Source organism: Reichenbachiella sp. (assembly GCF_039944555.1).
Lineage (GTDB): Bacteria > Bacteroidota > Bacteroidia > Cytophagales > Cyclobacteriaceae > Reichenbachiella.
In genome coordinates this window covers 403,399-456,553 of record NZ_JBDUYN010000016.1, presented here as the reverse complement: position 1 = coordinate 456,553, position 53,155 = coordinate 403,399, and the positions used below count along the sequence as shown (strand labels likewise).

53 protein-coding genes and 1 riboswitch (1 of these 54 cut by a window edge) are annotated in these 53,155 nt (G+C 38.4%); of the genes, 28 read left to right on the top strand and 25 right to left on the bottom strand.

Annotation, left to right across the window (positions count from 1 at the left end):
- The coding region (locus tag ABJD64_RS24430) for a hypothetical protein (RefSeq protein ID WP_348181475.1) at positions 1-376 on the bottom strand (376 nt) is incomplete at its 3' end.
- 467 nt (positions 377-843) lie between these two features.
- Here ABJD64_RS24430 and ABJD64_RS24425 point away from each other — a divergent pair.
- From ABJD64_RS24425 to ABJD64_RS24370, 12 genes are all read left to right on the top strand, one after another.
- The gene (locus ABJD64_RS24425; RefSeq protein ID WP_348181474.1) at positions 844-1,851 is read left to right on the top strand and encodes a Gfo/Idh/MocA family oxidoreductase; all 1,008 of its coding nucleotides are present in this window, start codon (positions 844-846) and stop codon (positions 1,849-1,851) included.
- A 4-nt stretch (positions 1,852-1,855) separates the two neighbouring features.
- The gene (locus ABJD64_RS24420; protein WP_348181473.1) at positions 1,856-2,347 is read left to right on the top strand and encodes an acyltransferase; all 492 of its coding nucleotides are present in this window, start codon (positions 1,856-1,858) and stop codon (positions 2,345-2,347) included.
- Between the two features lie 5 nt (positions 2,348-2,352).
- Positions 2,353-3,483, top strand: coding sequence for a DegT/DnrJ/EryC1/StrS family aminotransferase (locus ABJD64_RS24415; RefSeq protein ID WP_348181472.1), 1,131 nt, complete (start codon positions 2,353-2,355; stop codon positions 3,481-3,483).
- Positions 3,470-4,516, top strand: coding sequence for a hypothetical protein (locus tag ABJD64_RS24410; protein WP_348181471.1), 1,047 nt, complete (start codon positions 3,470-3,472; stop codon positions 4,514-4,516). The genes ABJD64_RS24415 and ABJD64_RS24410 overlap by 14 nt, the downstream gene beginning before the upstream one ends.
- Positions 4,517-4,722: 206 nt before the next feature.
- Complete coding sequence (locus tag ABJD64_RS24405; protein ID WP_348181470.1) at positions 4,723-5,466, top strand: class I SAM-dependent methyltransferase; 744 nt, start codon at positions 4,723-4,725, stop codon at positions 5,464-5,466.
- A gap of 3 nt (positions 5,467-5,469) precedes the next feature.
- Complete coding sequence (locus ABJD64_RS24400; RefSeq protein WP_348181469.1) at positions 5,470-6,135, top strand: acetyltransferase; 666 nt, start codon at positions 5,470-5,472, stop codon at positions 6,133-6,135.
- 1 nt (position 6,136) lies between these two features.
- Complete coding sequence (locus ABJD64_RS24395) at positions 6,137-7,051, top strand: hypothetical protein (RefSeq protein WP_348181468.1); 915 nt, start codon at positions 6,137-6,139, stop codon at positions 7,049-7,051.
- Positions 7,036-8,016, top strand: coding sequence for a hypothetical protein (locus ABJD64_RS24390; protein WP_348181467.1), 981 nt, complete (start codon positions 7,036-7,038; stop codon positions 8,014-8,016). The genes ABJD64_RS24395 and ABJD64_RS24390 overlap by 16 nt, the downstream gene beginning before the upstream one ends.
- Positions 8,013-8,942 (top strand): glycosyltransferase, encoded by a 930-nt coding sequence (locus tag ABJD64_RS24385; protein WP_348181466.1) that lies wholly within the window; start codon positions 8,013-8,015, stop codon positions 8,940-8,942. Before ABJD64_RS24390 ends, ABJD64_RS24385 begins: the two co-directional genes overlap by 4 nt.
- On the top strand, positions 8,939-9,298 hold the full coding sequence (locus ABJD64_RS24380) for a hypothetical protein (RefSeq protein WP_348181465.1): 360 nt from the start codon (positions 8,939-8,941) through the stop codon (positions 9,296-9,298). Before ABJD64_RS24385 ends, ABJD64_RS24380 begins: the two co-directional genes overlap by 4 nt.
- A 24-nt stretch (positions 9,299-9,322) precedes the next feature.
- Positions 9,323-10,315, top strand: a complete 993-nt coding sequence (locus tag ABJD64_RS24375) for an SDR family NAD(P)-dependent oxidoreductase (protein ID WP_348181464.1) — start codon at positions 9,323-9,325, stop codon at positions 10,313-10,315.
- A 9-nt stretch (positions 10,316-10,324) separates the two neighbouring features.
- On the top strand, positions 10,325-11,452 hold the full coding sequence (locus ABJD64_RS24370; RefSeq protein WP_348181463.1) for a DegT/DnrJ/EryC1/StrS family aminotransferase: 1,128 nt from the start codon (positions 10,325-10,327) through the stop codon (positions 11,450-11,452).
- 110 nt (positions 11,453-11,562) lie between these two features.
- On the opposite strand, the gene ABJD64_RS24365 is transcribed toward ABJD64_RS24370, so the two are convergent.
- Positions 11,563-12,759 (bottom strand): hypothetical protein, encoded by a 1,197-nt coding sequence (locus ABJD64_RS24365; RefSeq protein ID WP_348181462.1) that lies wholly within the window; start codon positions 12,757-12,759, stop codon positions 11,563-11,565.
- Between the two features lie 1,281 nt (positions 12,760-14,040).
- Here ABJD64_RS24365 and ABJD64_RS24360 point away from each other — a divergent pair.
- Entirely contained in the window at positions 14,041-14,817 is a 777-nt protein-coding gene (locus ABJD64_RS24360; protein WP_348181461.1) for a class I SAM-dependent methyltransferase, read from the top strand.
- A gap of 23 nt (positions 14,818-14,840) precedes the next feature.
- Here the strand turns inward: ABJD64_RS24360 and ABJD64_RS24355 are convergent, their stop codons facing one another.
- The 18 genes from ABJD64_RS24355 to ABJD64_RS24270 all read right to left on the bottom strand — a co-directional run bounded on the left by ABJD64_RS24355 (position 14,841) and on the right by ABJD64_RS24270 (position 33,025).
- The gene (locus ABJD64_RS24355) at positions 14,841-15,890 is read right to left on the bottom strand and encodes a class I SAM-dependent methyltransferase (protein WP_348181460.1); all 1,050 of its coding nucleotides are present in this window, start codon (positions 15,888-15,890) and stop codon (positions 14,841-14,843) included.
- A gap of 5 nt (positions 15,891-15,895) precedes the next feature.
- Positions 15,896-17,035, bottom strand: a complete 1,140-nt coding sequence (gene wecB / locus ABJD64_RS24350) for a UDP-N-acetylglucosamine 2-epimerase (non-hydrolyzing) (protein ID WP_348181459.1) — start codon at positions 17,033-17,035, stop codon at positions 15,896-15,898.
- 9 nt (positions 17,036-17,044) lie between these two features.
- Positions 17,045-18,298 (bottom strand): hypothetical protein, encoded by a 1,254-nt coding sequence (locus ABJD64_RS24345; protein ID WP_348181458.1) that lies wholly within the window; start codon positions 18,296-18,298, stop codon positions 17,045-17,047.
- Positions 18,298-19,212 carry a glycosyltransferase gene (locus ABJD64_RS24340; protein WP_348181457.1) on the bottom strand — a complete coding sequence of 305 codons (915 nt, stop codon included), beginning with the start codon at positions 19,210-19,212 and terminating at the stop codon, positions 18,298-18,300. The genes ABJD64_RS24345 and ABJD64_RS24340 overlap by 1 nt, the downstream gene beginning before the upstream one ends.
- Positions 19,178-20,287, bottom strand: a complete 1,110-nt coding sequence (locus ABJD64_RS24335; RefSeq protein ID WP_348181456.1) for a hypothetical protein — start codon at positions 20,285-20,287, stop codon at positions 19,178-19,180. The genes ABJD64_RS24340 and ABJD64_RS24335 overlap by 35 nt, the downstream gene beginning before the upstream one ends.
- Before the next feature lie 9 nt (positions 20,288-20,296).
- Positions 20,297-21,193: a glycosyltransferase family 2 protein gene (locus tag ABJD64_RS24330; protein ID WP_348181455.1), complete on the bottom strand. Its 897-nt coding sequence runs from the start codon at positions 21,191-21,193 to the stop codon at positions 20,297-20,299.
- Positions 21,194-22,099 carry a glycosyltransferase family 2 protein gene (locus ABJD64_RS24325; RefSeq protein WP_348181454.1) on the bottom strand — a complete coding sequence of 302 codons (906 nt, stop codon included), beginning with the start codon at positions 22,097-22,099 and terminating at the stop codon, positions 21,194-21,196.
- Positions 22,096-23,202, bottom strand: a complete 1,107-nt coding sequence (locus ABJD64_RS24320) for a glycosyltransferase (RefSeq protein WP_348181453.1) — start codon at positions 23,200-23,202, stop codon at positions 22,096-22,098. Before ABJD64_RS24320 ends, ABJD64_RS24325 begins: the two co-directional genes overlap by 4 nt.
- Positions 23,144-24,013 carry an alpha-1,2-fucosyltransferase gene (locus ABJD64_RS24315; RefSeq protein WP_348181452.1) on the bottom strand — a complete coding sequence of 290 codons (870 nt, stop codon included), beginning with the start codon at positions 24,011-24,013 and terminating at the stop codon, positions 23,144-23,146. Before ABJD64_RS24315 ends, ABJD64_RS24320 begins: the two co-directional genes overlap by 59 nt.
- A complete protein-coding gene (locus ABJD64_RS24310) occupies positions 24,014-25,171 on the bottom strand; it encodes a DegT/DnrJ/EryC1/StrS aminotransferase family protein (protein ID WP_348181451.1) in 1,158 nt (385 codons plus the stop codon). It lies immediately after the preceding gene.
- A gap of 371 nt (positions 25,172-25,542) precedes the next feature.
- Positions 25,543-26,490, bottom strand: coding sequence for a GDP-L-fucose synthase (locus tag ABJD64_RS24305; protein ID WP_348181450.1), 948 nt, complete (start codon positions 26,488-26,490; stop codon positions 25,543-25,545).
- Positions 26,474-27,019, bottom strand: coding sequence for a CatB-related O-acetyltransferase (locus ABJD64_RS24300; RefSeq protein ID WP_348181449.1), 546 nt, complete (start codon positions 27,017-27,019; stop codon positions 26,474-26,476). Before ABJD64_RS24300 ends, ABJD64_RS24305 begins: the two co-directional genes overlap by 17 nt.
- 7 nt (positions 27,020-27,026) lie before the next feature.
- Positions 27,027-27,995 carry a glycosyltransferase family 10 gene (locus ABJD64_RS24295; RefSeq protein ID WP_348181448.1) on the bottom strand — a complete coding sequence of 323 codons (969 nt, stop codon included), beginning with the start codon at positions 27,993-27,995 and terminating at the stop codon, positions 27,027-27,029.
- Positions 27,982-29,196 carry a polysaccharide ABC transporter ATP-binding protein gene (locus tag ABJD64_RS24290; protein WP_348181447.1) on the bottom strand — a complete coding sequence of 405 codons (1,215 nt, stop codon included), beginning with the start codon at positions 29,194-29,196 and terminating at the stop codon, positions 27,982-27,984. The genes ABJD64_RS24295 and ABJD64_RS24290 overlap by 14 nt, the downstream gene beginning before the upstream one ends.
- Positions 29,196-30,035, bottom strand: a complete 840-nt coding sequence (locus tag ABJD64_RS24285; protein WP_348181446.1) for an ABC transporter permease — start codon at positions 30,033-30,035, stop codon at positions 29,196-29,198. The genes ABJD64_RS24290 and ABJD64_RS24285 overlap by 1 nt, the downstream gene beginning before the upstream one ends.
- Positions 30,035-31,099, bottom strand: coding sequence for a GDP-mannose 4,6-dehydratase (gene gmd / locus ABJD64_RS24280; protein ID WP_348181445.1), 1,065 nt, complete (start codon positions 31,097-31,099; stop codon positions 30,035-30,037). The genes ABJD64_RS24285 and gmd overlap by 1 nt, the downstream gene beginning before the upstream one ends.
- 11 nt (positions 31,100-31,110) lie before the next feature.
- Positions 31,111-32,442 (bottom strand): hypothetical protein, encoded by a 1,332-nt coding sequence (locus tag ABJD64_RS24275; protein WP_348181444.1) that lies wholly within the window; start codon positions 32,440-32,442, stop codon positions 31,111-31,113.
- 1 nt (position 32,443) lies between these two features.
- On the bottom strand, positions 32,444-33,025 hold the full coding sequence (locus tag ABJD64_RS24270) for a polysaccharide biosynthesis protein (RefSeq protein WP_348181443.1): 582 nt from the start codon (positions 33,023-33,025) through the stop codon (positions 32,444-32,446).
- Positions 33,026-33,143: 118 nt separating this feature from the next.
- On the opposite strand from ABJD64_RS24270, the gene ABJD64_RS24265 reads away from it, so the two are divergent.
- Both ABJD64_RS24265 and ABJD64_RS24260 read left to right on the top strand, forming a co-directional pair.
- Positions 33,144-34,133 (top strand): NAD-dependent epimerase/dehydratase family protein, encoded by a 990-nt coding sequence (locus ABJD64_RS24265; RefSeq protein WP_348181442.1) that lies wholly within the window; start codon positions 33,144-33,146, stop codon positions 34,131-34,133.
- Between the two features lie 26 nt (positions 34,134-34,159).
- Complete coding sequence (locus ABJD64_RS24260; protein ID WP_348181441.1) at positions 34,160-35,227, top strand: glycosyltransferase family 4 protein; 1,068 nt, start codon at positions 34,160-34,162, stop codon at positions 35,225-35,227.
- Between the two features lies 1 nt (position 35,228).
- On the opposite strand, the gene ABJD64_RS24255 is transcribed toward ABJD64_RS24260, so the two are convergent.
- The 5 genes from ABJD64_RS24255 to ABJD64_RS24235 all read right to left on the bottom strand — a co-directional run bounded on the left by ABJD64_RS24255 (position 35,229) and on the right by ABJD64_RS24235 (position 40,619).
- On the bottom strand, positions 35,229-36,386 hold the full coding sequence (locus ABJD64_RS24255; RefSeq protein ID WP_348181440.1) for a tol-pal system protein YbgF: 1,158 nt from the start codon (positions 36,384-36,386) through the stop codon (positions 35,229-35,231).
- An 83-nt stretch (positions 36,387-36,469) separates the two neighbouring features.
- Entirely contained in the window at positions 36,470-37,090 is a 621-nt protein-coding gene (locus ABJD64_RS24250) for a PAS domain S-box protein (protein ID WP_348181439.1), read from the bottom strand.
- Between the two features lie 154 nt (positions 37,091-37,244).
- Positions 37,245-38,420, bottom strand: coding sequence for a homoserine dehydrogenase (locus ABJD64_RS24245; protein WP_348181438.1), 1,176 nt, complete (start codon positions 38,418-38,420; stop codon positions 37,245-37,247).
- 2 nt (positions 38,421-38,422) lie between these two features.
- On the bottom strand, positions 38,423-39,595 hold the full coding sequence (locus ABJD64_RS24240; RefSeq protein WP_348181437.1) for a PLP-dependent aspartate aminotransferase family protein: 1,173 nt from the start codon (positions 39,593-39,595) through the stop codon (positions 38,423-38,425).
- A gap of 130 nt (positions 39,596-39,725) precedes the next feature.
- Positions 39,726-39,837, bottom strand: a riboswitch (SAM riboswitch).
- Between the two features lie 86 nt (positions 39,838-39,923).
- A complete protein-coding gene (locus ABJD64_RS24235; protein WP_348181436.1) occupies positions 39,924-40,619 on the bottom strand; it encodes a VOC family protein in 696 nt (231 codons plus the stop codon).
- Between the two features lie 280 nt (positions 40,620-40,899).
- Between ABJD64_RS24235 and sufB the strand changes: the two genes are divergently transcribed.
- From sufB to nuoB, 13 genes are all read left to right on the top strand, one after another.
- On the top strand, positions 40,900-42,345 hold the full coding sequence (gene sufB / locus ABJD64_RS24230) for a Fe-S cluster assembly protein SufB (protein WP_348181435.1): 1,446 nt from the start codon (positions 40,900-40,902) through the stop codon (positions 42,343-42,345).
- 44 nt (positions 42,346-42,389) lie between these two features.
- A complete protein-coding gene (gene sufC / locus ABJD64_RS24225) occupies positions 42,390-43,145 on the top strand; it encodes a Fe-S cluster assembly ATPase SufC (RefSeq protein WP_348181434.1) in 756 nt (251 codons plus the stop codon).
- An 11-nt stretch (positions 43,146-43,156) separates the two neighbouring features.
- Positions 43,157-44,458 carry a Fe-S cluster assembly protein SufD gene (sufD, locus tag ABJD64_RS24220; RefSeq protein WP_348181433.1) on the top strand — a complete coding sequence of 434 codons (1,302 nt, stop codon included), beginning with the start codon at positions 43,157-43,159 and terminating at the stop codon, positions 44,456-44,458.
- 5 nt (positions 44,459-44,463) lie between these two features.
- Positions 44,464-45,693 (top strand): cysteine desulfurase, encoded by a 1,230-nt coding sequence (locus tag ABJD64_RS24215; RefSeq protein WP_348181432.1) that lies wholly within the window; start codon positions 44,464-44,466, stop codon positions 45,691-45,693.
- A gap of 3 nt (positions 45,694-45,696) precedes the next feature.
- Positions 45,697-46,128 (top strand): SufE family protein, encoded by a 432-nt coding sequence (locus tag ABJD64_RS24210; RefSeq protein ID WP_348181431.1) that lies wholly within the window; start codon positions 45,697-45,699, stop codon positions 46,126-46,128.
- Positions 46,129-46,132: 4 nt separating this feature from the next.
- Entirely contained in the window at positions 46,133-46,444 is a 312-nt protein-coding gene (locus ABJD64_RS24205) for an iron-sulfur cluster assembly protein (RefSeq protein WP_348181430.1), read from the top strand.
- Positions 46,445-46,524: 80 nt separating this feature from the next.
- Positions 46,525-46,941 (top strand): BrxA/BrxB family bacilliredoxin, encoded by a 417-nt coding sequence (locus tag ABJD64_RS24200; protein WP_348181429.1) that lies wholly within the window; start codon positions 46,525-46,527, stop codon positions 46,939-46,941.
- A gap of 99 nt (positions 46,942-47,040) precedes the next feature.
- Positions 47,041-47,598, top strand: a complete 558-nt coding sequence (locus ABJD64_RS24195; RefSeq protein WP_348181428.1) for a thioredoxin family protein — start codon at positions 47,041-47,043, stop codon at positions 47,596-47,598.
- A gap of 91 nt (positions 47,599-47,689) precedes the next feature.
- A complete protein-coding gene (gene panB, locus ABJD64_RS24190) occupies positions 47,690-48,508 on the top strand; it encodes a 3-methyl-2-oxobutanoate hydroxymethyltransferase (protein WP_348181427.1) in 819 nt (272 codons plus the stop codon).
- Between the two features lie 338 nt (positions 48,509-48,846).
- A complete protein-coding gene (locus tag ABJD64_RS24185; protein WP_348181426.1) occupies positions 48,847-49,623 on the top strand; it encodes a type II CAAX endopeptidase family protein in 777 nt (258 codons plus the stop codon).
- Between the two features lie 309 nt (positions 49,624-49,932).
- Positions 49,933-52,155 (top strand): NADP-dependent isocitrate dehydrogenase, encoded by a 2,223-nt coding sequence (locus ABJD64_RS24180; RefSeq protein ID WP_348181425.1) that lies wholly within the window; start codon positions 49,933-49,935, stop codon positions 52,153-52,155.
- Between the two features lie 164 nt (positions 52,156-52,319).
- The gene (locus ABJD64_RS24175; protein ID WP_348181424.1) at positions 52,320-52,787 is read left to right on the top strand and encodes an NADH-quinone oxidoreductase subunit A; all 468 of its coding nucleotides are present in this window, start codon (positions 52,320-52,322) and stop codon (positions 52,785-52,787) included.
- Between the two features lie 29 nt (positions 52,788-52,816).
- Positions 52,817-53,155, top strand: the 5' portion of a protein-coding gene (gene nuoB / locus ABJD64_RS24170; protein ID WP_348181423.1) for an NADH-quinone oxidoreductase subunit NuoB. It continues 189 nt past the right edge of the window; only the first 339 of its 528 coding nucleotides appear in the window; its start codon is at positions 52,817-52,819; the stop codon falls past the right edge of the window.

Here is a 53,155-nt window from a genome sequence, read left to right as displayed (position 1 = left end):
CGCTCAATAAACCGCCAAGATTACCAAGGTCGGTGGTGGTATAATTAGTATCAACAGTTAGTCCAAATTCGATTCTGAGTAACTTGGCATTTTCAGCAACAACGAAAGCATAAATGCCTTCACCGGCGATATTCACAGCGGTAATATCTCTTACACTCGAAATTCCTGAAAGAGTCCCAGCTGATTCCGCGGTGATATCTTCCAGCAGATCTCCAGGGCAAAAATCCCATTCGTATGATGTAGCACCTGTCGTACTATTGATTATTTTTATCGGCTCGCTAATGCATGAGGTAGAAGGAACGGTCAGGTCAATAGTTGGGCATTGCCCAAATAACTTGGGTGTAACTAAAATAAATAGGAAAATCCAACGCCTCATACTGCTAAACCTCTTGTGTGTCAGTCTAAAAATTATAAGAAATAAGGGAAAAGTATTATTATTTTCGGGTATTGCCTATGATAATTCGATAAATGGACTTTTTATCTAGATGAACAATAGATTTTAGTTGAAGATCAATAACCACTAATCTCTTATCTACGCAAATATCGAGATAATTTTTCTTTTCATATTTTTCAATTAGTATTTGATCTTTAATCAAGACATGTAATAGTTTTAGAGCCCGATGGGTAGACGATACCTGTGATTAATCCATTGTCCTTTTAGCTTGGAAACGATGAGTTGCGAATAAGGGACGGTATTGCAATCTGAAATCTTATTCAAATAGTGCCTATTGAGATGACTTAAAATTCATCCTGACCAAATATTTTTGGTTGAAAAAAACCATTGAGAGGGTATTGTAGGCAGCAAATATGGATTAGATTTGAGCCTTTAATCAAGTCAAAAAAATGGGTGTAAAATTAGCAATAATTGGATATGGCTATTGGGGAAAGAATCTTGTCCGTAACTTCAATAACCTGGAAAATTGTACAGTTAAATATGTCTGTGAGAGGGAAGAAAAATCAGCTAAAAAATGCTCTAATTTATATCCCGGTATTAAAGTAGTTTCCGAATACGAGGAGGTATTGTCAGATCCTGAAATAGACGCAGTTGTAATTGCTACTTCAATTAATACTCATTATGACCTGTCTAAGAAAGCACTTGAGAATGATAAGCATGTTTTGGTTGAAAAGCCTATGACCGATTCATTTGAAAAAGCAAAGGAGCTTAAAAGAATGGCCGATAAATTAAGAAAGGTTCTTATGGTCGACCATACCTTTCTATACACTGGTGCAGTGAGTTATCTTAAGAAAAAAATTGACGAAGGAGAATACGGACAAATTAATTATATTGATTCAACCAGGGTCAATCTTGGCCTGTTTCAGCAGGATTTGAACGTGCTTTGGGACTTGGCACCACATGATATTTCTATATGCTTTTATTTGATGAATGCATTGCCACTCACAGTGCAGGCGGCCGGCATTTCCCACACTGAAAATAATATTGAGAATATTGCGTATTTGACTTTAAAATATGACAACGATACTATTGTGCACTTCAATTGTTCTTGGGTTTCTCCGGTCAAAATAAGACAAATGCTAATAGGGGGAAGCAAGAAAATGGTGGTGTTCAATGACATGGAGCCAACAGAGAAAATTAAGATCTATGATACTGGTTTTAGGGTTCGATCGGATCAGGAAAAAGATGAATTTACTGCCGATTATAGAGTTGGAGATATTTTTGTACCCAAGGTAGGCACCACAGAAGCACTTTCTGCGATGGCACAAGATTTTATAGCGGCTATTGTTGAGGGTAAAGAGCCTGATTCGAATGCAGATATTGGAATGCAAGTGGTCCGAATATTAGACGCTGCTGAGAAATCATTAAAAAACAATGGACAAGAGATAGCGCTTTAGGTATATGAAATATATTAATGTTGATAATGAAAGGCAAAACCTGAAGAATATAAAAATAGGTGAGCAAGTAAAAATTTATGATTTTGTAAATGCATATGATTGTCAAATAGGAGCAGGATCCAAAATTGGAACCTTTGTTGAAATTCAAGCAGGCTGCATTATCGGAGAAAACTGTAAAATATCGAGCCATACATTTATATGTACCGGAGTTACTATTGAGGATGGAGTTTTTGTTGGACACAACGTTTCTTTCATTAATGATCTTTGTCCTCGGGCCGTCAATGTTGATGGTACTATGCAAACAGAAAAAGATTGGCAAATGGTAAAAACTTTAGTCAAGGCAGGTGCCTCCATTGGAACGAGTGTTACGATCTTGGGAGGTATTACTATCGGCCGAAACGCACTAATAGGGGCAGGTTCTGTTGTTACCAAAGATGTGCCAGACAATGCAGTTTTTGCAGGAAACCCTGCAAAATTGATCAGAATGATTAAATAAAATATATGAGTTTGAAAATAGATACAAGTATTCCTTGTCTGGATTTAAAAAACCAGCACCGTTCCTTGAAGGAAGAAATTTTCGAAGCATTTGAACAGGTATATGACAATACGGCTTTTTCAGGCGGTCGATTTGTGGCTCAGTTAGAGAGGAGTTTTGCTAACTTCTGTCAGGTTGAACATGCAGTAGCTGTAAATAACGGAACGAATGCTCTACATCTGGCCTTAGTAGTATTGAATATTGGACCTGGAGATGAAGTTATTTTGCCAGGTAACACATTTATCGCCACGGCCTGGGCCATCTCCTATGTTGGAGCCACTCCAATCTTCGTTGACTGTCTGGAAGATACTTGGGAAATTGATCCTAAAAAAATCCAAGAAGCAATAAGTTCTAAGACAAAGGCGATTATTGGTGTGCACCTTTATGGACAACCCTGTGATATGAACTCGCTGAAGGCAATTGCGAATAAACATGATCTATTTTTGATTGAAGATGCTGCTCAAGCACATGGAGCTACTTATATGGACCAGCCAATAGGATCTATTGGTGATTTAGCCTGTTTTAGTTTTTACCCTGGTAAGAATTTGGGTGCATGTGGTGAGGGAGGAATGATTACCACTAATAATGCGGCCTATTCCGAGCGCCTGCAAAGGCTAAGAAATCATGGAAGTGTAGAAAAATATACTCATATTGAATTGGGATACAATATGCGAATGGGAGGCTTTGAAGCTGCCTCACTGAGCGTAAAATTAAAATACATTGGGCTTTGGAATGAAAAAAGAAGAGACATTGCCAAAAGGTATTTTGGTGAAATACGCAACTCAAATATTAGAATGCAAAAGCAAGAAGAATTTTGTGATTCTGTTTATCATTTGTTTGTAATTATTGTTTCTGATAGATATGACTTTTTGCAGTATTTAGCGAAACACAATATTCAAGGAGCTCTTCATTACCCAGTTCCCTGTCATTTACAAGAAGCGTATTCTTATCTGGAGTATAAGGTAGGCTCACTACCAAATGTAGAAAATCTGGCTTCTCATTGTGTGTCACTTCCCATGTTTGCCGAATTGAGTAATGAAGAGGTGTCTCATGTAATAGAGACGTTAAATAATTATTCGATTAATGGTCAAAAGTAAGATTCTTGGTGCAATCAAAAGACTGAACTTGAATTTACAGGGTAAGGTAGTGTTAACCGAAGCTGCTACAGGGCCTTATTCTGTAACTGCCATAATTGCTGCCCTAGCTGGTGCAAAAGTTTTTGCATATACTAAAGAAACCAAGTATGGTAGCGTGAATCAGGTCCGACGCGAACTGAAAGGGCTAGTTGATCAATTCGGGGATAACAGATTGGATATAAACATTATTGACGAATTAACACCTCAAATAATTTTCCGTGCAGATATAATTACAAACTCTGGTCACCTACGCCCACTAAATGAGGATCTACTTTCACATGCTAAACCTGGGGTGGTTATTCCGTTGATGTATGAAACTTGGGAATTAAGACCGGATGATGTGGATGTCAAGTTTTGTTCGCGAAACTCTATTTCCTTAGCAGGTACGAATGAGCGCCACTCTGATGTTGGTATTTTTGATTATCTACCAGAAATGGTGATTAAATTAATACATGACTCAGGTTTGTCTCTACTCAATAACAAATTTATTTTGATCTGTAATAACGATTTCGGTGCGTATATCAGTCGTGGGATATCGGGCCTTTGTGAAAAGTTGGCTGTTTGTGACTTGAAGGGAAACAAATCTAAATATGACTTGACTGCAATAGATTGGATCGGAGATTTTCCTAAGATGAAAATTCCGAACGATTATAGGGATTGTGCAGGAATAATCTGGGCTACTTTTCCATTGCTTGAAGAGTGGATTGGAACTTCTAATGAGCCCTTTCAAGTAAAGGACATTATCTCGGCCATTGACTCCCCGCTTATATTACGTGTGGTAGGACAAATGAATGAGACTCGGTTGAACGAGTTTATTCATTTATTTCCAAGGCATGTAGATAGTGGGCACATGGGTGTCTTGCCCTCTGCAATTGGCCATGATCCTATTATTAGATTACAGGCTGCCGGGCTAAAAGTTGGAGAATTACAATTAGAAGGTGAACAATATTTTAATGAACAAATATTGGCAGAATATTTCCAAACAATCTCCTAACCTGACTTGTCGATTTTTTGAAAAAAGCAAAAATGGGAATAGGTAAAACGGATGTTGTGTATGAGCAGAATATATCTATCGGCAGGTAACCGGATATAATGAACTTAGCTGTGAACTTGACAGGTACATTTACCGGATTATCCACCTCATAGAACAAAAGCTGATGAAATCAAAGGAGTTACGCATTGTTGAATTATTTTTATAATATGTTTGAGAAAAAGAATCTAGATTTTGAGGACTTCAAGAAGCTGGCAAAAGATAAGGAATTATCGAAGTATGAAAAAATTGGTTTTTTTAATCATTTACGAAAGGGATTCGAGAAAATAATTTTTAAAGACATCTTGCGTAAATTGACCAATCTGGAAAAGTCTGGTCAGGTTATTTTGGACATTGGTGCAGGCTGTAGCGATCTGCCCATGATGCTTATTGAGCACTGCCAAACTCACGGACACACCCTTATTCTAATTGATAGTGAGGATATGTTAGACTTATTGCCTGACAAAGATTTTATCGTTAAAGTTTCCGGTCAATTTCCGTTGGATATGCAGGATTTCATAGATTCATTTCGTGGAAAAGTAGATGTAATTTTGTCTTATAGTGTATTTCACTATGTTTTTGACTCACTCCCGTACAACAGCTTTGTTGATCAGGCCATTAGCCTATTGGCTGATGAAGGCCAGTTTTTGCTTGGTGATCTACCTAATTTCAACAAAAAGAATAGATTTTTTAACTCGGAGGCAGGGGTTAGATACCATCAGGAAAACAGTAAGGAGGACTCTCTTCCTAAATTGGACAACTATACCCTTCCATATAATACCATGGATGATGGCGTTATCTATGGCCTGCTGTCCAGAGCCAGAAATTCGGGGATCGAATCTTATCTAATGCCTCAACCCCAGGAGCTGCCTATGGGTAATAGAAGGGAGGATATTCTATTTGTCAAACATTAAATCATGAAAAAGCATAAGTTAGTTTTATTTGGTTATACCGAATTTGCGGAGATAGCATACGAATATTTTACCCATGATTCAGATTTTGAGGTTGTGGGTTTTTGCGTTCACAAGGAGTATCTAAAAAAGTCGGAATTATTCGGATTACCCATAGTGCCTTTTGAGGAGGTAGAAGACCACTTTTCCCCCAAAGACCATTTCTTTTATGCAGCAAGTGTCTACACAAGATTAAACAGACTAAGAACTGAAATAAAGGATATTGCTAAGGCGAAAGGGTATCCGTTGGCCTCCTACATAAGTAGTCGTAGTTTTGTTTGGAGAAATGTTCAATTGGGTGAGCATGTTTTTATTTTTGAAGATAACACAGTGCAACCCTTTGTATCTATTGAGGATAATGTAGTGCTGTGGAGTGGTAATCACATTGGACACCATTCTGTAATTAAGGAGAATTGTTTTATCTCCTCTCACGTCGTCATATCTGGAGGCGTGAATGTTGGGCGGAACTGCTTCTTAGGCGTTAATGCTACGGTCAACAATGCAATAGACATTGGAGATGATTGTTTGCTTGCTTCTGGTGCCTTAGTAGTGAAAAATATTCCAGAGAATTCGATCCTGAAAGGAACGAAGATTGTTCAATCCAAATCAGCTAAGGATTATTATAAAGTCTGACATGCCCTGGAAAAAAAAAGGAAGAATTTTTGTGAATGATAAAAAGCAATATTGGAATAAACAGTATTGCGGAATACCAACGGCCTACCTCCTGAGTGATGAGAAATTGAGAATATACTATTACTCAATGGATGATAAAATGGATGGAAGAATTTCCTACATTGATGTATCCGCCGAAGATCCTAAGCACATTCTATATGTTCATGCAGAACCAGTAATAGATATTGGTTCACCAGGAACCTTTGATGATAGCGGTATTTGTCCAAGTGCGGTAATCTCTATTGAGCAAAAAACCTATATGTACTATTTCGGAGTGCAGCGAACAGAGAAAACACCATATATGTATTTTGCAGGTCTTGGTGAGATACTTGATGATGACACTATTATTAGAACTCAAAATGTACCCATACTTGATAGGACTACCAATGAGCCATATTTAAGATCAGCGTCAACTATATTAAAAGATGATGGTAGGTACATGATGATTTATGTGTCGGCGAATGAATGGTTCACATGGAATAACAAACAGTATCCCAAGTATATTTTGCGTAAAATGTATTCGAAAAATGGCTTGGATTGGAACGGTAAATCCGATATTGTACTCAATTTTGAGCATGAAGGTGAATTTGGTTTTGGAAGGCCCTGGTTGATAAAAGAGAACGGCGTTTATAAATTATACTATTCGATCCGCTCGACAAATGAACCGTACAAGCTTGGATATGCCGAATCTACCGATGGGGTTTTATGGGAGCGCAAAGACTACTTAATGGACATAAAAAGGTCAAAAGAAGGATGGGATAGTGAAATGGTGTGCTATCCATGCGTTGTAAGTACAAAATATGGGAAGTATCTCTTTTATAACGGTAATCAACATGGGGCTTCCGGATTTGGATATGCGATATGGCAGGAGCAATAGATATTAGCAAGTACACGGCCGCAAAAAAAAATGAATGGGATCAATTTATAGATCATAGTAAAAATGGAACCTTTCATTTGAAAAGAGATTTTGTTGAGTATCATGGTGATAAATTTCTAGATTTATCACTCATGTGCTATCAAGATAAAAATCTTGTTGCCGTGTTACCTGGTACAGTAAGAAATAACAATTACTACTCTCACCTGGGACTTACGTACGGGGGGGTGGTTGTAAAAAGGGACGTTTATCTATCCCATTATATTGATATTTTTAGCAGTTTGATTTTATATCTAAAGAAGCAAGGATTTGGTTGTCTTTCGGTAAAGACAATACCGGCTTCGTATGCCTTGATTTCCAACGATGATTTTTTGTTTTGTATGTTTCGTGCTGGGGCTAGTATTAGCCGGACCGATCTTTTGCCGCATATCAAAATGGCCGAAAGACTGTCCTATCAGAGCCGAAGAAAAAGAGCCATAAAAAAGGCATTAGCATCAAATCTGGAATTTGCGGAGAATACAAATTTTACTAATTATTGGATGATTCTTGGCGAACTGTTAAAAGATCATGGTACCCTTCCGGTCCATTCGTTGGAAGAAATCACTTATTTACATAGGCATTTTCCAAAGAGCATAAGACTTTTTGAAGTGAGTCAAAATGATCAGTTATTAGCAGGTGTGTTGATATTTGAGACCGATCGAGTAGCCAGGGCGCAATATATAGCATCAACTAGAGAGGGTAAAATTGTTGGTGCACTCGATTATCTGTTTGATGTATTAATTGATCAGGTCTACGTAGACAAAGAATGGTTCGAATTTGGAACAACGACTTTAAATGGGGGTAAAAAACTTAACTTAGGTCTCAGTGATCAGAAGGAGGGATTTGGGGCTCGTACAATCTTGCAACTAGGCTTGGAGCTCGATCTACAAAATTATGACGAACAAACTTTCAAAAAAATAGTCGAATGAAGCAGGTTTCAGTTGTAATTCCGGTATTTGAAGACGCGGCATGCCTCAAAGATTTAACGAGGGCCTTCACAAGAGTTGAGGAGAAGCTAAAGCCGAAACAGGTTGAACTAGAGTACATTTTTATTGATGACGGATCAGCGGATGAGACCTGGCAGACGTTAAAAGCTCTTAAAGAGGACAAAAACAATATTACGTTAATCAAACTTTCAAGAAACTTTGGTGCGGTTGCAGCCTCCAATGCAGGAATGAAATATGTAACTGGAGAAGCCTTTACTATTTATGCTGCCGATATGCAAGATCCACCGGAACTTGTTTTGACTATGGTCGACAAGTGGTTAAAAGGCTACAAACACATCATTTGTCAACGAAATAGCCAACGGAAGGATCCCATTCCTACGAAGGTTTTTGCCTCTATCTACTACCGCTTGGTGAAATTTCTTTTAATTCCAGATTATCCGAAAAACGGGTTTGATATTATGTTTTGGGACTCACAATTTCTACCCCTTATCAGAGATACCTCGAAAAATATCAATAGATCATTGTATGCTCACTGGCTAGGTGTCAAACCATTTATTATACAATATAATCGACCAGAACGAGGTTACGGCACCTCCAAGTGGTCAATGTCAAAAAAAATTAAGCTGTTTATTGATTCATTTTTAGGTTTTTCAATTGCTCCTATGCGTATAGCAGTGACCATCGGTGTTTTAGGAGCTCTACTAAGTTTTTTGTATGGAGTTAAGGTAGCCATTGGTGCCTTGCTGGGAAAAGTCGCAGTACCGGGTTACGCATCGACGATAATTATCATGTCATTTCTTTTTTCCATCGTGATAGGAATGCTTGGAGTAATTGGAGAATATATTTGGCGGATTTTTGATGAATTAAATAAGAGACCTGAATCAGTCATTGAAGAAATAATCAAATGAATTTATACTTAATCACCTATTCGTCATTATATGCGCTTTTTAGCGTCATTGGTGCAGCTCTGATTAAAAGTGCTATTAATGCCTATGGAAAGTTGATAACAGCAAGTGATTACATTCAGCTTCTGTTGAATTGGAAAGTAATCTTGGGCTTTTTGATCATCTTTGGGAGTTCTCTCGTTTTGTTCAAGGCTTTGTCTCAATTTGAATATAGTAAAGTGATCCCAATTTCAATTGGCATAAATTTTATATTGACGACGACAATTGGATATTACGTTTTTGGCGAGTTGTTATCTTTGGTAGGATTGGTAGGAATTTTTGTGATACTGATTGGAATTATACTGTTGGCATTTTCGTGAAATAACCCACAATAAGGATAGAAGATGAAGAAAATATTAGTAACGGGTGCAGCTGGATTTATTGGTTCGCATTTGGTTGACAAACTGCTACATGATGGACACACAGTGCTTGGATTGGATAATTTGAGAAATGGTGTGCTTTCTAATTTGTCCAAAGCTTTAGAACATGAAACATTTCACTTTATCAAAGGAGACATTCTAAATACCGAAGATGTGAAGAGAGCCATCCATGGAGTGGATATAATTTATCATTTGGCGTGTTTAGGTGTTCGTCATAGTATTCACTCGCCTTTTGAAAATCATCAGGTAAACGCGGAAGGAACATTAATCATCCTGAAGGAAGCTCTTAATGCAAAAGTCTCTAAATTTTACTACATATCGACAAGTGAGATTTATGGAAAAGCAATTAATTTCCCAATTAAGGAAACAGATTCAACTTACCCATTAACCGTGTATGGTGCGAGTAAATTAGCTGGTGAGCACTATACTAATTCATACAATGAATGCTATGGACTAGATACTACGGTCCTGCGTATTTTTAACAATTATGGACCGAGAGCGCATTATGAGGGTGATTGCGGAGAGATCATTCCCCGATCTATTGTAAGGGCGATATATGGAGAAAGCCCAGTCATTTTTGGTGATGGCAGCGTAACAAGAGATTTTTACTATGTGAAAGATACTGCCAACTTGCTCGCCATGTTGCCAAATTATCAGAACTTAACAGGTGAAACCATTAATATTGGTACAGGGGTTGAAATTACTATGAAGAATTTGCTCGAAAAAGTAGTAACTCTAATGCCAGATTACCAAGTACAGGTTGATTATCTTGAACCCAGACCTGCCGATGTTCCCCGTTTATGGGTAGACAATTCAAAATTGCACAGATTGATTGATGTAGCTCAAGGAAAAAACTTTGAGGAGGGATTGAAGGAAACAATAGATTTTTACATAGCACTAAGCAAAGATAAAGATCTAAGTAAAGAGGTGGACTTATTAAATTGGGAGGTGAAATAAGAATTGATTGTGAAAAAGATTCCCATAGCAATACCCCCGTTGGGCCAAGAGGAGGCGCAGGCGGCCTACGATACCATATTAAGTGGATGGGTTACCCAAGGACCAAAAGTGAAGGAGTTTGAAAAGAACTTTGCTGATTACGTAGGTAGTAAATATGCAGTGGCTGTTTCGAGTTGCACTACTGCATTGCACCTGGCATTAATCGTTGCAGGCATTAAAGAGGGAGACGAAGTAATATGCCCTTCGATGTCGTTTATTGCTACCGCGAACAGCATTATGTATATGAATGCTGTGCCCGTATTTGCTGAGGTGAATGAAGAGTATAACTTGGATATTGAAGATGTTGAGTCTAAAATTACTTCAAAGACTCGAGCAGTTATTCTGGTACATCAAATAGGAATGCCGGCGGATATTGATTCTTTTAAAAAATTATGCAATGAAAAGAATCTGATCCTTATTGAGGATGCCGCTTGCGCCATTGGTTCGGCTTACAATCATAAGAAGATTGGCTCTCACTCTGATTTAGTATGTTTCTCATTTCACCCAAGAAAGGTAATTACAACCGGTGACGGTGGAATGATATCCACTTCGAATAAACAATATTATGACCGCCTAAAACTGCTTCGGCAACACGGCATGTCGGTAAATGATAGACTAAGGCATGAGTCTGAAAAAGTTATCTTCGAAGAATATTCGGAGGTTGGATTTAATTATAGAATGACCGATATACAGGCAGCTATTGGTGTTTTACAATTGAAAAAACTGAACCTTATCGTCTCTAATAGAAGAGAAATTGCACAAACATATAATGAGCGTTTGAGCATTATTGAAAACGTCAGGCTTCCTATAGAGCGTGAAGGGAAGTTTTCAAACTATCAGTCCTATTCAATTTTTTTGAAACAGGATTGTAAAATATCGAGAGATGAATTAATGCAGCGCCTTCTAGATGATGGAATTGCAAGTAGAAGAGGAATAATGAACATACACGAAGAAATGGCCTATAGTGATATGCGAAAATATTATCTACCTAAATCGGAAGAATTGAGTGACAGAAGTATTCTGATTCCCTTATTCTATCCTATGGATCAGAATATGATTGAATATGTGATTGATCGGTTGATTAGGCATCTGACATGAATTCGGTTACTCTTATTTAACATCCTTATACTGATTCATTTAACATTCGATTTTGCTGATTTTTGTTTTCTGCACACCGATTAGTTTTTTTATGTAATGAAAAAAACTAACTACAAACTAAATTGATGTAGATTTCTTTGAATGACCTGTAACCGTTGAGGGCTGATTTTACGAATGTAAAGGGAGCTAAGTGAATCTCGAAGTATCTCCTCAGAATTTAGATATAAAGCTGACTCTTTATCTAATGCTCCATACCCAATAAAATATTCAATATTGTTTTGTTCGATAAATTCGAGTTGCATTTTTTGAATATCATTATCATATCTATGCTTTTTTACATACTCAGAGAAGGAGCAAATTTTATAATTACCGTTGTCGGAATTGATGATGCTCAAATCAATACACTCTAAGTTGATTTGTGAGTTGATATGAAGCAAAATATTGCCCATAGGATATACTAATGGAGAAATTGGATCCGTTTCTAAAAACCCCACTGCGACTTTCCCCTTATTTGAGAAGATATTCTTTGCTTCGTTAAAAAAGAGTTTGGAGACATCATATTTCGCAAACCTCTTGTCATTAGTGATACGGTGGTTGGTGAAAGTGTTTCCAAGATTTATCAGGCACACAATGATCATAATAAGCAAGAAGTACCTTGAGTGATTTTTATTAACGGAGCTGAGGGTCAGGTAGCTCCACACAATCAAGACTATGCTTCCGACGCACAAGGTATAATACTGTGGCTGCCAACCTTCACCATGATAGTCATACAACAACCAAGTAGAAACTATGCCTCCTTCGAATAAAATAAAGATAAAAATAATGGGATCTATGATATCGTTAAGCTTATTAAATTTTTTCCTATTGAAATAAAGGATTATAAGACTTGGAAGAACGAAAATGAGATAGTCCAATAAATAATAGAAATGGGTCCCTAATATTTTTTTGATAGTAGAAGGAAAATTATTTAGTAAACCATTAAAGACTTCACTGTAATTTACGGCTAGGCCCTGATATTCTGTTGGAATAGAGGTCAGTGAGTAAAAAGCAAATGTAGATACGGTAGTAAATAGGGCGAAAGATACAATCTGCAATAGATCACGAGTACTGATTTTTTTAAAAATGCGTAAAACTAAACTACCAATCGAAGTACCCCATAACACAACAGGGGTCATCATGAATGTCAATACTTGAATACTGCAAAGTATGATAGCCGCATGTTTATATTTTTTGATGTAGACAAAATAACTGGACAGGAGTAGGATAATAAACATGCCAGCATATTTTGGCGTAACATGATTCATCATATTTTGCGAATAAGCGCCCTTCTCCGTGTAGGATATGGGTATTAGATTCAGCCCGGAAGCAAATAGTAATAATATCCCTAAGCCATAAAGAAAGTACTGGATTCTGCTTTGAGAGGCAGTTCTTACTATTGATATAATGAGTAAACTGGATATTGATGCATAAACAATGGGTACGCTAACTAAAAATGACCATAAAGAGCTTATTTTAAATATTTTACTTTGTATAAGGTTTTGATATAATTCGAAATAATGGTAAGGTGTAGTCCCTCCTTGAAAAGTGGAACTAAAATTTAATCCGTTTAAAATATTTTCATGGCCACTTGACCATATGCTTTCGGATACTCTTACGTAATAATAAATGTCCTGATATAAGGCTTGTTCCGTACTCGAATTGGTCAAAAAAGAATAAAAGAAGGAAAAGAAGAAAAAGGACCAAATAAAGTTTAGCAAAAGAACCGGGACTAGCAATTCTCCTAAAAACCTCATATTGAACTTAGCTCTATGACTAATTTTGCGATTAAGAGCTAGAAGGAATAGTAAAATAGGAATAAAACAGATTTGTACCGTAATGCCTTTCGTTATTCCGATAGATGCGAGGGTATTGAATATGACCAATCCGATTAGCCAGCATGTAATGGACGTAAAATACTGAGATACCTGAATGTTAAATAATTGGATAACAAAATATCCGATAGCACATGACGCGATTGAAATACTGACAGGAGAAAGAAGAAATACTATTAAGAAATCTATATTTGTTAGGCCCACAGTGTATGGTATTTTAATTGAATTATGTTCCGATGCTCCGTCCCGAGCATTTCTATTATTCTTTAAGAATGGATTATTTTGATAGGCAAATTAAGATAATCTTAAGACAAAGTACTTTTATCCATTTAAGTATTTTGATTCCATAATATGGGTGATTTTAAATAGTGTTTATTTTTCATCAAGCATGTTCAAAAAAACCAAAGTTCCAGGAGGTACAAACCGAAGCAATAGCAGAAGATTCTCTCCTAATCAGTTGATTTTATGAGCTAATTGAGTAAAAAACTCAATTTCTGGATTGGTACCCAACAAATAATATAATTATCCTAGTTAGATATACAGTGTATAAAAATCTCGGTATTTTCGTCTTCAAAATTACGTAGACCAACATTTACAATGGCAGACTCTAAAGACTATTTTGAAAATTGCTTGCTTTGTTCAAGTAAGAATTTGTACGTTTTAAAGGGCTATGAATCTCATGGTTTGCAAAAATGCAAAAATTGTTCTTTTGTTTTTATGCGTCAAATACCTACTGGTGAGGAGTTGAATGAATATTATAGTGCGTATTCATATGGGCGAGAACAATATTTATCTCCGCTTACCATAGAAAGTTACAATAATTTGTTGGACGAATTTGAAAAATTCAGAAAGACCGGAAAAATTTTAGATGTAGGATGTGGTGCAGGTTTTTTTCTTGAGCAAGCAAAAAAAAGGGGGTGGACCGCCTTTGGAACAGAATACTCTGAAACTGCAATTCAATTATGTCGAGATAAGGGAATAAATATGAAAGAAGGGGTTCTCGATGTTAATGATTTTAATAGCGAAGAGTTTGACGTAGTGACTTCATTTGAAGTTCTCGAGCACATCAATAATCCAATGGAGGAAATGAAATCCATTAGCCAATTGCTAAGAAAGGATGGTTTGTTTTATTGCACTACGCCTAATTTTAATTCTTTGATGAGGTATTATCTCAAATCGAATTATAATGTCATTAAGTACCCCGAACACCTCACGTACTATACAAAGAAGACGCTCAATAGACTCATGCGTGCTCATGGTATGGTAAACACTAAATTTCGGTCTCATGGTATTAGTATAACTAGGATTAAAACTTCGAAAGGTACTTCAAGTGAAAGAATAATTGATGCGAATAACTCAGATGAAAGATTGCGCAAGAAGATTCAAAAAAATGGATATTTGAAATTAGTCAAATCTATTGTAAACAACATTTTTACCTGGACTAATACTGGGTTAACATTGAAAGGCTATTATCAAAAAAAAGTCACCAACTAAGAAGGGTAAGCTACGCAATTGAATCATTTGGTCATGTTGAACACCGTAGTATCATCGAAAATACCTGAGCCCAGAAACAAACCTGGCAGTTGTTTGGCTAGTGGTTGAAAATATCTGGACCTTCGAGAGCTCATCAAATCTGGATAGACCTTTACCTTCGAAAACCCACATTTCTTAAATTCTGTACAGATGCGTTCTATTCCAGTATCTCCCTCTTCAGGTACATCAGTTAATATATCAATTGGAGGAATATTTGTGTCATGTGAAGGAAACTGCCCCTTTTGCTTGTAGGTTTTGATTGCCTCGTAAAAATCTATAGAATCCAAGCCCCTGGTCGAAAGGGCAAGCTTGAGCGTGTTTTCTGTGCTTATGTCACCAACAGATTCGTTAATCAGGGTTACACGTTGATCTATCAAACAATTTTTTTCAACCTCTTCCCAAACTTTTCTAAGTCTTGCCAGCATAGACTTGGAATCTGTATTTTGTTGTCTGGAGATGAATTTGCCTCCTCTGCAGAGGTTATTATAACTTGATTTAACTAATGAAGGAAAAATTCTTGGTGTAATATGTTCAAGTGTATCATTTAATAATACAAGGCCAAGAGAACCATCCGCAATATTTGAATCTAATGTAGTATCACTTGTCTTGATAAATTCTGGTTTAAATGAGATCAAACCTTCATCAATAAGGTTTTCTGAGATAGCTGCTTCATAAAGTTTTTTGATGAATCCAATACGAACAGGGTCTCCAATTGAATAGACTTTTTTTGCACCTGACAGCAGGAGAAAAAAAGTAATGAACCCAAAACCACTTCCAACATCTGCTACTTCCTTATTGATATAGCAAGAAGGCCTAAAATGGAAGTCCAGGGTTTTGAAATAGTTAATCATTTCAATGGTTGGTCTGAGGTCATCCTTGAATAGATTTATTCTTTCAAGAGTTCCAGCATCAATTAAGCCTAATACCTTCCAGTATTGGTATAATGAATATTTACCCTCTCCAACGTATTCTTCCCATTTCTCCCTTATAGGGATATTACAAATTCTTAATAAGGAATCTATCCTTTTTTTCATTTCGGTTAATATTTAATTATCTCAGCGAGGCACCTGACTGCTGCATGTCCATCCCATAGTTCAGGAATTCTGGATTCTCTTTTTTGATTTAGGGCAGCATTAAATGATAGTTTTACTTTGCTTAAATCGTTTCCAACCAAAACGGACGTACCCCCATGTTCCTGTAAGGTAATAGGCCGTTCGGTATTGAATCTCATGGTGATACAGGGGGTGCCTAGTACGGTACATTCTTCTTGCAGTCCACCGCTATCAGTTATAACCATTTTTGCCTGGCTGTTTAATTTGAGCATATCAAAATAATTTAATGGCTGAAGCAAGATAATATTATTGTTTTTTCGGAGCGTTTCCAAGAGTTCAAATCTTTCCAGATTTTTCAATGTTCTGGGATGAACAGGCCACACCAAAGGTATCTGACTTGCAGCCTGGTCAATAAAGAACTGTACAATCTTAGTCAAATCTTCAACCTGATCTACATTTGAAGGCCGATGCAGGGTGATAAGTGCATAACTATCTGCTTCAGGATTTTTATTGACTTCATCGGCCGAGTTTCTTTGAATAATTTCATCTAGCTCAAGCATGCCAGCAGTTTCGAGTGCATCGTTGAGCGTATCAATCATAATGTTTCCGACCATTTTTATTTTATCAACATCTGTTCCTTCTTGTCGAAGATTTTTGGACGATAGTTGATCAGGTGTAAGTAGTAGATCTGATAAGCGATCAGTTACTAATCTGTTAATCTCTTCGGGCATGGTCATGTCTCCAGACCGAAGGCCTGCCTCAATATGGCAAACTTTGATTTGCTCTTTTTTGGCCGTTATTGAGCAGGCGAGAGTTGCATTAACATCACCCACAACTACTACCCAATCAGGCTGTTCTGACTTTAGGACTTTCTCAAAAGCAATCATAGTGTTTCCGACCTGTTCAGCATGAGTACCAGATCCAATACCCAAATTGAAATGAGGCTTTGGAATTTGAAGAGATTGAAAAAAAGAGTCAGACATAAACGAATCGTAGTGCTGTCCGGTATGTACTAGAATGTATTGAATTTGAGGAAGAGTGGATTTATTGTGCTCATTAATAGCTTTAATCAATGGACTGATCTTTACAAAATTGGGCCTTGCACCCACTACTAATGCTAGTTTCATTTAATTTTCTTATTTCTTACAATTGTAATATATCTCATCGAGAATTCTGTCCAGAATGGAAATCACATTGTCTTTGTCTCGGTATTCAATTCCCGTATTTCGACACCTCTCTTGTAAATCTGAATGTGGTTCATTCAAAATATGCTCGATTTCAGACAATGCGCGATTAACGGATGATTCTGAAAAGTCTTGAAGAACAATTCCGGTTTTGCGCTTGCTGGCAAACTCATCATCTTCTGAGACGCCCGCGCAAGTAAGAAAAGGTTTACCACACATCAAATATTCGCCGACTTTGGTCGGCGATCGGAATTTTTGTGAGGGGGACGGTGGTACGGCACTGAGACATATATCGGAAGCATTGATATACAAATTGATTTCGGGTTGAGTAAATGTACTTGGGAGTAGTAGAAAGTCCTTTGAATCTATATTGTATTGGCCAAAGTAGGAACTAACCTCAGAAAGGTCGCTTGGCGTAATTACTAAAAAAAACAGCTCTGGCAGTCTTTTCTGAATTAGCTTAAAAAGCCTGGGAATCTCATGTGAATAGTACAGATCTCCGAATTTACCTATATAAAAAAGCACCTTTCTATTGGCTATGCCGAGTTCGCTTCGCAGTCCACTGTTATCAATCGGGTAAAATTTTTCTTTATCTATTCCGGTTGGGGCTCTGAACAATTGCCCCCTGGCCTTTTCAATGGTCAATCGATCGACCATATGACGCGTGCCGGTCATTATATATTCACCTTTAGTACCGGCTGTTAATTCAAAATATTGAAGTAGCTTGAACTTTAACGATCGACGATCCCATAAGCCTAACTCAGCCAGAAACTCACTATGAGGTTCATAAGAATAGATGATCAATTGCATCCGGAATAATCGAGAAAATATATAGCTAAACGCCCCAGATACATTAGCAAAGGCTAAAATTGCTTTGGCTCCTTTTGCAATCTTAAGCCTAGCTATTAGCCAGGCAACTTGTAAAAAATCTACACCCTTTTTGAATAAGAGAAATTGCCCAGTATGAAACTGCATTGGATACCAATTGATGTTCAAAGCTCTCAACTCATGAGATAATTTTAGTCGTTCTTCTTTTTCGATTTTGTATTGAGACTGCTCAAAGGTGATTACGTGAAAAGTAATCCTTTTCGAGTTGCTGAGGGTTTTAATATAGTCCAGCAATATATTTTGAAACAGAGGGTCTAAAAAACTATTGTAAATAAATACAATGAGATGAGAAGATGTTACGGGTTTGTTTTCCATCATTACACTCGATTTAGCCTCTCTTTCATTATACTCATTAATTTAAATGAATTTGGTGGGTAGAGTAATATCGATTTGATTAACAGTTTCAAACCTTTTGCAAAGTCTTTTCCGTCGCCAATCCAGCAAGCGGCAATAATCATGGTCATGTTAGAAAAACATTGATTTTTAAATGAGTTACTTTTAAACAGGCCGTTTTTTTCAGCTTTTTTATATGCGATGAGATGATCCTTTTCTAACAGCGAAATATTAGAGCTCATGTTTTCCTCATGCTTCCTATAATAGGACAAGGGTTCTGACACTAATCCAACTTCGTATTTACTGGCAATTCTGAACCATAATTCTTGATCAGCCGCGGTAGACAACTCATGATCAAATAGACCTACTTCCTCCAAAGCTTCTCTTTTGACCAAAACACTACTCGGGGCATTGATGACATCCCCATTCCATAGAAGTAAATCCTCAAGGACATTCCCCTCTTTTCCGTGCTTTATTTCACCTGTACGCCTCCCATTTTGATCAATTACTTCAACGTCTGATTGCACTAAGCCAAAATTACCATTTTCAAATTTATTGATAAGTTTTTCTAGTCGATTAGGCAGCCAGACATCGTCAGAATCAAGAAAAGAAATATAATCACCTTTTGTTACTTTATATCCATTGTTTCGTGCTTGGGATACTCCTAGATTCTTTTGTTCAATAACTTTTAGTCGAAGATCTCTTTTTGACAGCCCTTCTAGAACCTCAATTTCATTCTCGGGAGAACCATCTATTACGACAATTACTTCAAGGTTTTGATATGTTTGTTCCAATACGGATACTACTGTGGTTTCAATGTATTTTTCAGCCTTGTAGCAAGGAATCACTACCGAAACTAATTTTTCATTTTTGAAACTCTTCGATGATTCGTCCGGCACTGTTGATAATATTTTGGAATGTGAATTTTTGAGCATAGGCGATTCGGTCCGCTGCTAAAGATTCAGCTTCGCCGGACCTTAGATAGTCGCCAAGTTTGTTTAAGATACCTTCATGGCTATTGGATAAGTTCATGATTCCATCAAGATGCTTATATTCTTCAAATATAAAACTAAATACAGGTTTACCTTGACATAGATAGACGAGTGTTTTATGATGATGAACGGTGTTCATGTGAAAATTCATATCCATAAGCGAAAGACAGAATGAAGCCTGAGCGATATAGTATTTTAGTGTCTTAAAATGCTTAGGACCAAGAAGATGCACATTTGGGTATTTTTTTTCTTCAAAGACTCTCTTAAATGCTTCATTCTTTTGAGGCCTGACCGGTCCAACGAAAACGAATGGTACTTTCGTGTACTCGATGATGAGTTTTTCATAGAGTTCAAAATCCATACGATGATCTATCACGCCAATGTATAGACCAAAGTCTTTTATCTCAAGTTGATGTTCTCCACCTAAGCTCGTTTCTAATTCAAATTCGTCTTCAGAAATCCCATGTGGTACTACATGTTTAGGCTTGTCGAATTCCGAATAATTGTCCAGAAAAAGCTGTGAAGTGGCAAAAAGCAAGTCACTGTTTTGGCATAATTCCCGTTCACCTAAATGTTTAAAATAGAAATAATCGACACAGTGGAAGATGGAAACCTTTGCACCTAATAATTTGGGGTTATACAATCGGATAGGGTCAAAAGACCAAAAAATAAAGTCAGAGATTCCCTGCTCTTCAATCCAATGTTTGAACCTACTGGATATCAACTTATTGTTGAGTAGATTGAATGTATTGTTCAGATATGGCAGGATGTGCTCATACTGAATAACTGTCAAATTTTCTGTAATACTTTTGGTTCTAAACGTCAGATTAAACCAATTGAACAGACTTTTCTTGGTTGGCGGGTCAACAAAATATACGGTATTGGTTCTTGACAACTCATAGGCATAGTTTTGTTTGGAGTACCAGATATCGCCCCAGGGTTCGTTTGACGTAATAAATATTATTTTTCCTCTAATTGACATGGGACCGGTTTATTTAAGAAATAGGCGATTACCTTTTTTCGAAGCGCATTTTTTTCTGCTCAGCAAAATCTGTGGTATCTGCACGGTAATTTTGGCCAAAGTTATCAAGTCGTCTTTAGCGCTGGTTAACCAGCCTTTAAAGATCGCTCCGAAGAAGTATCTGAGCGTTCGAAGCACAAAAATCATCAAAGATCGAATAAATGACTTGTTAATGTTTTTTAGCTCCACCAAGGCATTGATGAATTCAAAATATTTTCTTTTCGTCAAAGGCAATATTTTTGAAGAGTCCCGATCATGATATCCACTCAGGTTTGTTTGAATAGCTATTTTTAATCCAAGATAGTGGCATCTGTTCACAAAATCGACATCCTCACCATAATGCGGGAATAATGGATCAAACCCACCAACCTTTACTAAAGTTGTCCTTGGCATCAGCCAAATGGCTGCATTTACAAATGGCACAAAGGTCAGATTATTATATTGTTGAACTTTTTTTTCGAGATAAGTTGAAAATAAATGATCTAGTTCTTTTTGGGATCCATCAAATTGAGAAGGACTAAGAATAGCTATCTCCGGATTAGCCTGAAGGGTTTCTTGCATCTTTTGCAACGTTCCCGAAGCCAGCCACGCATCTTGATTGAGTAGTAAAACATAGTCCGCAGCTTCTTCCAGTGCGTGCTTGATCCCTAAGTTGTTTGCCTTGCCGAAGCCCAAGTTATGCTTTTGAAGCCATAGTTGGACTGAAGGATAATTTTCTCTGATTATGGCTACCGTAGGATCGGTAGAATTATTGTCTACAACTATGATTTGCTCTGGAGGAATATCATCCTTCAGGCTGTTCAGGCATTGGCGAATCCACTGAGAGCCGTTGTATGTAACTATTATGGCAAATACTTTACTCTGCATTTAGCGAAATAGATTGATCATTAATTTGATAGCGTGGATGAGTGCACTGGGGAGATTTAACTTTTTCCTCGCCCGATTGATCTTGTGGCGATGATATTCATTGACAATTGATTGCTTTTGTTTCTTGTGTTCTCTCGCACTTAGTATTTTATTTTCAAGTAAAACTTCATTCGCTTCAATCAAAAACTTTTTTTTCCAGTTTAAGTCTTGCCCATTCTCAGAAATTTTGGATGTTGCTGATGTTGAATGTTTTCTATAGCTGTAAAGTCTATCATTGAGGCAAAACACGTTGGCTTTACAAGCTATTTTGAGGTATAATAGTATATCAGACTCACTAATCCATTCTTCGAATCCGCCAAGTTTGTTCACGAGATCTGTTCGAATTATACCAATTCCTCTAAAATAATCAGAAAGCGATGAATCAAAATAATACCTGCTTCTTTTCAGCTTACCTTCGGGTAGCAGTTGGTCGATCCCAAAAGCCTTGTTTGACACAAGCTTAGGATAGTCGTCTGAACTTTCTCCTTTTTCATTGAAGTAGCGAAAATTGACAAAAATAGCTCCAATTTTTGAAGTGCTGGCAATAACCTCAATACACTTGACTAGGTAGTCAGGATGAATGGTGTCGTCAGCATCCACCCTTGAAAAAAACTCAGTTTGAGTCATTCCAAGTGCTTTATTTATGGAGGCATAATGTCCAATATTAGTCTGATTTTCTATGATTTTAAATCTTTGATCTTGTGTAGCATATTTTCTTGCTATTCCCAAAGATTGATCATTAGATGCATCATCAACAAAAAAAACCTCCCATGCTTCATAGTTTTGGTTGAGAATACTATCTAGACAATCTGCTAGGTACCTTTCTGCATTGAAGCAGGTTACAATTATCGTGATGTTGGGCTTCAAGAGCTCAGAAAAGTTTTCAATTGGAACTTAATTAGGGCATATTGTGAGGGTTGATAGTAGTCTCTTAGCATACAGGAAATGTATTTTTTTAGTATTTTTCGACCTCCTGTATTTGCTGCAGTGGTACAAACCATCCACCAAAGGTAACCCAATTCGCGGTTGAATAATTGATCATCGAAGAAGGAGATCCGTTGATTGGCGTGACACATTTGCATCAACCATTTTTCGGTAGCATCAATGTCAGCGGCCAAATCAGAAAAATTCCGATTTGAAATAGCAGTACTAAGTGCAAGACTATTGTTTGACGCTTCGATGTCCAATAGCTGTAACTGGGTATTCCTTATTTTTGTAAGAGCGTCTTTTTTTTTCTTCTCTTGAACCTGACTTATTTGATCAGGATGTTGTCGATATTTTAACAGGGGCTCGGTAATATTTTTGAATTTGGTAAAATTTGAGATACGTGACCACAATTCATAGTCTTCGGCCGGCATAAATGATGGGTCATACCGTATATGATGTTTATCAATTGTTTCCTTTCGAAACATAACTGACGGATGGGCAATTGCTGTGTTATAAAAGAAGTGATGAATGAGAATGGCTGGGTGCTCTGATGGCAGTTGCCATATCTTTTTTTCGACGGGTTGGTCAATGGGCTCAACCCAGGTTCCGCAGATAGAATAATCATGGTTTTGCTCAAGAAATGAGATCTGCTTTTCAAAACGATTTGGCATACTGATATCATCGGCATCCATTCGAGCAATATATTTTCCTTTGGCTATTGCGATCCCGTGATTTAAATGTGCGACGTAACCAAGATTCGTTGGAGAATTAATAATTTTAATTCTTGGGTCATCATAAGCAAGAATAATATCCAGACTATTATCCGTAGATGCGTCATTGAATATAATCAATTCGAAATCGGAATATGATTGGTTAAGTAAGCTTTCCAAACATGCTCCAAGATACTTTTCAGCATTATAAACCGGTAAAAGAACGGATATTGGAACCATAACTATTCTTAACTCATTTCTTTGTTTATCAGGACTAACATTTGATCCAGCCTTTTGGAATAATATGAGCACTTTTTTTGCTGCTATCCACATACCAAACGGTTGGAGCAATAACTATCTTGTTTACATAGTCATTGAGCCAGGCCCCCCACCAGCTGAACGAACTGTTGGCGATGATATGATGCTTACAATTGCTCATAAGAAAGAGGTCCTCATAGTTGGTACTGGCATCGGTATGATCGACATAAATTGCCTTCACGGAAGAATGTAAATTTTCTTTTACCCAGGCAATATCATCTGAAAAGAGAAAATAACAATCTATGTCTGTAAGAGATTCCAATTTGCTCATTGCGCTTCGATAGTACTGGAGATCACATGTTCCATGGACAGCGTTAGTTTTTTTGTTTGAGATATAATCTCCTCTCCTGATATGAATGCTGGCACAATTTTGAGATTCCATCTGACGTTTGACTTCCTTTGTTTTGTCCGATATGTCGGACTGGATTTTGAATTCTTCAAGAATTATGGGCCGGATACCTGCAAAATAGTTTTCAGATTGCCAATACCCATCTAGGTAGATATTCCCAGATGAATTCAGGATATTTATTGAAAAACCATCATTATTTTCCTTTAAAAACCGCCATGGCGATTGCAAATTTGAGAGTTTTCTTAAAAATCGCCGATAAGGATTTTTTATTGCCGAAAATTCCTGAAGCTCTTTTTTTGACACAACAGGTGCTTTAATATTGAAATGTCCGAGCGCATACTTATGCAGTGAATAATAGTGATCAAATGCTCTCAAATCCAAAAAGAGATCAGTCTGATTTTTGATAGCCAGATGCCTTCCTAGTGCATACTGAAACAGCTGATTTCCAAGCCCTCCTATTATTTTTACAACAATCATTTATTTTTCAAGACAAGAAATAATTAAAGCTATATCATCTGTTGAGAGCTCTGGGTAATTACCACAATAGAAACCGTTGCTGTGGATCAAATCGGTATTTGATAATTCGAAAAGCTGTTTCACATATTTTGTGTAGTAAGGCTGACGTTGCATGTTGCCTGCTATCATCGGTCGTGTTTCGATTCCAGAGCTATCAAATCTGTTGAGATAGTGTTGTCGAAGCTCTTTTGTTTTGCAAATCACCGGAACGGCGAAGGTAGACAGTTTTAAAATATGTGCATGATCCAAATTATGAAAGTCATCATTTTCACTGATGGCCTTTTCTATTTCCAAATAGTTCTTTTCTCTTAAGTCTATCGTATGGTCAAGGAATTGAAGCTGATAATTACCTAGAAATCCTGTAATTTCTGTAGGTCTTAGATTGTAGCCCAGATCGTAGAAAGTATAATTTGATTCAAAGTCCGAGATTCTATGGGTTTCACGAAGTTCGTCCTGCTTTTTCTTGTCCAGATTCCTGTCCCAGCCATTGGCTCTTACTATTTTAAGCATGTCGGCCAATTCCTTATCGTTTGTACATACCATGCCACCCTCGATGGTACTCATATGATGTGCCACGTAAAAGGAGAAGGTGGAGGCAATTCCAAAATTCCCTGTCCTTCCCTGCGGTAACACCGTACCTAAGGATTCACAATTATCTTCCAAAAGAAGGATGTTATTTTCATTACAAAACTTTTTTATTTGGTCAATGTCAGCTGTGAACCCCAAAACATTGGTTATAAAGAGGGCTTTAAAAGGTACTTCTTCATATCTTTCTTTAACTTTTTGACTTGAGACATTCAGAGTATCTAATTCGCAATCCAAGGCAATAGGCTCAAGACCCATTTGGATAATTGGCATCGTGTTGGTAGACCAGGTCAATGCAGAATAGGCGACAGGATCTCCCGTATTTAAGCGACCTAGATTGATCAAAGCCTGGAGCATCGCCAAATTAGCACTTCCTCCGCTATTGAATAAGACGGCATTTGACCGTTGTTGCTTTGTTGAAAATGAGACCTCAAATTTTGAGCAGTGATTTCCCATGCTTAGTCGATCAGTAGACAATATAAAGTCAGCTAAGGCCTTTTTGGTTTCTGCCTCCTTAAGGAAGGCGTTTTTCATTAGAGGTATTTTGTATTTCATATGAACTAATTCTTCAAAAGAATATTGTAATCGGACAACTCGGAGTAGTCTAGTTTTGTTTTGCTACAAATCATAAGATGCGGTTTTTGCTTTATGGATTCTGGCATATAGTGATAAAATAAATTTAGCCAATCAATTTCACCAACTTTATACAACTTTTCAATGATCTCCTTAAAGCCAAACTTGAACAAATTTTCCATAAAAACGACCTTATAATGGGCAAGGGTAAATAAATTTTTTAATCCTTTGTTAAGATTGTTACGTGTGGGCAGGGGATGCCAGATCCACAGTTTACGGCCTTAGGATTGTTGAATACCTGCACATGTTTCTGAAGTTTCGAACCAAACAGTCTATTGTGTATCCAGGCTTTGATTTTTTTGACTACCATATATGTTGATCATTTGTTTGAGTCCATCTGAAAGAGAAATATTAGGACAATACCCTAGTGATTTCATCCTGCTCACCTCCAGACATTTTCTTGGCATTCCATCAGGCTTTGACTCATCCCAGCGAATAGACCCTTTGAAACCGACTAACGAGCTTATTTTTTGTGCCAATTCACGAATTGAGATGTCTATTCCCCATCCTACATTAATAAAATCTTCATCGAAAGGCTGATTAGCAAAATATAAAATGGCCTTGGCCAAATCATCGACGTGCATAAATTCTCTTCTTGCAGAACCCGTTCCCCACAAGGTGATTTCATGTTGCCCTTCGGATTTTGCATCAGAGAAACGTTTGACCAGAGCCGAAAGTACATGCGAATGCCTTAAGTCAAAACTGTCATTTGGACCGTACAGATTGCAGGGCATTAAATTGATGGCACTAAAGCCATATTGTTTTTTGTAGTACGAAGCTAGTTTGAGCCCGGCAATTTTGGCAATAGCATAGGCTTCGTTTGTTGGTTCAGGAGTTCCGGTAAGAAGGTACTCTTCTTTCATCGGTTGGGGGCTATTCCTTGGGTAGACACAGCTGCTCCCTATATTAATGAATAGCTGAACTTTATTTTTTCTTGAGGCTTCAACGACATTATTTTGAATCATTAGATTCTTGTATAAAAAATCACCGGGATGGTCAATATTGGCCTGAATCCCACCTACCTTGGCAGCTGCGAAAATAACGGTATCCGGCTGATACTTTTGAAAAAAGGACTCCACCGCCTGCTGATTGGTTAAATCGAGTTCGGTTCTTTTTTTTAATATAAGATTCGAGTAACCCCTAGATTCAAACAACCTTTGACATGCTGAGCCCACCATACCACTATGGCCGGCTATATATATATTACTGTTCTTGTCCACGTATTTTTGATTTCAAATGCGCTATTGCTTCTTTCGCCTGTTCTAATTCAAGTGACCACCAAGAAGAATCTGAAATAATATTTCTAATGTCTTCTGGAAATCTGTATTTTATAACTTTTGCCGGGCTACCAGCTACAATTGCAAAAGGCGGGACATCTTTATTTACAAACGAGTTTGCTCCTACAATTGCCCCATCCCCAATATCAACACCTCGTTTGATTATGGCATCCACACCTACCCAAACATCGTTACCTATGGTGCATGGTTTTGAGGTTAAAGTCCCGTATGGGTCACTATAAAATAAACTGCTTGTAGAAATTTCATCAATGATATGTTCTCCATGTCCGATACTTACATTATTTGCAATAGAGCAATACCGTCCAACAATAGATCTTGATATCATCGTATTAAACCCAACATAGGTGTAATCACCAATCTTTGAGTCTGCACTTATTACGGTACTTGATTGAATTTCAATTTTTGAATTTTTCTTATCTTCAATACCTAGGAGCCTTTTTATCTTAAACATTGCCAACTTATTTGATACTATTCCACAGACTCAAGATACTTTGTCCAATCTGAAATTTAGATTGTTTTTTTTCAAAAAAGGATTCTGTATGAAGTATTACCGATTCCTGTGAATCTTGCTGTTGACCAATTTCTTCTATTTTGTTAATGATGAGGAAGAACAAATTATACTTGTTTAGATATTTAATTTTGGCCTGTTCAATCGGCAGTATATAGTCTTCGTATCTAGATTCCAGTAACCGGTCAACTTGGGCAAAAGATTCTTTAATATTGTTAATGTTGATTCGGGAAAAAGAATTTGGGTCAAAGTACTCCTTGAGATTGGGACAACCATAATAAATAGGAACGGTATGCGCTAAAAAGCAATCATACAATTTTTCCGTAAACCAATCATCCAGATATTCGTTTTCTATGGCCACTGAGTAGCGGTAGGGCGCAAGTACGTCCCACTTGTCTTCAAAATCTTTAATTCCTCGTCCAAATAAATCCACATCGTCACCAAAATGCTCTTTCAATTGATGGCAAAAATCGAATCTCTTTTTATGCCCGTCAGTTATTTGCTTGTCAGAGGTAATTACACTGATATTTTTTGATTTTGGAATCTTTATCCGTGATATCAGCTCGTCATATGATTTGCCTACGAACCAAGGATGGCCTTGGTGGAAATAATGAATATTTGGATGATTGATATTTCTTTGGCAAGTAATCACATGCCCGAATTGCTGCAAAAAATCGTGATTATACTTTTTAAATGACGGAGGCTCTGCAGTAAAAAAAACAGTGTTGTCCTTTTTGCAATTAGCTTTTTCGTCTCTCAACAAACCATCAAAAATTACCCAAAAGTCCGGATCTGTGCAACTGGCATCATTAATGAAAAACTCATAATTATCTAATACCATAGACTTTTTCGGCAATTGCCGATCTATAGGCCAATTGGGAAAGGGGTAAGTGAATTTTATTTTTTTAGTTACTTTCAATAGTCCAAGTGTTGGAATTGATAATATCACCAAATCTAACCTCTCCCGGATAAATTGAATTGAATTTTTGAGGTTTATTTATGCTTATCAGTTCACTTGTTTTTTCTTCGAGAGCAAAGTCCTTTAATCCATAAATACTTCCATGAATTTGAACATAATAGGAGCCAGATGTTAGTAAATTGGAGGGTAGGCTACTTCTTAATACATATTTCCCTTTTTTTAAGGAGTGGTTTTTTTCTTGCCAGTCGGTTAATAATGAGCGCATGATAAGTTCTCCAAATTGATCCTTGAGCATAATGCCAATTCTGAAGTTATTCAAATCTCTTAAAATCTCTATTTCAATTTCATACTCAACCGGCATGTCACCATTAAATTCTGTTGGAAATGCTCCTTTTTGATGTACACGGAAGTCGTTAATTACAAATTCCTCATGAAGGATAGGAAAATTGGATGAACCATTATTTAGATTTCCTTCTGTGTAATATTTGACAGCTTCCTCTACTGTGCATTTTTCAGACATTGTCCCCTGCTTCATAAAAACAGCACTGGAACACAGATTTTTTACTGCATTCATATTATGACTGACAAAAATTACAGTTCGTCCCAGACCAGCCACTTCATTCATCTTACCCAAACATTTTTTCTGAAATTCAATGTCGCCCACTGCAAGCACCTCGTCAATAATTAAGATTTCTGGTTCCAGGTGAGCTGCTACCGAAAACGCCAGCCGAACATACATTCCACTGGAGTAGTGTTTTACTGGTGTATCAATAAATTTTTCTACATCGCTAAAGGCAATGATCTCGTCAAGTTTGGATTTTATTTCCTGCCTTCTCATACCAAGGATAGTACCGTTGAGAAATATGTTCTCCCTGCCAGTCAGCTCTGGGTGAAAGCCGGTTCCTACTTCAAGAAGAGAAGACACTCTACCTCTTATACTCACCTCACCAGAAGTAGGATAGGTAATTCTTGAGAGTACCTTTAGAAGAGTTGACTTTCCCGCTCCATTCTTACCAATAATACCAAGAGCTTCTCCTTTTTCTATTTTAAGAGAAACATCATTAAGTGCATAAAATTCTTTATTCTTCTTCTTTGTACCCTGCATATAGCTTCTCATCACTTCGGCCAAAGAAGTGTGTCTGCTTTTGCCCAAGCCATATACCTTTGAAAGGTGATTGATATGAACTACTGAGTCAGTCATTATACAAGGTCCGCCATTTGTTTTTCGGATTTTTTAAAATAAAACAATCCGGTAAAGAATAATATCGCTGAAACCCCGAAGGAGATTCCTGTCATTGGATCAAGTGGCTGACTGTAAAATAACGACCATTTCATCGCTTCTATATTTCCTGCCATTGGATTTAGGTAGAATAAAACTTGGGTAATCGGTTGCCACCGCAAAGGAGTTCTTTCTATCAGCTGCTCCGCAGAAAAATATACAGGTGTAATAAACATTCCGATTTTGAGCAAGAATGGAACAATATGTTGAAAATCCCGAAAGCGAATAGTTAGCGCACTCACCCAAATTCCCAATCCTAAAGCAGCCAGGATAGTTGAAAGAATAAATAGTGGAAGAAAAATTATATTAGAAGACGGGAACATACCATACACCATAAACATCAATGCCAGAAGCAGGAGGCCAATCAAATAATCAATAAGTCCGACCAGCGCTTTTGAAAGAGGCAAGATGAGCCTCGGGAAATATATTTTTTTTATCATGCTTCCAGACAAAATTATTGAGTTGGCCGAATTGTTGACCACAAAATCAAAATAGGTCCAAGCTGCAATTCCTGCAGAAATATATAGTACCACTGGTATGGAATCATTTTCATTGTCAAATGCAGCATATCGGATTAAGGAAAAGACACCTATGGCCACTATCTGTTGAAATAATGCCCAGAAAAAGCCTAAAAAAGTTTGCGCATATTTCACTTTAAAATCACGAATTGCGAAAGTGATAAACAAGTCTCTATAATGAGCCAGTTCTTTTAGGTATTGTCCCCAAGATTGTCCCTTTGAGCTAATTGTAATTGTCTGCATTAATTTTTACTGAAGAGTTTCATATCAGAATCTACCATTTCCTTAATCAATTGATCCAGATTGTATTTTGGTTTCCAGTTTAATTTATCTCTGGCCTTACCGGCATCTCCTATTAGCAAATCCACTTCAGTAGGACGATAATAATTGTGATCGATTTTTACAACAGTCTGTCCGATGTTTACTTTGAGATTTCCATCCAATTTTGTAACAACGCCGAGTTCACCCTTTCCTTTACCCTCAAATTCAATGGTGATTCCTGCACAGGCGAATGCCTTTTTAGCAAAATCCCGAATGGTTGTTGTTACACCACTCGCAATGACAAAATCCTCGGGCTCATCTTGCTGCATCATCAACCACATAGCTTCAACATAGTCTTTAGCATGTCCCCAATCCCTTTGCGAGTCTAAGTTTCCCAAATAAGTTGTTTCTTGAAAGCCGGCAGCGATTTTAGCCACTGCACGAGTAATCTTTCTGGTAACAAATGTTTCTCCCCTTAGTGGGCTTTCATGATTGAATAGGATACCATTGCACGCATATATATTGTAGGCTTCCCTGTAATTGACCATAATCCAATAGGCATATAACTTGGCAACTCCATAAGGAGATCTGGGATAAAAAGGAGTTTTTTCGTTTTGTGGCACTTCTTGAACAAGTCCATATAGTTCAGAAGTTGATGCCTGATAAATTTTGGTTTTTTTCTCCAGATTTAATAACCTAACTGCCTCGAGTATGCGTAAGGTACCCACCCCGTCAACGTTAGCCGAGTATTCGGGCTCATCAAAAGACACTTTAACGTGGGACATGGCTCCCAGATTGTATATTTCATCGGGTTGAACTTCTTGGATGATGCGAATGACATTAGTAGAATCAGTGAGGTCTCCATAATGAAGAATAAAATTTCTATCCGAGACATGCGGGTCCTGAAACAAGTGATCAATTCTTTGTGTATTAAAGGACGAAGCTCTTCTTTTGATACCATGTACCTCATATCCTTTCTGCAATAACAGTTCAGCTAAATAAGCTCCGTCTTGCCCAGTGATTCCTGTAATTAGTGCTTTTTTCATACGAGATATAATTAGCTAAAATATGCCCTTTTAGCTATTGATTTATCAATTTTTTTGGGATTAATAAGAATTGCCAAAAGATAAAATCCAAGCATTGGAATTTTATAGCGCATTAGTGTTCCAAAATTAAACGTACTTACACCAACAGCAAAGGCAAAAGCAATCGAAAAGACCAAACAAAATGTGAGAAATGGTTCCTTGAGCGTCTGGCCAATGCTTTTGTTGACAAAAAAAGCTTTTAAGGTTAAAAAAAGGAGTAGTGTACTTTCCAGAGCTGATAGCAGCATGAATGGGTTTCTTGCTTCCCACAAATAGGGTCTAAACAAAGAGACATTAATTGCTGCAGGTGCCAAACGAAACATACTGGCCCAGGTGCCATCCAACTGACCAAGGGTATATCCCGAATTTTCTCCACCGCGAGCGCCCCATCCATAGCGAATATCGTAGGCAGTAACCATTGCCCTCTCGGCTATGTTATTAAGCGAATAATGGCTACTGGTAGACCCAATTGATTCTACAGAATAGTAACTTACAAATAAGAGACTTGATAAAAGAATGGGTGCAATGAGAATTCTGATTGCAGCATTTTTTATTTTGTTAATGTTTTTCAAATAGACCCAAACAAAAAGTGCAGATAAAAAACACATCAAAATATAAATTTTTATCGAGTAGATGATAAATGCTGCCAGAATGACAATTCCTATTTTGAACGGGTTTTTGCTTCCGTTTTCAACTATATGAATCAGGCCCCAGACTAACCAGCACAGTGCTCCGAAGGTGAGTGTATCCTTCAATATTCCTGAACCCCAAAAAATTACGGACGGAATAAACAATATGGCAAGGGCACATTTTTTTATTTGATTGCTGTACAAATTAGCAATAGCCGTAAATAAGGCCCAGGATCCACTAAAACTAAAGGCTGCAAAAAAAAGCGCAGTAGAAGAATAAGTACTTAATGTAAAAAGCCCAAAAAAACCAGCTACTCGAACCACAAAATATGAGTGTAAGTCACCGTAATACCAAATGTGTTGACTGTATTGGAAAGTATCAGAAAAATGATATTGATCAGCTAGAAAAATTAGCTTAAAAGCCTTTGCTGGGCTGTCCATAAAGGCCTTAAAAATCCAATCTCCACCATATGTCGTATATCCAAACGTATCTCCTCCTCCATAGTAATATTGATAAATTATACCGAGCATAATAGCTGCCATGAATTTTACCAATAAAGCAGAAATGTAATAAGGCCTGGTTTTGCTATTAGTGACAACAGGACCGATGAGATAAGCTATGAACAGCAGTATAAAAAAAAATAGTGGAGTAATAGTCAGATCTTGAATACCCATTTTAGTTCAGTTCATATTTGAAAACTGACTTATTCGCACATTGGCAGTCTATAAGATCTACATTAACTACTCGTTTTGTTATCTTATCTGATTTTGAGCCACAAGATTCAAAATTGACATGATAGATAATCCAATAATCTTGATTTTCATGGATATATTCAAAGTCAATATCCGACACTAATTTCTCGCTAATCTTTTCAAAACCCCTTAACCCAATAATCTCGTATTCACAGTTCGGCGCTATTTCTTGAGCAACAGATGTAATTTTTTTGGCGATCATTTTTGGGATGAAAATTTCGCCACCCCGCCTATTTTCAACAGCATAAAGCATGCTGTCCGCTGTTCGTTGTTCGGTGCAAAAAAAACCGGTCATGTCCTGATCTCGAATAGCACCAATCACCCATTGAATTTTCGGAAATTGATCTGATGGGTAGTGTCGGCGCAGATCATACTGTTTCATTTCATCACGTGAGTAGATTGTGATCTTCTTTACATTATGATATTCTATGAGCACTTTTTCAAGAAAAACCTTACCCAATGTACCTGTACCTCCTGTAATAAATATGGACTGATCGTTCAGCATGGTTCGAAGTTAAAGGATTTATACAAATGGAGATTCTAATATTTCGATGAATTAAGAAAATTGGAGGACTTAAATGTGTAAAAATTAACTTAATTACTTTTGGTCAAAAATTTAATGCATGCCAACATCTTTAATCACAGGTGGTGCCGGTTTTATTGGGAGTCATCTAGTTCAGGAACTCATAATTATGAATCACAAGGTTATTGTTCTTGATGACCTGAGCGGAGGTTTAGAACGTAACATACCGAGAGAGGCAAGATTTATCAATGGGAGTATAACGGATCATCAACTATTAACTAATATATTCAGCGATAATAAAATTGATTATATATACCATCTGGCTGCCTACGCGGCAGAGGGGTTGAGTCATTATATCAAAAGCTATAATTATCAAAATAATGTAGTGGGTAGTGTCAATCTGATCAACAAAGCAGTAAAACATAGCGTCAAATGTTTTGTATTTACCTCATCGATAGCGGTTTATGGCAATCAGGCATCCCCTATGACAGAACAAATGGTACCAATTCCAGAAGACTCTTACGGAATTGCTAAGTATACTGTAGAGCAAGAATTGAGGATATCCAAAGAGATGTTTGACCTGAATTATATCATTTTTCGCCCGCACAATGTTTACGGTGAGCGCCAAAATATTTCGGATAAGTATAGGAACGTGGTTGGTATATTTATGAATCAACTGATTAAGGGGGAGCCTCTTACGGTATTTGGCGACGGAAGTCAAACCCGAGCGTTCAGTTATGTTAGGGATGTGGCGCCTCTAATTGCACAAAGTGTGACACATGCCGATTGGTATGAAGAGATATTCAATATTGGCTCTGACTATGCGGTTTCTGTGAAAGATTTGGCAGGTTTGGTAATGAAAGCCATGGAGATGAGTGGAGCCATCAAATATTTGGAGCAAAGAAATGAGGTTCAGCACGCCTATTCTTCGCATGAAAAAATAAAAAAGTACTTAAGCCATATTGAATCAACCAAATTAGAACAGGGACTTAAAAAAATGGCGGAGTGGGCAAAAAAGACAAGTCATCAACCCACCATAAAAATGAAGCATTTAGAGATTACCAAAAACTTACCATCTTTTTGGAAATAGCATAAATTGCATTTCATTCAATAATCATGTCTAAAAGAATTCTCTTCTTGACCCCATATCCCAGAGATACAGCCGGATCCCAGCGCTTTCGTTTCGAACAGTATCTACCTTCTTTGTCAGAACAGTGTGAGTCCTACGATTATCAATCATTTATTGATCAAAACACCTGGTCAGTCCTTTATAAAAAGGGTTATGCACTTAAAAAGGCTAAAGGAATTCTTTTGGGATTTCTTCGACGTTTTTGGATGCTAAGAAACCTTAAGGTTTATGACTTTGTATTTATTCACAGAGAAGCAGCACCTATTGGGCCACCGATCATTGAATGGCTCATTACAAGGGTGTGGAGAAAGAAGGTAATTTATGACTTTGATGATGCGATCTGGTTACGAAACACCACGTCAGAAAATGGTCTGATAGCCTGGTTGAAATTTCCTGGAAAGGTGAATCACATTATTTCTTGGAGTTATAAGATAAGTGCTGGCAATCAATTTCTCATGGATCAGGCTACTTCATATAGTAAGTCAGTGGTCTATAATCCAACAACTATTGATACGGAGCATAGACATTTACCTGATAGTAGAGTAGGCAATCCAATTGTGATAGGCTGGACCGGTACCCATTCAACTCTGAAATATCTTGAAGTTTTAAGGAGGTCATTGGAGCTATTGTCTGAAGCATCGGACTTTGAATTTTTGGTCATTGCAGATAAGCCTCCCAGCCTACCTTTCCCAAATCAGAGATTTATTGCTTGGGACAAACAAAATGAAATTGATGACTTGAATCGAATTGATATTGGAGTAATGCCATTGGTGGATGACGAATGGGCTTGGGGCAAATGTGGTTTCAAGGCATTGCAATTTATGGCATTGGAAAAACCGGTTCTGGTCTCGCCTGTCGGGGTGAACACTCAGATTGTGGAGCACGGAATCCATGGATTTCACTGCAGATCAGAAAAGGATTGGGTCACTCATTTGAACGATCTGCTCAAGGACGTAGAGCTTAGAAAATCGATAGGAGAAATGAGTAGAAAAAAGGTAATTGAACAATATTCAGTGGAGTCAAACAGGAAAAATTTTCTAAGTCTATTTGAATAAGCTAAAGCCTTTTCAAATACTCCTTTGCCAATTTATAAGTCCTGTCCTTCTTGCTGGATAGTTTTTTTACTCTTCTAAAATTTTCTTTGGCAATGTCTTTGTCACCACGGTCTGCAGCATATCGACCTAGATTCAGGACCGAATATAGGTAGTAACCTTTTTCTTGCGCACCGATTTCATCACCATACTTTACACAGAGTTTATAGTATTTTTCAGCTTCTTCTGGTTCATCACGATGCGAATTAATTTCTCCCAGGAAGAAAGCGGCATAACGCCCACTATTCTGTTCATATCCATTATAGCTGCTATCAATTTTGGTAATTATTGACTTAGAAATTATTTCAGCCTTGTCGTATTTTCCTGTACTATACAACATGCGTGCAAAGAATCTCTGAAAATAGGCATTATTTGGAAAAGTCTCGTTGAGATATTCTGAGGTGAATAAGGCAGCTCGTCGATCATTCTCTTCATTGGCCATAATCCGCATCAGAAAATATTGAGCTTCAGTTCTTGTGAAAAAAGCGTTACTTGCGACTTCTTTAAGTTGTGTCAGACCTAGTTCCTTGTCGCCATCCCTGAAAAACATCATGACTGGCTTAAGAATAGGGTAGTTCTCAGGTATCCAGACGGAATAGTAATTATACAAAGCATCACCAAACAATATTTCCGGCCCAAATTCTTCATGGTCTCTACAGTAATCCAGATACTTCATGGCATTTTTACCGGCTGAAGCGGCTTTTCGCCAAGCACGTCGTTCAGCATAGAGACGCCCTTTAAAGGCGTAGGCGGCAGAAAGAAAAAAGCCTCCTTCCACTTCACTTCCCTTATTGAAAATATTTTCCGCTACCAAAATAGTGCTGTCCAGGTAGACAAGTAATGCAGAATCATATTTGGTTTCCTGAATGTTTGGGACGATACGCCACCATTGACTAAGGCCAAGTAAGAAATAGGGAAGAGGATGCCAGCCGTATTTTCCTCGAAGCCACCTAAACTGTGAATCAGCTCGCTTAAAATCAAAATTATACATGCTGTTGATACCCTCGGTGCACTCGATTTGGATTTCGGTATCTGTTAGTAGCACAGGTATACTGTCGTTGGCAGTCGCTGCCGCTTTTGTGACGCTCAGTATGAAGGCAACTAAAAAAATAAATTTACGCATCAATGATCATTCAGAAAGAAACTACTTTTTGTTATAAAACTAATACAAGCTAAACAAATACCTTAATGTCTATTGAAACGGATTTATATTTCTTCTGTTTTACTTACCAAATAGCGAATCTCAAAATCTAATAAACCGGATAGTTCTTTGATTTTTTGAATGTAAACCTTTGTGTCTTCCCAATCTATAGGTTGATCAGAAAGCAGGTTGGTTAACCCTAGAAGTGAGGTGATCGGTCCTCTCAATTGATGAGCAGAGACAAAAGCAACTTCCTTGAGTTTCTTGTTTTGGGCTGTAATTTCTTGCTCATACCGCCTCTCCCTCGTCACATTTCTAAAGGATAAGGCCACCTTGTTTTCTTGATTGGACAATATTTTTACCGGGTGATACTCTACAGCAATCCACATCGTTTCTCCGTTTCGAGTAGTAAAGCTATGTTCCGCTCTTATAATTTTTCCAGCCAAAGCTTGTGCAAACTCTCTCTTGAAATCAACAAGGTTATCGGGATGCACGAAGTTGATGGCAATTTCACCAACGGAAACCTCGTGAGACCAATACTTCGATAAGAACTCACGGAATCGACGATTGTAAGATATAATGCTGTAGTCTGCTGCTACAACCAAATTCGCAACTGTGGTACTGTCTTGAATTGCCTCTAACAACTGCAAGGCCTCTTGCAGCTTTTCTTTTTTTTTCTCTCCCATTGCTGTCGGTTGGAATTGAAAATTATCAATATGATTTGAAAAGTATGTTCATAATACAAATTATTTTTATTCACCGCGCAACAAATAAAATAGAACCCCATCAGCCGACTGCCGATGGGGTTCAGGTTCTCAATTATGAAATCTTTGGATTATGTCAATTCAAGACTATTGCGTTAATGCTGGATTCTTTGAGCCAATTTGAGTCCTTTAGTTTTTTCAAGCTGATATTCCCCACTAAAAAATTACCACGCTCGCTACTATATTTTTCTTCAATGTTCACGAAGTCATCGAAATCAGGAGAAGTGCCATTGTAACGTACATATAGTCTCAGGTGAAAATTTTGACAGAGTTCGAGTTTGCCATTATTTTTCTCCCTTTTCTTGTACTCATATTTATAATTATGATTCAAAGCAGAAATATCTGAGAGTACCGCCGATCCCGTTGGCTTGTCTCCGGCGCCCTTGCCATAAAGAAGTTGGCTCTCTGAGAAAGCACTTTCAAGTACCACGGCATTATATTCGTTGCTGGTCTGAGATAGTACCGATCCATTAGCGACAAAAGAGGGTAGGCAATAAGCCTCGATTTTTTCACCGGCCCGTCTACATTTGGAAATTAATTTGATCGCATAGCCATGCTTCTTAGCATAATCAATATCAAAATCATTAATCTTTGATATGCCATAATTGAAAACATCTTCAGGCCTGGCAATTAAGCCAAAAGCATGAAATAACAAAATGCATAATTTGTATTTTGGATCAATACCTTCTACGTCTAGAGTAGGGTCGCTTTCTGCGAAACCAAGATCCTGCGCTTCCTGAAGCACTTCCGAGTACGACTGTTTGCCCGATGATAGTTTAGTAAGAATAAAATTGGTAGACCCATTAAAAATTCCCTCTAATGAAGTAAGCAAATCGTTGTCGTAATATTCCTCCAGATTTCGGATGATAGGAATACTGGCACAACAGGACGCTTCATAGAGGAAGGAAACCTTATTTCTTTCCTGCAGCTCCAGTAATTCTTCGAGGTGTTCTGCAATCATTTTCTTATTTGCAGATACTACAGACTTACCCCTATTCATGGCTGTCGAAACTATATCAAATGCTGCATCTGCGTCATCGATGAGCTCTACAATCACATTGATGTCGTCATTTTGAAGCAGCTCTGTCTTGTCGTCGGTGAAATAGGAAGAATCTAAGGATCTGGGCTTATTCAGATCCTTTATGCAAATTTTCACAATTTCTGAATTAATAGAATTAGATTGCTGTAGAACATGGTGTAAACCCTGTCCTACGCAACCAAAGCCAAAAATGCCTAGTTTGAGATTTTTCATTTCTATGCTATTATGGCAATTTTTTCCTTTGACTTAATTTTTTCGAATGCAGCTTCCAGATCCTGGATCAGATCCACCGGGTCTTCAGTTCCTACAGACAATCTCACTAATGAATCATTGATCCCTGCAGCTCTTCTGATGTCATCAGGAGTGCCCTTGTGCGTCATGGCGGCCGGATGACAGCAAAGACTTTTGATGCCGCCCAGGCTTTCGGCCAATTTGAATAAGTTCGTTTTTGTAACGAATTCAGTGGCTTTTTTCAACGTATCTTCTTTGAATGCAAAGGATACCACAGCTCCATAATATTTTTGTTGCTTCGTCGCCAGTGCATGGCTAGGGTGTTGTTTGAGCCCTGGATAGTTTACAATTTTTAGTTCATGCCTATTGAGCAAATATTCGGCAATTATTTCTGCGTTTCTACATTGCTTCTCCACTCTTAGACTCAGTGTTTGAATACCCCGAATCGTCAACCAGCTATCCCAGGGTCCTAAGATGCTACCTGTGGCGTTTTGGATAAATTTTATTTCTTCAGCCAGTTCATCGGTTTTTACTGCTATAAGTCCAGCGATTACGTCGGAGTGTCCGGCAATATATTTGGTTGCGCTATGGAGTACGATATCTGCACCAAGATCAAGTGGCTTTTGCAGGACCGGAGAAGCGAACGTGTTGTCGACCACCACAAGGCAACCATTCGAATGTGCGATCTTCGAAATGGTTGCAATGTCGGTGATTTTTAGTGTGGGATTGGTTGGGGTTTCCAACCAGATCAGTTTGGTATTAGGGGTAATGTTGTCGATAATGTTTTCGGGATCGGTTGTATCGGTGTATCGCACTTTGATACCAAATTTTTTGTACAATTTCTCAAATGAGCGAAAAGTACCACCATAGATGTCGTCAACCGCCACTATCTCGTCTCCGGATTGGCACAGTTTGATCACTGCGTCCACGGCCGCCAATCCACTGGCAAAGGCAAAACCACCTGCGCCGTTTTCAAGTTTGGATATAGTTTCTTCAAGCACTTTTCTTGTTGGGTTGTTCGATCGACTATAGTCAAAGCCCTTGTTTACTCCGGGTGCATCTTGCACGAAAGTGGAGGTTTGATAAATGGGTGTCGAGATTGCCCCTGTCAACGGATCTGACAGTATGCTGTGTAAAATTTCTGTTGTCTCTTGCATTGCTTTGTTTTTTTAAAGTTTACAAGGAGACTTTTCAAGGATCCGGGTCTGGTCTGGACAAAAAAAATGTCCTTTCCAGACTAGCTAGAAAGGACATCGTATTTTTTATTCAAATTGAGTCTATCCATTCCGCTTATCTCTCACGCCTATGGCGTGATTGGAGTTAGCACCTTCTACGTCGTTTCCGACAAGGGTTGCTAAGGTTTCATAGGGCCAAATCCCTCCACCTTTCTTGATAAGTCATCCAATAAATTACTTAGAACGAGCCCCAAAGATAACGGGCATTAATTTTAGCATGCAAGAAAATTTAGGATTTATTTTCTCCGATTTATCTCAGCCATTTGATTTGGTTGGCATTATTGTCCAACTCAAAGGTGGAGTTCTTGCCATCTCCACTTTTGAAAACAATCTGACTAAAACCTGCCAAATCTCGCCCCAGAGGCATAAATTCTGTAGTTTCTAGCGCTTCATAAGGCAGGTGAATAATCTCGAATATAACTGCTCCTTTGTGAAGTAAATTTTGGTAATGAATTTTAGATTCATCAATCGTCTCTATTTCTGTGAAGTCAATATTTTCTTCATACCATTTCATGGTGTTGATATAATCTGACGAAAGCACGGAAAAAAAAATAGGTTTTACAATGACACTATCTATGGGATTGGGTTGGTCAAAAATTTGAACCTTGTTGCCATCAGGATCGGTAGTTAGAAAATACCTCAGGCTCAGGTTTTTGTCCTCGGTAATTTCTTCAAGTACCTTCTGTCCAGATGTTGATAATCTATCCCGAACCTCTTCAAATTTGTTTGTCGCAAATCCAATTTTATCAATACCGTTAATATATTTTTTTCCTTTGGGCAATCTCAGTTGAGACCTAACCAATACATTATTCCCCTGTTTGATATGCAAGGTGAAATCACCTATGCACATTTTGACATGTTTTTGTGGCTTATATTCCTTAATGGCAATGTCGAGATACTTTCTATACCAGGTTGCCGATAATTTCACATCTCGGGCAACTATCATAACCTCTTTGAATTGAAAGTCATTATTGGTTTCTTGAGCCCAAAGACAATGGTATCCATTGCAAATTGTTTGGATAATAAAAATGATAATTAGAGTCTTTTTGGTATGAGGAGTCATAAAAGTGGTTAGTAGATGCTCAGCTAAAGTAAAATAAATAGGGCGTATATAAATTTCCTCTATACATCTTTAAAAAAAAATTATAAGTATTGAATCGACATCCTCGATTTATCGTAGTAATTTTGAGCCTATTTAAAATGAATCTAAATTATTCCATTTTCGAATGAGTAAAGATGATCAAATATTAGAGGAATTTACCTCAAAAGAATACGAACATGGCTGGTCGGTAGACCTAGAAGCTGATGAAGCACCCGTAGGCCTAAATGAGGGCATTGTTCGATTCATTTCAAAAAAGAAAAACGAGCCCGATTGGCTGTTGGATTGGAGATTGGATGCTTTTGCCAAATGGCAGGCCATGAAAGAACCCAATTGGGCGAATGTAAAATATCCTAAAGTAGACTATCAGGCTATTAAGTATTATTCTGCGCCCAAACAAAAAAAGACGCCTGAGAGCTTAGATGATGTAGATCCAGAATTGCTCGAAACGTTTGAGAAACTTGGGATTTCCTTGACAGAACAAAAGAGACTGACTGGCGTAGCTGTGGATGCGGTTATAGATTCAGTATCTGTAGCAACCACCTTTAAGGATACTTTGGGGAAACTTGGAATCATTTTCTGCTCATTTAGTGAAGCGGTAAAAGAGCACCCTGAACTGATAAAAAAATATATCGGCTCTGTTGTACCTAAAACGGATAATTATTATGCAGCTCTCAATTCGGCTGTTTTTTCAGATGGGTCTTTTTGTTATATCCCGAAAGGGGTTAGATGCCCGATGGAGTTATCAACTTACTTTCGTATCAATGCGGCCAACACCGGACAATTCGAAAGGACGCTGATAGTGGCTGATGAAGGCTCTTACGTCAGCTATTTGGAAGGGTGTACAGCACCGATGCGCGACGAAAACCAATTGCACGCCGCTGTAGTAGAAATCATCGCTCACAAGGATGCCGAGGTAAAATACTCAACGGTTCAAAACTGGTATCCCGGAGATAAAAATGGTAAGGGTGGTATTTATAATTTCGTAACAAAACGAGGAATATGTGCCGGAGATCATTCTAAGATTTCATGGACGCAAGTGGAGACCGGTTCAGCGGTGACCTGGAAGTATCCGTCCTGTATTTTGAAAGGAGACTACTCGGTCGGAGAGTTTTATTCTGTTGCTGTGACCAATAATTATCAGCAGGCCGATACCGGAACCAAAATGATCCATCTCGGTAAGAATACCAAATCAAGAATTGTGTCTAAAGGGATTTCCGCAGGACATTCTCAAAATAGCTACAGAGGACAAGTACAGGTATCCAAACGTGCCATCAATGCTAGAAACCATTCTCAATGTGATTCTTTATTGGTAGGAAATCAGTGTGGAGCGCATACCTTTCCTTATATCGATATTGAAAACTCATCTGCACAAGTAGAACATGAAGCGACTACTTCCAAGATTGGTGAGGATCAAATCTTCTATTGTACCCAGCGAGGGATCGATGAAGAAAATGCTGTAGCGTTGATAGTCAATGGTTATGCCAAAGAGGTACTGAATCAATTGCCTATGGAGTTTGCGGTAGAAGCGCAGAAACTTCTAGCGCTTACCTTGGAAGGCTCGGTCGGATAATTTCCAATTACTAATACATTCAATAAGAAATAAAATTTGCAGCAATGCTAAAAATAAAAAATTTACAGGCAAGAGTAGAAGAGAAGGGAATTCTAAAAGGTATAGACCTTGAAGTGAAACCAGGAGAAGTGCATGCTATCATGGGCCCTAATGGATCAGGTAAGAGTACTTTGGCTTCAGTCTTGGCAGGAAGAGATGACTACGAAGTCACTGGTGGTGACGTAGAGTATATGGGTAAAGACCTCTTAGACTTGGCGGCGGAAGAAAGAGCCAGAGAAGGTATCTTTTTGGCCTTTCAGTATCCCGTAGAAATTCCTGGTGTAACCACCACCAACTTCATGAAAACGGCATTGAATCAAATTAGGGAGCACAAAGGTTTGGAACCACTTGATGCTGTGGCTTTCCTAAAGCGAATGAAAGAAAAAATGGCATTGGTTGAAATTGACCAATCATTGCTAAGTCGCTCGTTAAACGAAGGGTTTTCAGGAGGAGAAAAGAAAAGAAATGAAATATTCCAAATGGCCATGTTAGAGCCAAAATTGGCTTTGTTGGATGAAACTGACTCTGGCTTGGATATCGATGCATTAAAAATTGTGGCCAATGGAGTCAACGCATTGAAATCAGCAGATAATGCCACTATCGTGGTAACACACTACCAGAGATTATTGGACTACATCGTACCGGACTTTGTGCATGTATTGTACAACGGCAGAATTGTAAAATCAGGAACGAAAGAATTGGCGATGGAATTGGAAGAAAGAGGATACGACTGGATCATCAAAGAATTAGAAGAAGCTTAATTATGAGCGATTTGGATAAAAATATATTTGGTCAAGAACTGGTAGATCAGGCAGCGCAATTCATTGCCAATATGAATGGCAGTGCCATTCCTCAATTAGGAGAAAATCGCAAAAAAGCCCTCAACTTCTTGAAAGATAATGGCTTTCCAGGTCCACGTGCTGAAGAGTATAAGTTTACTAAGCTGACCAAAGCGATCAGCGGTAAGTTTGATCTATCGAAATATACAGGGATCGATCAGGTGCCTCAGGATTTGATCAACGATATTAAGGTAAAGCATGAAGGAGCCAATGTACTTTTCTTTGTGAATGGAAAGTATGACTCGGATAATTCAGTCGTGGTGTCTCCAGAAGAGCAACTGAAAATTGAATCACTAAAGGATTATGCAGCAGCAAATGATTTGGATGAGTTGTTTAAAGACGACTCTGACCCGTTTGCCGCTCAGAACAACGTATATGCCAACGACGGCGTGGTAGCTCAAATTGCCAAAGGCAAAGTGGTCGCAGTACCGGTGATCTGCTATTACATATCTGTGAATGACGGCAATGCCAATCACGGTTTTGTAAAGAACATCTACTTGGCCAACGAGAGCAGCCAGGCAGATTTCGTGCATTTTCATTTATCATTCGGAAATGAAAGCACCTTTATCAATGAGTCAAAAAATTATATTGTAAAGGCCAATGCCAAGGTTAGTCTGTATAAGATTCAGGAAGAATCATCGAAAGCGGTCTACATTGGTAATACCAGAGTATATCAGGAACGAGACAGTATTTTCTCATCCTACGTATTTACGTTGGACGGAGAAGTAGTCAGAAACAATCTGCACATAGAAGTAGATGGAGAAGGGTGCGAAAGCAACATGTTTGGTTTGTATCTGACCAAGGGTAAGACTCATGTGGACAATCATACTACCGTTGATCACAGAAAACCAAATTGCAACAGCAATGAGCTCTATAAGGGAGTTATGGACGATGAGTCCAGAGGGGTTTTCAATGGAAAAATTTATGTGCAGCAAGAAGCACAAAAAACGAACGCCTTTCAATCTAACGGCAACATCCTTTTATCAGACAAAGCCGTAGTGAATACTAAGCCTCAACTGGAAATTTGGGCAGACGATGTTAAGTGTTCACATGGCTGTACTACTGGTCAGCTTGACGAGGAGGCCATATTTTATCTGAGAGCCCGTGGGATTGACAAAGAAAAGGCCAAGTCAATGATTCTACTGGCCAATGTAGCCGAAGTGATCGAAAAAGTGAACTTAGGATGGTTGAAAATGGAAATTACTGACAAAGTAATAGCAAGATTGAACGTTTAGAAAATATGGTGGATACCGCAATTGATATTCAGGAAATAAGAAAGCAGTTTCCCATTCTTCATCAGGAAGTGAATGGAAAGCCTTTGGTGTATTTTGACAATGCTGCCACTTCTCAAAAACCAAAGTGCGTAATAGATGCGCTGACCCATTACTACAATACGGACAATTCGAACATCCATAGAGGTATCCATACACTGGCCGAAAGAGCAACCTCCGCCTTTGAGGAGACTCGTAAAACCGTGGCTAAATTTCTAAATGCCAATGAGGTAGAAGAAATCATATTTACCAAGGGAACGACTGAAGGTATCAACCTGGTCGCAGCAACATTTGGTAGAAAATTCATTAATGAAGGAGATGAAATCATTGTGTCTGGCCTTGAGCATCATTCCAACATTGTGCCATGGCAAATTCTTTGTGAAGAAAAAGGTGCCGTGCTCAAAGTCATACCGGTAAATGAAAAAGGGGAGTTGGTGTTTGACGGATATGTCAAATTATTATCAGATAAAACCAAATTGGTTGCTGTCAATTATATCTCCAACGCATTGGGCACAATCAATCCAGTAAAAGAAATCATTTCCGAAGCGCACAAGTTTGGAGCAAAAGTGTTGATAGATGCTGCACAAGCGGCCCCTCATGTCAAAATGGACGTCAAAGCTCTGGATTGCGATTTTCTGGCTTTTTCAGCACACAAGGTATATGGCCCAACAGGAGTAGGTGCTTTGTACGGCAAACGCGCTTTGCTTGAAGCAATGCCTCCCTATCAAGGAGGAGGAGAGATGATTAAAGATGTGAGCTTCTCTGGGACCACATTCAATGACATTCCTTACAAATTTGAGGCAGGCACGCCTAATATTGGTGAGGTCATTGCCTTTAAGTCAGCCATAGACTTTGTTGAGGAACTGGGGCAAGAAAATATTGCTCGTCACGAAGACGAATTGATGGCTTATGCGAATGAACTTTTAAAGGAAGTAGAAGGATTTACCCCAATTGGAACTGCAGATGAGAAGGCAAGTGTTATTTCATTTTTGATAGACCGTGTTCACCCCTTTGACTTGGGTCAACTCTTAGATGCTCGTGGTATTGCAGTCCGAACAGGCCATCATTGTGCACAGCCCTTGATGGAATTTTTCAATATCGAAGGAACAGTAAGAGCATCTTTCTCCGTTTACAATACAAAAGAAGAAATCAAATATTTTGTCGATTCGCTAAAGGCGGTTGTCAAAATGTTCAAATAGGATATGGCTACAATCAGTTCCATACAGGACGAAATAATTGAAGATTTTGGCATGCTTGATGGCGACATGGAGATGACCATCGGCTATGTCATGGAGCTTGGTGCTAAGTTGCCAGAACTGCCAACTCAATATCAAACGGATCAGAATATAGTCAAAGGCTGCCAGTCCAAAGTATGGCTACATGCAGAAATGCAAGACGACAAGGTGGTATATCAGGCCGATAGTAATACAGCAATTACTAAAGGTCTGGTCAGTTTGCTGGTTCGAATATTGTCTAATCAAACGCCTGACGATATTCTAAACGCAGATTTGTTCTTTCATGAAAAGATTGGCATGAATCGTTTCATAGGCACTCAACGTTCCAATGGTTTTGCAGCGATGATCAAACAAATGCAGATATATGCGCTGGCCATGAAGGCAAAAATTAATCAATAATGTTATGGCAGAAAAGGAGCTAAAAGAAAAAGTACTAGACGCAATTAAAACGGTCTATGACCCCGAAATCCCTGTTGACGTCTATGAACTTGGATTGATTTATGAAATAAACGTTTTTCCTGTAAACAATGTTTATGTTCTGATGACACTGACCTCTCCGGCTTGTCCTTCAGCAGAGGCAATTCCGGACGAAATCAAGCAAAGAATTGAAGAGATCGAAGAAGTAGGAAAAGTGGATGTGGAGGTGACTTTTGATCCTCCGTATGAAACTGATATGATGTCCGAAGCAGCCAAATTAGAATTGGGTTTCATGTAAGAAACTTTCGTTGATCAACTGTCGTCTATGGACTGTCGACTTTATTTAGAATAGAATTAAAATATTAAATACACACAATTATGTATCCAGAAGAATTAGTAGCCCCAATGCGAGAAGATTTAACTTCCGTGGGTTTCGATGAATTAAAAACTGCAGATGCTGTGGAGAAACATTTGACTGACCACAGTGGTACTACTTTGCTAGTAATTAATTCAGTGTGTGGATGTGCAGCGGGAGCAGCTCGTCCAGGTGTGAAAATGGCCGTAGCCAATAGCGATAAGAAGCCGTCACATTTAGCCACAGTATTTGCTGGTGTAGATGCAGAGGCTGTTCAAAGAGCAAGAGAATTTACTTTGCCATATCCTCCGTCATCGCCTTCTATTGCTTTATTCAAAGATGGCGAGTTGGCCCACTTTGTAGAAAGACATCATATTGAAGGGCGAAGCGCCGAAATGATCGCGGATCACTTGGTACAAGTATTCGACGAATTCTGCTAAACAACGAAAAATGAGTAGTGAAAAATGAATATTTCAGGCTGGCCTAATTATTCATTTTTCATTATCTATAAATCCATTAATTCAATATTTCATTGAACCATGGCCAAAACCGAATCTACGATGATGCCTTTGGGTACTTCTGCTCCGGCATTCTCGCTACCCGACACAGTTTCTGGAAATGTAAAAAGCTACGCAGATGTCAAATCTCATAAAGGAACAGTTGTTATGTTCATTTGCAATCATTGCCCTTATGTAATTCATGTGCAAGAGAAGGTGGTGGAATTAGCTGATAAGTTTCAGGCTAAAGGAATTGGTTTCGTAGCTATTAGTTCTAACGACGTTGATAACTATCCAGATGACTCTCCCGAATTGATGAAAGTTCATGCAGAGAATTACAGATTTTCTTTCCCTTATCTGTACGACGAATCTCAAGATATAGCAAAGGCCTATCAGGCGGCTTGTACGCCAGACTTTTATGTATTCGATAGCGAAGATAAATGTGTCTATCGCGGTAGAATGGATGGATCTACACCAGGTAATGGTGTCCCTGTCACGGGCGAAGATTTGCATCAGGCCTTGGCTAACCTATTAGAAGATCTTCCTGTTGATACGGAACAACATCCAAGTATGGGATGTAATATCAAGTGGAGGAACTAATTTATTAGGAGTATTTTGTGTTTAGTGCTTCTAGCGTTAAACTTGTGCCGCAACTAAAACACCGAAGCACTTCAAACCAAAACACCCAATTATGTCCGTTCATAAGTCCAATATCAAACGAGTAACTACCCACCAACTCCAGGAAATGAAAAATCGTGGAGAGAAAATCTCCATGCTGACTGCTTATGATTTTTCTATGGCTCGTATTTTAGATCAGGCTGGGATCGACGTCCTACTGGTTGGAGATTCTGCTTCGAACGTCATGGCAGGTAATGAAACAACGCTTCCTATCACCTTGGATCAAATGATCTATCATGCACAAGGTGTGGTTAGGGCGATAAAAAGAGCATTTGTGGTAGTAGATTTGCCATTTGGTAGTTACCAAGGAAACTCCACACAGGCCTTGAAGTCGGCAATTAGAATCATGAAAGAATCTGGTGCCCACTCAGTGAAACTAGAAGGCGGGTCGGAAATTCAGGAAAGCATCTTAAGAATTCTTAGTGCTGGTGTACCCGTAATGGGACATTTGGGGCTAACGCCTCAATCTATTTATAAATTTGGAACTTATACAGTTAGAGCAAGGGAAGAGGCAGAAGCAGAAAAGTTAATTTCCGACGCCAAGCTGTTGGAAGAAAGTGGCTGCTACGCTATAGTATTAGAGAAAATTCCTGGTAAGTTGGCGAAGAAGGTCGCGGAGACTGTTAGCATTCCAATAATTGGCATAGGCGCTGGCTCGGATGTAGATGGACAAGTACTCGTTACGCATGATATGCTCGGCATTACTCAGGAGTTCCAACCTAGATTTTTGCGTCAGTACGCTGATCTCAGTCAAGTAATGACAGAAGCTGTGCAAGGTTACATCAAGGATGTAAAAGCCAAGGAGTTCCCAAGTGATAAAGAGAGTTATTAATAATTGAATGCACCCAACTCACATGCATCTGTATTGTGTGTTTCCCCAACTATTTAGTGCTTTCTTGTAGAATCATCCCACCGCATGAATCGAGTAAAATTGAGAAGAAATATCTAAAATAAACGATTAGAATCGAATTCCTCTTTGATTTTAAGGGACTAATAATAAGCCTTCCAATTGCAGGAATTTTAGAATTTCGTAAGAAATAGCATTGAAATTTCACTAATTAAGAGTAAAAAAAGTGCTTAACAAAATAAGCATAATAAGCATAATAAGCGGACTTAGTTATCTGCCATTTTCAGTGTAAGAGAAGCTATCTCGAAGATGAAGAACCAGATGTGCTTACAGAGATTGAGCTTACTTGGGTCGTTAGTGGTTACGAAAAAGAACTTAGAATGATTTCTACTTATACTTTAGTTACAGTCATCGGAATTATTTACCCAGCATTTATTGCTTTAACGCATAAAAAGACAAATCAAAGAATAAAAGCTGACGGAAAGTATAGGTTGGTTGACTATCGGCAGCTTATTATTATTTTTTGGGTGTTGACTATATTTATTATAGCCAACCTATTTCTTGACGATAAACTTAAACTTAATTTCTTTCCAACTATAAATACAATTGGAATAATAATATTTGCTTTAACCCTTGTTGTTGTCGGATTGCTAATTGTTCAATCTAGACTCACAATTGAAAACCCAAATGATGTCAAAGACCAAATGATTGATGGTTATCATTACCTTCCGAAAACCAAACAAGAATTGAACTGGTTCTATTCATTATCTCTGAGTGCTGGAATTTGTGAAGAAATTATTTTTCGGTGGTTTGTATTTAGCTTTCTGCTGAATGAAACGAACTTGCTAAGTGCATTTATCCTAACTAATATCATATTCGCCGTGACACATATGGGGACGGGAAAGCGAAATATTCTAACTACCTTCATCCTTGGACTGCTATTTACAACCATATATTATTTTACAAATAGTATATGGTTGCCCATCATATTGCACTGTGCTATTGATTTATATACAGGCAAAATTGGCTATAAGACGGAGAAGGCATTAAAGGACTTGAGGGAGAAAAGCGAAAATGTAGTAACCGCCGAGATGGGCTAAACTCAATACCATTCGTCATCATTTCTTCATGGTCTAATATTGGATGGCACTGTACTGAGCTATTCCGTTCCCTAATCACACCAAATGCCTCCAGATCGCCTTTCTAAAAATACCACTCACACTAAATATCATGCATTACAGCTATTAACTACCTAATCCATACCCCATTCTGCAAACATTTACTAAATTCGCTCCCTTAAGCAATCGAGTCTCCGATCCGGGCAATCTAAGACTCCTGACCCTGCCAGTCTTCGGACTGAATCATTAGCAAAATTATGTTGGGTATTTATTAATTGAAGGAAAAGAAAAATGGCACAAACAGCTAAGATCATTTACACTAAAACGGACGAAGCGCCGGCATTAGCCACTTATTCGTTTTTGCCTATTGTACAGGCATTTACAAAAGCAGCAGGAGTTGAAGTAGAGACCAGAGACATCTCCCTGGCAGGTAGAATTATAGCAAATCTTTCAGATTATCTGACAGACGATCAGAAGATCGGGGACGCTCTGTCTGAGTTGGGTGATCTAGCGAAAACACCTGAAGCAAACATCATCAAATTGCCGAATATCAGTGCCTCTATTCCGCAGCTACAAGCAGCGATCAAAGAACTTCAGGCCAAAGGATACAAGCTACCGAATTATCCGGCCGATCCGAAAAACGACGAGGAGAAGAAAATAAAAGCAGCTTACGCCAAAGTATTGGGTAGTGCAGTGAACCCCGTACTGAGAGAAGGAAATTCAGATCGAAGGGCACCTAAAGCGGTAAAGAACTTTGCAAAGAAAAATTCTCATTCAATGGGCGCATGGGCTTCGGATTCTAAGTCTCATGTTGCCAGCATGCCATCAGGTGATTTTTATGGAGGTGAAAAATCATTAACTGTGGCTGATGCAACAGATGTGAAGATTGAATTTGTTGGAGCGGATGGTTCTACGCAAGTATTGAAGGAAAAAACGTCATTAGTGGCAGGTGAGATCATAGACGCCTCAGTGATGAACATGGCGGCATTAAAATCATTCATCGCGAAGGAAATTGAAGATGCAAAAGCCAGTGATGTTTTATTTTCATTGCACATGAAAGCTACCATGATGAAAGTTTCCGATCCAATTATTTTTGGAGCTGCAGTGGAAGTCTTCTATAAGGAGGTCTTTGAAAAGTATGAAGACTTATTTGCCGAACTCGGCGTTACCGCTACCAATGGTATTGGAGATGTTTATGCGAAAATTGCCGGTCACGCAAAAGAAGCCGAAGTAAAATCCACGATCGAAGAAGTTTATAAAAACAGACCTGACTTGGCAATGGTCAATTCTGATAAGGGCATCACCAATCTTCATGTACCGAGTGATGTAATCATTGACGCATCCATGCCGGCCATGATTCGTACGTCTGGTCAGATGTGGAACGCTGCTGGTAATCAGCAAGACACCAAGGCGGTAATACCAGATAGAAGCTATGCTGGTGTTTATCAAGAAACAATCGACTTCTGTAAGAAAAATGGTGCTTTTGACCCAACTACTATGGGTAGTGTGCCAAACGTAGGTCTTATGGCGCAGAAGGCAGAAGAATATGGCTCGCACGACAAAACCTTTCAAATGTCTGGAGCTGGTGTGGTAAAAGTAACTGATGCTTCTGGAAATGTATTGATCGAGCAACCTGTGAACGAAGGAGATATTTTCAGAATGTGCCAGGTAAAAGATGCTCCGATACAAGATTGGGTAAAATTGGCAGTGTCCAGAGCTAAAGCTACAGGCAACCCAGCAGTCTTCTGGCTGGATGAAAATAGAGCACATGATGCTCAGTTGATTTCGAAAGTGAACAGGTACCTCGGGGATCACGATACTTCTGGATTGGAGTTGTTGATTAAGTCACCAGTAGAGGCTACCAAATATTCTTTAGAGAGAATCAAGGAAGGCAAAGACACCATTTCTGTAACCGGAAATGTACTCAGAGATTATTTGACAGATCTGTTTCCGATTCTGGAATTAGGCACAAGTGCTAAAATGCTTTCAATTGTTCCTTTGATGAATGGAGGAGGGTTGTTTGAGACCGGTGCTGGAGGATCCGCTCCTAAGCACGTTCAGCAATTCAACGAGGAAGGTCACTTAAGATGGGATTCTTTAGGCGAATTCCTGGCACTTGCAGTTTCTCTGGAGCATTTGAGCCAATCAACCAACAATGCAAAAGCACAGGTATTGGCAGATGCGTTAGATGAAGCAACTGGCAAATTTCTTGATCTGGGTAAGTCACCGTCTAGAAAAGTGAATGAAATAGACAATCGAGGAAGTCATTTCTATTTGATGACTTATTGGGCAGAGGCTTTGGCAGCGCAAGACAAAGATGCTGATTTGAAAGCGAAATTTACTGAAGTGTCTAAGGCCCTAGCCGCTAACGAAGATAAAATCAATGAAGAACTATTGGCTGCACAAGGAGCATCAGTAGATATCGATGGATATTATCAACCGAGCGAGAAACTGGCTTCTGAAGCCATGCGTCCGAGCGCAACACTAAATGCCCTTTTAGCGTCTATTTCTTAAATCGGAATGAACATTAGAACTTACAACATCCAGACCCTAAATTCGACACCAACAAATTCTTTTTGTTGTTGGAATTGGGGTATGTGATATTGCAAGACGCTAGATATAGAAATTATAAACCTCGTCTTATGGCGAGGTTTTTTTGTTTGTGGTAACTTTAGACTATGGAATTGACCAATTATCAAATATTGCTTCTTTTTGCTGTTGGTGGTTTAGTGGCTATTATTGGGCCACTGGTTATAAGCCGTTTGCTCAGACCAAACAGACCCAATGATGAAAAACTGACCACATATGAATGTGGAGAGGATCCCACTGGTACAGCTTGGGGTAAGTTCAATATTCGATTTTATGTTGTAGCCCTCGTTTTTGTGTTATTCGAAACCGAATTACTATTTCTATTTCCTTGGGCCATAGTTTTTGGCAATGAGCAATTGAATGCTGAAACCGCCGGAAGTTGGGGTATGCTAGCGATGGTTGAAATGGGACTATTTATTTTGATTCTGGCACTTGGGCTAGTATATGTCTGGGGTAAAGGCTATCTCGAATGGGAAAAACCTAAAGTGGATGCAAAAGACACTAGCTCAAAAGTCCCGGATGTCCTTTATGAGCAATTGAATTCAAAGTACAGTTAATATTTAATTTTGAACTTTTAGTCAAACATATGAAAGGCCTTCTTGATCAACAATTCAACAATGGTGGAGTCGTAGTCAGCAATCTGGAGGATCTCACTAATTGGGCTCGAATGTCGAGCATTTGGCCCATGGGATTTGGGTTGGCATGTTGTGCGATTGAGATGATGGGAAGTATGGCTTCAGGATATGACCTGGACAGGTTTGGCGTTGTACCTCGAGCTAGCCCCAGAATGTCCGACGTAATGATTGTCGCAGGTACTGTGACCTACAAAATGGCAGATCGGGTAAGACGCCTATACGAGCAAATGGCTGAACCACGATATGTAATTTCAATGGGGAGCTGTGCAAATTGCGGTGGTCCATATTGG

What these genes read in the sequence shown, in the direction of transcription:
- ABJD64_RS24425 (WP_348181474.1), top strand. Translation starts at nt 844, where the DNA reads ATGGGTGTAAAATTAGCAATAATTGGATATGGCTATTGGGGAAAGAAT.
- ABJD64_RS24420 (WP_348181473.1), top strand. Translation starts at nt 1,856, where the DNA reads ATGAAATATATTAATGTTGATAATGAAAGGCAAAACCTGAAGAATATA.
- ABJD64_RS24415 (WP_348181472.1), top strand. Translation starts at nt 2,353, where the DNA reads ATGAGTTTGAAAATAGATACAAGTATTCCTTGTCTGGATTTAAAAAAC.
- ABJD64_RS24410 (WP_348181471.1), top strand. Translation starts at nt 3,470, where the DNA reads ATGGTCAAAAGTAAGATTCTTGGTGCAATCAAAAGACTGAACTTGAAT.
- ABJD64_RS24405 (WP_348181470.1), top strand. Translation starts at nt 4,723, where the DNA reads ATGTTTGAGAAAAAGAATCTAGATTTTGAGGACTTCAAGAAGCTGGCA.
- ABJD64_RS24400 (WP_348181469.1), top strand. Translation starts at nt 5,470, where the DNA reads ATGAAAAAGCATAAGTTAGTTTTATTTGGTTATACCGAATTTGCGGAG.
- ABJD64_RS24395 (WP_348181468.1), top strand. Translation starts at nt 6,137, where the DNA reads ATGCCCTGGAAAAAAAAAGGAAGAATTTTTGTGAATGATAAAAAGCAA.
- ABJD64_RS24390 (WP_348181467.1), top strand. Translation starts at nt 7,036, where the DNA reads ATGGCAGGAGCAATAGATATTAGCAAGTACACGGCCGCAAAAAAAAAT.
- ABJD64_RS24385 (WP_348181466.1), top strand. Translation starts at nt 8,013, where the DNA reads ATGAAGCAGGTTTCAGTTGTAATTCCGGTATTTGAAGACGCGGCATGC.
- ABJD64_RS24380 (WP_348181465.1), top strand. Translation starts at nt 8,939, where the DNA reads ATGAATTTATACTTAATCACCTATTCGTCATTATATGCGCTTTTTAGC.
- ABJD64_RS24375 (WP_348181464.1), top strand. Translation starts at nt 9,323, where the DNA reads ATGAAGAAAATATTAGTAACGGGTGCAGCTGGATTTATTGGTTCGCAT.
- ABJD64_RS24365 (WP_348181462.1), bottom strand. Translation starts at nt 12,759, where the DNA reads ATGATGAATCATGTTACGCCAAAATATGCTGGCATGTTTATTATCCTA.
- ABJD64_RS24360 (WP_348181461.1), top strand. Translation starts at nt 14,041, where the DNA reads ATGCGTCAAATACCTACTGGTGAGGAGTTGAATGAATATTATAGTGCG.
- ABJD64_RS24355 (WP_348181460.1), bottom strand. Translation starts at nt 15,890, where the DNA reads ATGAAAAAAAGGATAGATTCCTTATTAAGAATTTGTAATATCCCTATA.
- wecB (WP_348181459.1), bottom strand. Translation starts at nt 17,035, where the DNA reads ATGAAACTAGCATTAGTAGTGGGTGCAAGGCCCAATTTTGTAAAGATC.
- ABJD64_RS24345 (WP_348181458.1), bottom strand. Translation starts at nt 18,298, where the DNA reads ATGATGGAAAACAAACCCGTAACATCTTCTCATCTCATTGTATTTATT.
- ABJD64_RS24335 (WP_348181456.1), bottom strand. Translation starts at nt 20,287, where the DNA reads ATGTCAATTAGAGGAAAAATAATATTTATTACGTCAAACGAACCCTGG.
- ABJD64_RS24330 (WP_348181455.1), bottom strand. Translation starts at nt 21,193, where the DNA reads ATGCAGAGTAAAGTATTTGCCATAATAGTTACATACAACGGCTCTCAG.
- ABJD64_RS24320 (WP_348181453.1), bottom strand. Translation starts at nt 23,202, where the DNA reads ATGTGGATAGCAGCAAAAAAAGTGCTCATATTATTCCAAAAGGCTGGA.
- ABJD64_RS24315 (WP_348181452.1), bottom strand. Translation starts at nt 24,013, where the DNA reads ATGATTGTTGTAAAAATAATAGGAGGGCTTGGAAATCAGCTGTTTCAG.
- ABJD64_RS24310 (WP_348181451.1), bottom strand. Translation starts at nt 25,171, where the DNA reads ATGAAAAACGCCTTCCTTAAGGAGGCAGAAACCAAAAAGGCCTTAGCT.
- ABJD64_RS24300 (WP_348181449.1), bottom strand. Translation starts at nt 27,019, where the DNA reads ATGTTTAAGATAAAAAGGCTCCTAGGTATTGAAGATAAGAAAAATTCA.
- ABJD64_RS24290 (WP_348181447.1), bottom strand. Translation starts at nt 29,196, where the DNA reads ATGACTGACTCAGTAGTTCATATCAATCACCTTTCAAAGGTATATGGC.
- ABJD64_RS24285 (WP_348181446.1), bottom strand. Translation starts at nt 30,035, where the DNA reads ATGCAGACAATTACAATTAGCTCAAAGGGACAATCTTGGGGACAATAC.
- gmd (WP_348181445.1), bottom strand. Translation starts at nt 31,099, where the DNA reads ATGAAAAAAGCACTAATTACAGGAATCACTGGGCAAGACGGAGCTTAT.
- ABJD64_RS24275 (WP_348181444.1), bottom strand. Translation starts at nt 32,442, where the DNA reads ATGGGTATTCAAGATCTGACTATTACTCCACTATTTTTTTTTATACTG.
- ABJD64_RS24270 (WP_348181443.1), bottom strand. Translation starts at nt 33,025, where the DNA reads ATGCTGAACGATCAGTCCATATTTATTACAGGAGGTACAGGTACATTG.
- ABJD64_RS24265 (WP_348181442.1), top strand. Translation starts at nt 33,144, where the DNA reads ATGCCAACATCTTTAATCACAGGTGGTGCCGGTTTTATTGGGAGTCAT.
- ABJD64_RS24260 (WP_348181441.1), top strand. Translation starts at nt 34,160, where the DNA reads ATGTCTAAAAGAATTCTCTTCTTGACCCCATATCCCAGAGATACAGCC.
- ABJD64_RS24255 (WP_348181440.1), bottom strand. Translation starts at nt 36,386, where the DNA reads ATGCGTAAATTTATTTTTTTAGTTGCCTTCATACTGAGCGTCACAAAA.
- ABJD64_RS24250 (WP_348181439.1), bottom strand. Translation starts at nt 37,090, where the DNA reads ATGGGAGAGAAAAAAAAAGAAAAGCTGCAAGAGGCCTTGCAGTTGTTA.
- ABJD64_RS24245 (WP_348181438.1), bottom strand. Translation starts at nt 38,420, where the DNA reads ATGAAAAATCTCAAACTAGGCATTTTTGGCTTTGGTTGCGTAGGACAG.
- ABJD64_RS24240 (WP_348181437.1), bottom strand. Translation starts at nt 39,595, where the DNA reads ATGCAAGAGACAACAGAAATTTTACACAGCATACTGTCAGATCCGTTG.
- ABJD64_RS24235 (WP_348181436.1), bottom strand. Translation starts at nt 40,619, where the DNA reads ATGATAGTTGCCCGAGATGTGAAATTATCGGCAACCTGGTATAGAAAG.
- sufB (WP_348181435.1), top strand. Translation starts at nt 40,900, where the DNA reads ATGAGTAAAGATGATCAAATATTAGAGGAATTTACCTCAAAAGAATAC.
- sufC (WP_348181434.1), top strand. Translation starts at nt 42,390, where the DNA reads ATGCTAAAAATAAAAAATTTACAGGCAAGAGTAGAAGAGAAGGGAATT.
- ABJD64_RS24215 (WP_348181432.1), top strand. Translation starts at nt 44,464, where the DNA reads ATGGTGGATACCGCAATTGATATTCAGGAAATAAGAAAGCAGTTTCCC.
- ABJD64_RS24210 (WP_348181431.1), top strand. Translation starts at nt 45,697, where the DNA reads ATGGCTACAATCAGTTCCATACAGGACGAAATAATTGAAGATTTTGGC.
- ABJD64_RS24205 (WP_348181430.1), top strand. Translation starts at nt 46,133, where the DNA reads ATGGCAGAAAAGGAGCTAAAAGAAAAAGTACTAGACGCAATTAAAACG.
- ABJD64_RS24200 (WP_348181429.1), top strand. Translation starts at nt 46,525, where the DNA reads ATGTATCCAGAAGAATTAGTAGCCCCAATGCGAGAAGATTTAACTTCC.
- ABJD64_RS24195 (WP_348181428.1), top strand. Translation starts at nt 47,041, where the DNA reads ATGGCCAAAACCGAATCTACGATGATGCCTTTGGGTACTTCTGCTCCG.
- panB (WP_348181427.1), top strand. Translation starts at nt 47,690, where the DNA reads ATGTCCGTTCATAAGTCCAATATCAAACGAGTAACTACCCACCAACTC.
- ABJD64_RS24180 (WP_348181425.1), top strand. Translation starts at nt 49,933, where the DNA reads ATGGCACAAACAGCTAAGATCATTTACACTAAAACGGACGAAGCGCCG.
- ABJD64_RS24175 (WP_348181424.1), top strand. Translation starts at nt 52,320, where the DNA reads ATGGAATTGACCAATTATCAAATATTGCTTCTTTTTGCTGTTGGTGGT.